Below are 57,152 nucleotides of genomic sequence, written 5' to 3' on the forward strand. Positions count from 1 at the left end.
CCACGACGTCATCGACTTCCCAGTCGAGGGCCTTGAGCCCATCCACGAGGGTATCGGCCGCGATATCGGCGCGCGGGCCGGGCACAACCGGCGAGGCAGAAAGCGGCCAGGATGGCGAAAATGACAGTGCGCTGCATTGAAAATCCCCCCGAATTGAAAAGTGCAACGCCCCGAAGTTTAGCGGCTGACTGTGAATCGCGCAGTCCAACTTTTGTATAGCGCGCGAATCGCTAGAATGTCAGACATGCCTAATACTTCCCAGTCGCAACAGTGGTTTGAGCGTTCCTCCAAGGTGATTCCGGGCGGGGTGAACTCGCCGGTGCGCGCGTTCGGCTCCGTGGGTGGCCAGGCCCGCGTCATTGAGCGCGGCGCGGGTTCGCGCCTGTGGGATGCCGATGGCAATGAGTATGTTGACCTGGTCAGTTCCTATGGTCCGATGATTCACGGCAACGCGCACCCGGAGATTGTGGAGGCCGTGCAGAAGGCGGCTGCGGGCGGTTTGAGCTTCGGCTCGCCTACAGAAGGCGAAGCTTTGCTCGCGGAGGCCATCGTTTCGCGCACCGCGGCCGATAAGGTGCGCATGGTCAATTCCGGCACCGAGGCCACCATGTCCGCGGTGCGCCTGGCCCGCGGCTTTACCGGCCGCGCCAAGGTATTGAAGTTTGAAGGCTGCTACCACGGCCACGTGGATGCCCTGCTGGCCTCGGCCGGTTCCGGTGTGGCGACCTTTGCGCTGCCGGATTCCCCGGGCGTGACGGGCGCGACGGCGGCCGATACCATCGTCGTTCCTTATAACGATATCGAGGCCGTGCGCGAGGCCTTCGCGCAGCACCCGGGCGAGATTGCTTGCATTATCGCGGAGGCCTCGGCCGGCAATATGGGCACCGTGGCACCAGATGAGGGCTTCAACGCCGCGCTTGCCGACGTCGCCCATGAAGACGGCGCCCTCCTCATCCTCGATGAGGTCATGACCGGTTTCCGCACCTCCTATAAGGGTTGGTACGGCGTCGACGGCGTGGCGGCGGACCTGGTGACCTTTGGCAAGGTCGTCTCCGGTGGCTTGCCGGCCGCTGCCTTTGGCGGCCGCGCCGAGGTCATGGACTACCTCGCGCCGGAAGGTCCGGTCTACCAGGCGGGCACGCTCTCCGGTAACCCGGTGGCAATGGCTTCGGGCCTGAAGTCTTTGGAGCTGGCCGATGAATCGCTCTATGAGCGCCTGCAGGCCAATGCGGACCGCCTGACCGGCATGATTTCTGATGCGCTGTCGGCCGAGGGCGTAGCGCACCACATTCAGCGCGCCTCCTCGATGTTCTCCATCCGTTTTGCCGAGGGCGAGGGTCGCAACTTCGCCGATATGCAGGCGGCCGAGACCTTCCGCTTCACCCCGTTCTTCCACGCTCTGCTGGATAACGGCATCTATGTCGCGCCGAGCCCATTCGAGACCTGGTTTGTCTCGGATGCACTGAACGACGCCGACTTTGAACTCATCGAGGCGGCCCTCAAGCCCGCCGCCCAAGCTGCGGCCGCTGCGCGTCCCGCAAACTAAGGAGAGACATGACACGCACCATCGTTCACCTCGTACGCCACGGCGAGGTCCACAACCCGGAGAAGATCCTCTACGGTCGCATCCCGGGCTATCACCTATCCTCGCGCGGGCATTCCATGGCGGCGCGGACCGCGGAGTCCTTTCGCGACCATGATGTGACCTACCTGGCAGCCTCGCCACTGCAGCGCGCCCAAGAGACAGCGCGGCCGATTGCGGAGGTAACGGGACTGGACGTGGAAGTCGATAAGACGCTCATTGAATCCGGCAATCGCTTCGAGGGCCTGCGCACCAAGGGTCTGCGCTCCGCACTGTGGAATCCGCGCCGTTGGCCGCTGCTGGTCAATCCGCTGGAGCCATCGTGGGGCGAGCCTTATGAGCAGATTGCCGAGCGCATGCTGGGCTCCATCGAGCGCGCCCGTACCGCCGCCGCCGGCCACGAGGCGATTTTGGTCAGCCACCAGCTGCCCATCGTGATGGTGCAGCGCACCGTGCTCGGCCAGCGCTTGCCGCACGCGCCGTGGAACCGCGAATGCGACTTGGCCTCGGTAACCTCCCTGCTTTTTGAAGACAACCAGGTCACCGATATTTTCTACTCTTCGCCGGCGCAGGAGATTTAATGGCACTACGACGCAAACGCGCAGTTGGCGCGGTGCTGGCGGCAGCAGCCGTGACCCTTGCTGGGTGCGCGCAGGATTCCGATAACGCCCAAAATGCGGTTGCTACCGGCGGTAACTTCGAATTCATCACCCCCGGCGGCGAGAAGGTCATCAATTACGAGGAATCCGAGCGCAAGCCGCTGCGCACGTTCTCCGGCGAGGATGTGCGCGATACGGATAAGACCATCTCCTTGGAAGACTATGACGGCGAAATCGTCGTGCTTAACTCCTGGGGCCAGTGGTGCGCGCCCTGCCGTTCCGAGGCCGATGACCTCCAAGAGGTCCACTCCGAGCTGCAAAAGCGCAAGATTGGCACCGTCCTGGGCATTAATGTGCGCGACTATAACCCGCAGGTGTCTAATGACTTCCTCGAAGACAATGGGCTGAAGTATCCCTCCATCTATGATCCGCCGTTTAAGACGGCTGCGGCCCTAGGCGGCGTGCCGACTTCCGTGGTGCCCACCACCATCGTCTTGGATAAACAGCACCGCCCGGCTACGGTCTTTTTGCGGTCCATCACCGCTAAAGACGTGATGGATGTAGTAGACAAGCTAGAAAAGGAATAAATGGACAACGCAGCGAGCTTCGGCAACTCCTTTGCCGAGGCCGTGACCTCCGGCCCACTTATTTTGGGTCTCCTCGCGGCCGCCGTGGCGGGGCTGGTGAGCTTCGCCAGTCCGTGTGTGATCCCGCTGGTTCCCGGCTATATTTCCTACCTGGCCGGCGTGGTGGGCGGTGAGGTTACCTTCGATGGGGAGCTGGGGGTGGGCGTCGGCAAGCGCAGGCAATGGGCTGTTGTGCTGGCCGCGGCCTTGTTCATCCTCGGCTTCACCGTGGTATTCCTCCTAGCGACGGTCTCGGTATTCGGCGCGATTTCCGCGCTAAGGCTCAACGAAGAAATGCTCATGCGGGTCGGCGGCGGCGTGACCATCCTGATGGGTGTGGTCTTCCTAGGCGCGATTCCAGCGCTGCAGAAAGACACCCGCATGGCACCGAAGCGCTGGACCACCTGGCTGGGCGCGCCGCTGCTGGGCGGGATATTCGCGCTGGGCTGGACGCCGTGCTTGGGCCCAACGCTGGCCGCCATCATTTCTGTATCGGCCGGCACCGAGGGCATGACGGCCGCGCGTGGCGTGCTGCTCATCATCTTTTATTGCCTGGGCCTGGGCCTACCGTTCCTTCTGGTGGCGCTGGGCTCCGCGCGGGCGATGCGCACGATTTCGTGGGCCCGCAAACACTCGCATACCATCCAAATAATCGGCGGCGTGGCCATGATCCTCGTCGGCCTGGCCCTGGTAACCGGCCTATGGGGCGAATTTATTAGCCTCATCCGCCAGTGGACCGGCAACTACGGCGCAACCCTTATTTAGGAGAGACGTGAAATATTTCCGCAAAGCCTGGCATTGGCTGACCAGTATGCGCACCGCGCTAGCGCTGCTTTTCTTGCTGGCGCTGGCCGCGATTCCCGGTTCTTTGCTGCCGCAGCGCGATCTCAACGAGCAGAACGTGCAGGACTTTATTGAGTCCAATGGCAACGTGGCGAAGATCTACGACAAGCTGCAGCTTTTCGACGTCTTTTCCTCCGTCTGGTTCCAAGCCATCTTCGTCCTCTTGGCGATTTCCCTGGTTGGCTGCATCCTGCCGCGCTCCTGGGATCACTATAAGGCGTGGAAGACCCCGCCGACGCGCGCCCCGAAGTACCTCCACAAGCTGCCGCTGGCGGCCGAGGGGCACTCGGAAAAGAGCGAGGAGGAACTATCCGCGGAAATTAAGAAGCGCCTGAAGAGGTGGCGCGTGGCCGAGTATTCCCCGGAGAAGGACCGTGCCGGCGTGCATACCTTTTCCGCGGAGCGCGGATACGGCCGCGAGCTAGCCAACCTTATTTTCCACGTGGCGCTGGTAGCCATCTTGGTCACGGTTGCCGCCGGCAAGCTGGTCAACTACGAAGGCCAGGTCATCGTGGTCACTGAGTCTGGCTCGCAGGGCGGCGACCAGACCCTGGATCAGTCTACGGAGTTCTGCAATACCTCTACGTCTAACTTTGACTCCTTCCGCGCCGGCCCGCTTTTCGACGGCACCGGGCTCCACCCCTTCTGCCTCGTCGCCCATGACTTCGCGGCCGAGTACCTGCCGAACGGCCAGGCCGAGATGTTTACCTCCAACGTCTCCTACGCGGAGGGCGATGACATCTACAAGGATGACTCCGAGTGGAAGGATTATGAGCTCAAGGTCAACCATCCGCTGCGCCTGGCGCATAACCGCGTTTATTTGCAGGGCCATGGCTACGCGCCGACGGTCACCGTGGAATGGCCCAATGGGGAAAAGCGCACCCAGACTATTCAGTTCCAGCCGAATGATACGACCTTCTTCTTGTCCTCCGGCGCGATGCGCTTTGACCCGCCGGCCGGCATGTACCCGGACCTCTATGAGCGTCGTCAGAATCAGATCGCCATTCAGGGTCTGTTCGCGCCTACGGCCGAGTGGGCCGGTGAGAACGGCAAGCTGCTGCAGTCCTCCTACCCAGGTTTGCAGGATCCGGCCATGGCCATCGATATCTACCGTGGTGATGCCGGCTTGGATACCGGCACCCCGCAGTCTTTCTTCTCGTTGGATCCGAACCTGGTGCACTCCGGCCAGCTGCGAAAGATTGACCGCGTGAACCTCAACCAGGGTGAGGATGTCACTCTGGACGATGGCACCAAGATCACTTTCAACGGCGCCAGCGAGTTTGCCAATTACCAGGTCTCTTATGACCCCTTCCAGAAGTGGGTGCTGGTCTCCGCGCTGGTAATGCTCATCTCCTTGGTGGGTTCGCTGGTGATTAAGCGCCGCCGCGTCTATATCCGCCTGCGGCCGAACGCGGCCGGCGGCACCGATGTGGAAATGGGCGGTCTCGCCCGCACCGACCGCGCCGGTTGGTCCGAGGAATTCCACGAGTTGCACCGCGCGCTGCTGGAGCTGCCGGACCCAGATGAGGTCGAAGAAGACGAGCTTTATACCGATGATTAGTACGTCAGCCTAGTCCAACAAAAGTTGGACTAGGCCGTTTCGCTGAGTAAGGTAATCAGCACTATCCCGCACGTGTATTGGCTAGGAGCGTTCATGCAGATCGATCAGAATCTGTCTAATTTCTCGGATATCGCGGTGCAGACCGCCTTTGTGGTGTACTGCGTCGCGCTCTTTATGTCGCTGTTCTACTACGGCCGCATGCAGGGAATTATCGAGGGCCGCCGTGCCGTGAAGTCCCAGGCCGCGAAGGTCTTGGTGGGGGCGGGCGCTGGGGGCGTCGATAAGCAGAGCTATGCGGGCGAGGTGGCCCAGTCCTCTTCCGGTATCACGGAAGGTGAGCTGAAGGAGAAGGAGCGCAAGGCCGATAAGCTCGGCGGTATGACCAGCTCGCTGATGTGGGTAGGCATTGCGCTCCACGCCGCGGCGATTGTGCTGCGTGGCCTGGCTACCGGCCGTTTCCCCTTTGGCAACCTATACGAGTACGTGCTGATGGTGAGCTTCGGTGTGCTGCTGGTGGGCAATATTGCCATGCAGCGTAAGGAGTGGCGCACCGTGTGGCCATGGCTGCTCACCCCGGTATTGGCGCTGATGTTTTATGGCTCCACCAAGCTCTATGCCGAGTCTGCCCCAGTGGTGCCGGCGCTGCAGTCGCACTGGCTGCCCATCCACGTCACCGTGGTGTCCTTGGGCGCGTCCATTGGTATTATTTCCGGCATTGTCTCGCTGCTGACCCTATTCCGTATGGCACAGCCGAAGCATGCCGAGCATGGCTTTTTCGGTGCTGTAGCCCGCCCATTGCCTTCTGCCGCGAAGATTGACCAGCTGGCCTACCGTCTGGCCGTAATCACCCTGCCGACCTTGGGCTTGGGCATTATCCTGGGTGCCATCTGGGCTGAGTCCGCTTGGGGCCGCTTCTGGGGCTGGGACCCGAAGGAAACCGTGTCCTTTGCCACCTGGATCCTGTATGCCGCCTACCTGCACGCGCGTGCAACGCCGGCGTTCCGCAAGGCGGCGCCGTGGATCAATGTCATGGCGATGGCGCTGATGGTCTTCAACCTCTTCTTTATCAACATGGTTGTCTCCGGCCTGCACTCCTATGCGGGGCTGAATTAAATGGCGGAGCATACGAGCCCGCGCCATAAGCCGGGCAAGCCGGCTGGTGATAACGCGGTGATTTTGGGGCTGGGCGCGCAATTTGCGGAACGTCGCCGCGAGCTGGGCATCTTGCAACAGCAGCTTGCCGACGCCGCCGGTATCTCCCGCTCCACCCTCCACACCATCGAGCACGGGGGCGCGGGCGTGCGGTGGGAAAAGATTACCGCCGTGGCCGAGGCCCTCGGCTTGGAGATGCGCTTCGTGCCGAAGGAATCCTAATCCTTCTCGCCGTCGGTGCCGCGATTGCGGCGCTGGCGGCGTTTTTCTTCCTCTGCCTCCTGTGCGCGGCGTTGCTTGAAGCGCTCCTTTTCCAAGTTCCAGAGGAATTCTTCATCATCGTCGGGTCCCTTGATGGCGCGGGGTTGTTCCACCTCGCGCTTTTTCCATGTGGAGGGCCCGAAGGCCTTCCACACCAAGTAGGCGGCGAGGACAAAGAGTAAAAGGAGGATGATTCGGCCCATGCGTGGAATTCTACCTGCACCGCGTACAATCAACCCCCATGACGCATAACCCTGAGCCACCCAAGCCGGACCCAGAACTGCGACGCCGTTCCCGTGTGGCGCTGTGGAAGTATGGGCTCGCCCGCGTAGTGCTTTTTATCGCTTTGACCGTGGTGATCGAGCTTTTGTCCATCGCCATCCGCTTTCCCATCCCGGTGCTCGTCTCGGCGCTGTTGGCGCTCTTCGTGGCGCTGCCGCTATCGATGCTCATCTTTAAAAAGTGGCGCATCGAGGCCACCCAAACGCTGGCCGAGTACTCCGCCCAGCGCAAGGCCCACAAACGCTGGGTACAGGCGGAGCTAGAAGGGCGCGCCGCGCAGGACTAGACGAGGATGAGTGCGGCGGCCTCGATAATCGCCCACAGGAGCATCGCGCGGCCGGTCAGGCCGAGCACGGGGATAAGCTTTGGTCCTTGAGCGCCGCGATTGACGGTGCGAATGGCGCGCAGCGCGAAGGGAAAGTAGACCAAGCCGGCGAGTGCGAGCCAGCTGCTGAAGGCAATGCCAATGGTCAGCAGGAATGGCAGTAGGAGTAGCACCGTAAAGAGCAGGCGCGCCTTCTCGTTGCCGAGGCGTACGGCGAGCGTAATCTTGCCGGTTTCGGCGTCGGAGGGAATATCGCGGATATTATTGACTAGGTTCACCCCGGAGCTCATCGCGCCGATGCCCACGGCCAGCGCGAGGCCCGACCACGACAGGCGGCCGGCCTGGGTGAATTCGGTGCCGAGCACAGCGACGAGCCCGAAGAAGATAAAGACGGCGACCTCGCCGAGCCCGCGATAGCCATACGGGTTCTTGCCACCGGTATAAAACCACGCGCCGGTGATGCATAGCGCGCCGACGAGGATGAGCCACCAGGCGTGCGCCGCAAAAGACAGCGCGATGCCGGCGAGTCCGGCCACGGCGAAGGCGGCGAAGGCCGCGAGTTTCACCTGCTGCGGGCGGGCCAGGCCGCCGCCGGTGAGGCGCTGCGGACCGGTGCGGTCGTCGTCGGTGCCGCGGATGCCATCCGAGTAATCGTTGGCGTAATTGACACCGATGATGAGCGCCCACGCCACCACGAGGGCGAGAAGCGCGCGGCCGAAGTGCGCGCCGTCGGCAGCCGCTGCGGCACCAGTACCAGCGATGACTGGGGCGAAGGCATTAGCCCACGTGTGCGGGCGTGCGCCTTGGAGCCAGTCTTTGGCAGTTGCGGGATAGGCAGAAAGTGACATGTCAGTTATTGTGCCACGCCACCGCGGGCATGCTGTGCACAAGGGACGCACACGGCGGATATATAAAAGCCACGGGTATGGCGGAAGCGCGTCGTACGTACCCAAGAAAGGACGGCTGTGGGCCACACCCGTGACAAAAGTTCAATGCGTTGAACTTTCTTAAAGTTATCATGTGAATCGCTCGCGGGGCAAGGCCTTTACTACGATGAATGTCATGCATTTAAGCGATCTCCCTGAACGTACCCAGGACTACCTCAAAGTCCTGTGGGACCTCTCCGAGCACTCCGGCGGCGCGCCCATCGCGCTCAAGGAGCTGGCGGGGCGATTGAACCAAAAGGTGCCCACGGCGTCGGAAGCCGTAAAGCGTCTCGTTGCCCAAGGGCTGGTGGAACATGAGCGCTACGCTGGCGTTTCGCTGACCCCAGAGGGCCAGGCACTGTCCATGGGCATGGTCCGCCGCCATCGTCTCCTCGAGACCTTCTTGGTCAAAGAGCTGGGGTACACCTGGGACGAGGTTCACGAGGATGCCGATCTCCTCGAGCATGCATGCTCCGATCGCTTCATCGATCGACTCGATCAGCACCTGGGCCATCCTCAGCGCGATCCCCACGGCGATCCCATCCCCGACGCGCAGGGCAGCATCGAGGACCTTGGCACGCTCACGCTTGACGACGTCCCCCTTCACACCCCTGTCACCATCGAGCGGGTATGCGACGGAGACACCGAGCTGTTGCGCTACCTCGACAGCCATGGCGTCGGCCTGGGCGTCGAGGTCGTAGTCGATTCCCGCGTTGCGGGCCTGCTCAACCTGCACGCAGGGGACGAGGAGTTCTCTCTTGCGGAAGTCGCGGCCGCCGACGTGACGGTGCGCGCTAACGAAGTCTAATCAGTTCTTAAAGAGCCCTGCGACACCACGACGGTCCACCTTGCCGGGGCCGGTCAGCGGCATCTCAGCAATGCGGATAATCTCGCGCGGAATCTGCCACCGAGGCAGGTCATCGAGCGCTTCGAGGATGTCGGTGCGCGAGGCCCAGCCGGTGTAAGCTGCGGCGATCATCTGGCCAAGACGTGGATCAGGGATGCCCACCACGCATACACTGTCGACGCCCGGTACCTGCAACAAGAGCTGTTCCAGTTGTTCTGGGTGCAACTTCAACCCGCCCGAGTTGATGATGCTGTCCAGACGTCCAGTGACGGTGAGTTGACCGTGGGCGTCGAGCTCCCCGGCGTCGGAAGTTGCGAACCAGCCACCGACGAAGTCGCGCGATTCCACATTGCGGTAGCCCTGCGCAATGGTCGGCCCGCCCAGGAAAATGCGGTTATCTTCCCCGATGCGCACCTCGGTGCCGGGCAGGGGAGTGCCGTTGTAGACGCAACCGCCCGCAGTCTCCGAGGAGCCATAGGTGGTTACCACGGTGATGTCGAGCTTGCGCGCAGATTCCAATAGCTGGGGATGTGGCGCTGCTCCACCTACCAGGATGGAGTTGAAACGGCGCAGTGCTTGGATGCCGTCCAGCGAATCGAGTGCCTTGTGCAGCTGCATCGGTGTGAGCGCGGTGTACATGCGGTCCTCGGTGTGGGCGAGTTCTTCTGCTGCGCGGGCGAACTCGGTGATGTTAAAGCCTTGGGACAGGTCGAGGCACAGTGGCTCCACACCCGCCACCAACGAACGCACGAGCACCTGGATGCCCGCGATGTGGTGGGCGGGCATGGCCAGTAGCCATTGGCCGGGGCCACCCAGGAAAGAATGGGTGGCATCCGCACTCGCCACCAGGTTAAGCGGGCTTAGCTGCGCACCCTTCGGTGTGCCCGTGGAACCCGAGGTGGACACCACCAAAGCAATGTCCTCAGCAATCGATTCGCCCGCGCGCATGTGGTTGCGCAGCAATTCCGTCCGCGTGCGGTCCGCTGCGGGAAGGGGTAAGAGCGTGGTCTGCCCAGCGATGGCCTTCTCGAGGTCATCCAAAATTCCTGCGGGATTGCGGGGATCGACTGGGAGTGGGGCGAGGATATGAGTCACGAATAATCAGGTTACCCGGGCATATCGCTCGTCCCGGGAGGCGGCGCGCCGGGCGTTTAGAGCAAGGCCCGCAGCCCCATGCTGAGCAAATAGAACACACCCGCCAGCACCGCGATGCAGCCGCCCGCCGACAAACTGAGTGCGGCCGCCAGCCAGAGCCCGCCGCATGCCAGCGCAATGCCCGCGATACCGGCACCGAGCATGAGCTGGGTCGGGCGCTTGATCCACGGCTGCAACGCCGCCGCCGGGGCTACCAGCAGCGCCAGGGACAAGATAGTGCCCACCGCGGGAATCACCACCACCATGGTCACGCTGATAAGCGTGAGGGTAAGCAAGTCATAGCAGCCGGGATTTCCACCTTGTGCGCGGAAGGACGTCTGGTCGAAGTAGAAGGAGACCAACGTCCGGCGAAATGCTACCAGCACGCCAAGGCTGACCACCACCAGGGCGCTGACAAACCAGACATCCTGCGTATTGACAGTGGTCAGCGAGCCCACGAGAAAGCTATCCACGTGGATAGGTAGCGGTTGGAACCAGCGCAGCAACAAGATGCCCAGGGAAAATCCCAGGGTGAGCGTCACGCCGGCGGCAGCGGTCGAAGAAATGCCCTCGACGGTACTCAACCACCGCATAAGCCAGGCCAAAGGTAGGCAGAACAGTGCCGCGCCCACCATCAAACCCGTGGAGAGATCCAAGCTCAGAAGGTTGGCCACCACTACGCCGAGCACCGCGCCGGGGAAGATTCCGTGCGACAGGCTCTCGGCGAAAAAGACGCGCTTGCCCATGACCATCAAGGTTCCAACCAAGCCAGATAAACATCCCACAGCAATGGCCTCAAGGAGGGGCATCCGCAGGATCTCTGGATCAAGATGAGACAGTCCCATTAGCTAAATACCCCCTTCAAGCCCGCTAGCGGCACGGTGACAACCAGCATCAAGCTGACGATTGCCTGCGGCGAAATCTGGTGCGCGGTTTGGGACAGCATGATGGCAAATCCCACCACCACTGCCAGCGTGGACAAGCCCGCAGCCCAGAAGCACATGCTGCGCGGGGATCCTGCGATCAAGCGCGCCGAGAGGCCTGGAATGACAATAAAACCGATAACCAGCAACACACCCACTGCCGAGCTAGCCGCCACCACGATTAGGCCAACCGCGACATTCGCAATGAGCTCATAAGCCGCCACGTTGACGCCCATGGCGCGGGCCGCTGCTGTATCGAAAGCGACGAGAATCTGCATGCGCCAGGTTGTCAGGATGAGCAGTGCCGCAATCACGCAGAGCGTGACGGAGGTTGCCAGCCTGGACTGCGTGACGTCGAGAAGCCGGCCAAACATGAGCGCCTCCAGCTGCCCGGACTTGTCGCCATAGGCCAAACTGATGACCACGCCGATGCCGTACATGAAGGTCAGCACCACGGCCGTTCCGGCTTCTATATCCAGCTTCCGCGCTGACTGGCGCCGCCCAGAACCCAGAGAAGCCAGCACCAGCACCGTCACCGTGGCCACCGCGGCCGCACCCGGCACGATGCCCGGGATGCCGCCCACGATGAGCCCTACCACGATGCCTGGAAAAACCGAGTGCACGAGGGCTTCCACCGTAAATTCCATGCGGCGGAGATTAACGAGGACGCTAATGACAGCCCCCACAATCGATAGGCACAGCAGGAAGAGGAAGGCATTGCGCAGGTACGGGGCGAAGAGAATCTGCTCCATTACAGTCGCGCACCTTGCTCCATATAGGTTTCCACTGCTTCCTCGGTTCCCATGGTGTGGACCTTGCCGTCGAGCACAAACGCCGCCCAGTCGCAGGTGTGCTGCGCCAAGATGGGGTCGTGAGTGGAGACGAGCAGGGCGATTCCTGCTTCCTTGAGATCCGCAATGATCTGAATCAGGATTCGGCGGCTTTCTTGATCAAGCCCGTTGAAGGGTTCGTCGAGAAGCACCAGCTCCGGGGCCGAAACCAACGCGCGCGCGATGAGCACGCGCTGGCGCTGCCCTCCCGAGAGCTGGCCAAACCGCGTCTCAGCGAGGTGCTCCATCCCCACTTGTCGCAGGGCATTGAGTACATGGCCGCGATAGCTACGCATGCTCGTGCACCTATGCCACCAGCTCACTGATGGCAAAAGGCCCATTTCCACGACCTTGTAAGCCGTGACGGGAAAACTCAGGTCGGAGTCTTGGTACTGCGGGACGTAGCCGAGCGAGGCGTCGATGGTGGCCATGCCGCGCAAGGCAGCCAGGCCAGTGATTGCCTTGAGCAGCGTAGACTTGCCCGCGCCGTTGGCCCCCAGGAGCGCCACGGCCTCGCTCGCGCGGATCTCAAGATCAACGTCGGTGAGGATATCCCGGGCGCCATAGCCGCAGGTGGCATTGCGCAGAGTGATTAATGGGGAAGACATATAGAGCTACTTGCGCTTGGCGACGTCGAATGCCTGCAGCGATTCCGGCAACGGTTGCTGTTCGGAGTCCCAGGCGCTGACCAGGGTGTTGATGTTGTGGACGATGGATCCGATGTAGGTCTCGCCCTCACTGCCTGGCACACCTAGCGAGTCGCCGTACAAAGCGTCGTCGGATGTAACCGCCTTGACGCCTGCGGCGCGGGCGATGGCCTCGATGGACTTCGAGCTGTTGGAATTCTCCGCAAAGATGGCCTTGGCACCGGACTCGCGGATCTGCTTTGCCTGCTCGTCGATGTGGCGCGAGGTGGCGTCCTGCTGGTTGTTGAAGTCAGACAGTGCGGAGCCGATGAACTTCACGCCGTATGCGTTTGAGAAGTAGCCGAAGGCGTCGTGGGAAGAGAAGAGCACGCGGTCTTGCTCAGGAACTGCGGACATGGAATCGCTGGCCCACTTGTCGAGGTCCTCCAACTGGTCGGTGTACTTCTTGCCGGCGGCGGTGAAGGCGTCCTTGGCCTGCGGGGAGGCCTGGGACAACGTGTTGACGATGTTGTCGACCTGAATCTTGGCCTGCTTCGGGGAGGTCCACACGTGCGGGTCGTACTTGAATTCTGGGGCCTCGCCGTCCTCCCCCGGGAAAGGCCACGGGCGCGGGCTCACGTGCTCGATGCCCTCGTCGATGGTGTACTTGCCGTTGCCATCGCCCATACCTTCGCTCTTGACGCCCGAGGTCACGGCCATGACGCCGTGGAAGCCGGAGGAGTCCACGGCTTGGTCGAGGAAGTGCTCGAGGTCGACTCCGTTGACGAACATGTAGTCGGCCTGGGAGAGCGCCTGCATCTGCTGTGGGGTCATCTCGTGCTCGTGGGCGCTGGCGTTGGGGGCGAGCAAACAGGTGAGGTCGAGGGTCACTGGGCCCTCGCCGGAGTTGGTCTCCGCACCCTGGGAGTCGACCTTGTGGAGCTTGAGGCCGCCGGCGGCTACCTGGGTGAGGTAGTCGCAGATCTGGGTAGTCGTGGCCACGGCCTTGACGGTGTCGCCGTCCTTCGGCTTTGCAGCGTCGATGGATTCCTTCGAGGCGCTGCAAGCGGCGAGGCTGGAGCCGAGTGCGAGGGCGCAGGTGCCTGCGAGAATGCGCTGTAGGGGCCGGCGTGGGGTGCTGTGATTTGAGCTCATAATGAACTTCCTTTGTATTAGGAGAAGTGAACTCAACAAACACTAGCACCCTTGAACTAGATTGTTCAACGTAATGAACTTAGGTGGTCCTATCTCTTCCTTAAGCTGCCAAAATTTAAAAATGCCTCTCACTTCAATGAGTGAAGTGAGAGGCTAGGAAGCGGTGGCCTTATTTGGCTACTTTTGCCTTTTTGCTGAAGGGGAGCTGATCCAGAGAGCGTATGCCGGGGCCGGCGGCGAGCATCAGGCCCGCGACGGCGACGGTCCATTCGGAGAACTTTTGCCAGCCCTGGGCGATGAGAATTACGCCCAGGGCGACGCGTGCTGCGAGCATGACGAATGAGTTGCAGAGTTTCATGTTCGACACTTTAAGTATTAACTATGGGCATGTCCACAATTGCTTGAGATGTCTCACTCCGGTCCGAGGGCGTCCCACGCCATTTACTCCGCTACATGTATGGATTGCGCGGGGTGTCCTCCTGATCGAAGGGACGCTCCCCGCTGTCCTGCGCATCCTTGATACGCTTGAGCATCCACACTCGCGAGACGATGACGCCCGCCAGTGCAAGTGTGGCCAAGCCGATGGCGAAAATCCACATCGTGCTAACTCCTGGCTAGTAGTAATACGGGAACTGCTCCCACTGCGGGTCGCGCTTTTCGAGGAATGCTTCTTTGCCCTCGACGGCCTCGTCGGTCATGTACGCCAGGCGGGTCGCCTCGCCGGCGAAGACCTGCTGGCCCATGAGGCCGTCATCGGTCAGGTTGAAAGCGAACTTCAGCATGCGCTGGGCTGTTGGGGACTTGCCGTTGATTTCGCGGCCCATCTGGATTGCGGCGTCTTCCAAGTCGGCGTGATCGACAACCTCATTGACCGCGCCCATCTCATACATCCGCTGGGCATCATAGGTGCGACCCAAGAAGAAGATCTCGCGGGCGAATTTCTGGCCCACCATCTTAGCTAGGTAGGCCGAACCATAGCCGGCATCGAAGGAACCCACGTCCGCGTCCGTCTGCTTGAAGCGCGCCTCCTGGCGGGAGGCGACCGTCATATCGCAGACCACGTGCAGCGAGTGACCGCCGCCGGCCGCCCAACCATTGACCACGGCGATAACCACCTTGGGCATGGTGCGGATAAGGCGCTGGACCTCGAGGATATGCAAGCGACCGCCCTCCACCTTTTCGCGGGCGGTGTCCACGGTGGATTCATCCGCGGTGGCGTCATCATGGGCGTGCTCGGTGGCGTAGCGGTAGCCGGAGCGGCCGCGAATGCGCTGGTCGCCGCCGGAACAAAACGCCCAGCCGCCATCCTTTTCGGAAGGGCCATTGCCGGTGAGCAAAATCGTGCCCACATCCGGCGTGCGGCGGGCGTGATCTATTGCGCGGTAGAGCTCGTCTACGGTATGCGGGCGAAACGCATTGCGCACCTCCGGGCGGTCGAAGGCGATGCGCACGATGCCGTTCTTGCGGCCCTCACCGTTGAGCCGGTGATAGGTGATATCCGTGAGGTCCTCAAAGCCTTCTACGGAATGCCACAATTCCGGCCGAAAGGGATTATCGGTGCTGTATTTTTTCTGCTCGCTCATATCGGCCAGCTTAGTGGCAAAAGAAGAATAGTCCCCATTCCCAACCCTCACCCACACGCGCTGCCCAGCAGGCCGGTAATAATCAATACGCGATACTGCGAGGTTTTGCCCCGCACAATACCCGTGTACGCCATACCAGCGCGGTACTCCATGCCATGGGGAGACTCGAACTCCCCGCCCCTTTTAAAAGCGCTAAAGGGGGCCTGTGTCCCAGGATTTTCCCCTCCAGGGTGGGGGCCTGCTCGCTGCAGGCGTGTGGGCTACCATCGCGCGCTCTATGCGGCGCGCGACATGACTATCCGTTTTTCAGTTCGGTATTCCAGTTCAGCTGCTGGATGCGGGTATCCAGCTCGCGGTACTGCTTAGATAGATCGTCGACGCGCTTGCGCATATCCGCCACCGGGATGGTGGAGACAAACTTGATCTCGGTGCGGGAATAACGATCCGAGCGCGTGCCCGCCCGCTGCGCTAGGTCGTGGTAGATGCGGCGCTTGCGCAAGAGGCCGTCGCGCAGCGCGAGGGCTTCCATCAAGTTCATCTTCTCATCGAAGGCGGTGGCGATATTCGTCGCATTGATGGCCTGAACCAGCTCATCGATGCGCCCGGCCACGCCGTCGAGCTCGCGCAGCAGTTCCTGCGGATCCTCCTCCGGGGTATCGCCCTCCTGCACGCGAACCACGGCGAGCAGCCGCTCGTGCAGGCTATTGAGGCGCTCCTGCGCCTGGGCGCGTTCCGCCAATGCCTCAGCTAGCAGCATAATTCCTCCTCTATTGGTATAGGTTCCCAAAATAGCGCAGAGCGGGGGAGGGGTCAATGGTCTGAGAGCGCTACCATGAAAGCCATGCATATCGATGACGTCCTCGACCGCGCCCACGTAGTCTCCCTCCCGCTTGCCGTGCGTTTCCGCGGCATCACCACGAGGGAGGCCCTGCTCATCGATGGCCCAGCCGGTTGGGGCGAGTTCGCACCCTTCCTGGAGTACGGCCCGGCCGAGTCCGCCGCCTGGTTGCGCGCGGGGCTGGAGGCCGCCTACGAGGGCTTCCCGGAGCCGGTGCGCGATTCCATCGAGGTCAACGCCACCATCCCGGCCGTGCCCGCCAGCGAGGTCCCGGCCGTAGTGGAGCGCTACCCTGGCTGCCGCACCTTCAAAATCAAGGTGGCAGAAAAGGGCCACACGCTTGCCGACGACGCCGCTCGCGTACGCGCCGTCCGCGACACCATCACCCAACGCGGCGAAATCCCTATCCTGCGCGTGGATGCCAATGGCGGCTGGACCGTGGAGGAAGCAGTCCAGGCTGCGCAGATGATGATGCCGCTGGACTATATGGAACAGCCATGCGCTACCACTGAGGAGCTCGCCCAAGTGCGCGGCCGCCTCATGCGCGCCGGCCTCTTCGTACGCGTGGCCGCCGATGAGTCCATTCGTAAGGTCGCCGACCCCTATCGCGTCGCCGAGCTGCAGGCCGCAGACGTCGCCGTGGTTAAGCCCGCCCCGCTCGGTGGCGTGCGCCGCGTCCTCGAGGTAGCCCAGCACCTGCGCCAGCGTCACATGGACATCACGGTGGCCTCCGCGCTCGACACCTCCATCGGCATCAATATGGGCCTCGCGGCCGTTGCTGCCCTCCCGCGCATCTACGACGATGAAGACATCGACGTCACCCCGGCCGCCGCTGGACTTGCCACCGGCTCCCTCTTTACAGAAGACGTCACCGCCCCGCGCCCGCTTGTCGATGGCCACCTCCCCGCCGATATCCTCGCCCCCGACCCGGACCGCCTGACTGCCCTCGCTGCCCCCGCCGACCGCCGCGATTGGTGGTTCGACCGCCTTCGCGCCTGCTGGCCTCACCTGTCTGACTAGGCTCTAGAGCAAGCTTTGGTGGAACCGCCACGCCGGAGTCGCCAGCGCCCGCCGCACCTTTGGCGGACTGCTCTTTAGCCCGCGCACGCTGCGTCGATGCGCCACCGTTTCTTGCACCGTCTCCACCACCAGCTTGAGGTGGTAGTCGGTGCATTCATCAGTAAATTTCAACGGCGCCCACCCATGCTGCACCGCATGATTGGTCTTCCACGTCCCGATGAGAAATTCCCGGTGATTATCTTCCGGCGCGTGATAATAAAGCGAGTCCAAATCCACCACCGTAGTTCCCGCTTCGAAGCCCAAATCCCAGGTATACGGCCCTAGACGGAAATTCGGCACCGGCTTGAGCCCCACCCGCCGCATTTCGTGGTAAATCCGCTGCTCCCACTTCGACGCCGTCCCCACCGGCGCCCGCTCCGCCAATTCGCGCACCGCATCCCTTTTCTTGCTGCTCACTCGCTCTAGATCGGCCGAGAATCTCCCCCTTCCGTTGAGCCCGCGATACGCCTGCGCCAGCGCATCCTTCAGCAGCCACTTGCTGCAGTGCTCAAAGCTCAATGCATCTGCTACCGCCTGCGCCGGCAACGCCATCTTTACGCCCCTCACTCGATTCGCCGGCACTGGTCGCGACCTCACCATATGCACCAGATCATCCGCCCGCATCCGGCTATTATTATCCACCCGGATCACCGCCGGCAGGCGTACTTCGCATAAGCCATAGGCCGCGAGAGCCGCTGTCCCTGAAAACACCGCGTCCGGATAAAGCTGTGCCACCGCGTTGAGCTTATCTTTCGCCTCTGCCTCCGCCGGGACGTAACAATTGCGCCTAAGCCGGAGGAGTCTGCCCTCTGCCACCTCCTTTTCAATTCGATATTGAGTCATTCCTTTTTCGAACAGGTCTTTTCGTGTGTACATAGCCTTTTAGACTGCTGCGCTGAGGATTCGGTTCCGCGGAACTGCTGGGATCACGACTTTCGTCCATACAAACCGCTTAAACCGTCGACGAAATCCCTGGTTTAGATGGACGAAAATCGCGATCGGTGCGCGATCAGCGGCGGAAAGCCAAGATAGAGGTCGCTGCCCAGCCCGCCACCTGTGCGTACGCTAGAGGACATGTCTACTATCAAGGTCCGCGATGCCCACCTGCACAACCTGCGCAACGTCGACGTCGATATGCCCCGTGGCAAACTCGTCGCTGTCACTGGGGTGTCCGGCTCTGGCAAGTCTTCGCTTGCTTTCGGCACGATTCACGGCGAAGGCCAGCGTCGCTACCTTGAATCGGTAGCCCCCTTCGCACGCCGCCTCATTAGCTCGGCCGTCGACCCGCAGGTCAGCCAGGTAGAGGGCCTGCCGCCGACGGTCGCGCTGCAGCAATCGAACTCCGGCGGCGGGGCGCGCTCCACGGTCGGCACAGTCTCCGCACTCTCCAATAGCGTGCGCCTGCTCTATTCGCGCGCTGGGGATAACCCGGAGGGCCTATACTCCGATTCCTTCTCGCCCAATACGCCTGAGGGAATGTGCCCGCAGTGCCACGGCACGGGTGTGGTGCATGAGCCGACCGAGGACTCGATGGTCCCGGATCCCACCCTTTCCATCGAGGAAGGCGCCATCCAAGCCTGGCCGGGCGCTTGGGCCGGCAAGAATTTCCACGACATCCTGATGAACCTAGGCTATGACCTGGATTCGCCCTGGCAAGAGCTGCCACAGAAAGACCGCGACTGGATTCTCTTTACCGAGGAGCGCCCAGTAGTCACGGTCAAGCCCCTGCGCGGCAAGGACCAGATTCAGCGCAATTATGAGGGCACGTGGCGTTCGGTGGCCAGCTACCTGAAGAAGACGCTGGCAGAGACCCAATCGGATACCCTGCGCAAGCGCACCCTGTCCTATATGGAATCGCGCGAGTGCGAAACCTGCGGAGGCCGCCGTCTCAACCCAGCCGCGCTGAAGGTGGCTTATGCGGGCATGCCCATTGATGAGCTGGGCGCGCTGCCGCTCGATAGGGTCCACGCGGTGCTCAGCAAGCAGAATCCGGAGGAGAATTCGGCCGAGGACTTATTGCTCAAACAGATTCTTCCTGCCTTGACCTCGGCGCTCGAGCTCGGCCTGGCGCATCTAAGCCTGGATCGGCCAACGCAGAGCCTATCTGGCGGCGAGATGCAGCGTATCCGACTGGCGGCGCAGCTGCGCTCCGGTCTCTTTGGCGTGGCCTATGTGCTCGATGAGCCCTCGGCCGGCCTGCACCCAGATGAGCGCGATGCCGTGATGGACATGTGCCGCCGCTTCATCGCGGCCGGCAATTCTGTGCTCTTGGTAGAGCATGACATGGATTTGGTCGCGCAGGCGGACTGGCTCGTTGACGTCGGCCCGCTGGCCGGCGAGCGCGGCGGTAACGTCGTTTATTCGGGTCCAGTCGCGGACTACGACGCGGACACCCCCACCGCCCGTGCCTTGGCTAATCGCACGCTCGCGCTTGCCGACGACCCCCGTACCCCCTCTTCCCACCTCACCCTTCGCGGCATCAAAGCCCGCAGCATCGACAACCTCGATGTAGATTTTGGTCTCGGCCAATTCACGGCGGTCGCTGGAGTATCCGGTTCCGGTAAGTCCACTCTGGTCAGTACGGTACTTGCCGGCCTGCTGCGCCAATCCGCTACGGCCGTCTCCGATGAAGAAGAGACCGAGGAGAAGGGCTGGTCGGTAGAGAGCACGGAAGGCTTTGACCGAGTCAAGCGCGTCGTGCAGATTACCCAAAAGCCCATCGGCCGCACCCCGCGCTCCACGCTGGCAACCTATACCGGTCTTTTCGATAACGTCCGCAAGCTCTTCGCCTCCACCGACGAGGCCAAGCAGCGCAAGTGGACGGTCTCGCGCTTTTCCTACAACGTGAAGCAAGGCCAGTGCCCCACCTGTGGCGGCGCGGGCAAAATCGAAGTGGAGCTGGTCTTTTTGCCAGGCTCGTATACCACCTGCCCAGAGTGCGGCGGCGCCCGCTTCAACGAGGAAACCCTCGAAGTAACCTGGCAGGGCCGCACCATCGCGGATATCTTGGAGCTCACCGTCGACGAAGCCGCAGAGGTATTCGCCGAAGAGGAAAAGATTTACCGCGCCATCGCCACACTGCAGGCCGTCGGCCTGGGCTACCTCCGCTTGGGTCAAGGTGCACCGGAGCTGTCCGGCGGAGAGGCCCAGCGCATCAAGCTCGCCACGGAACTGCAGCGCTCTCGCAATTCTCGCCGCGGCCACACGGTTTACCTGCTCGATGAGCCCACCACGGGCCTGCACCCAGCCGATATCGACCTGCTCAATACCGAGCTGCATAAGCTGGCGGATGCTGGACATACGGTGATCGTCGTCGAGCATGATCTTTCGGTCATGGCGAATGCGGACCGCATCATTGAGATGGGCCCGGGCGCTGGCGAAGATGGCGGCCGCATCATCGCGGATGCCACCCCGGCGCAGGTTGCCGCAGAGGATACCGCCACGGGCCGCGCCTTGAGTGCACGCCGAGCGCATTAAGCGGCGAGCCTTAGCTACCCGTTAGCTGTGGGAGACCTCTCTGGGATCTCACAGCAAAATGGGGTAGAGGTAGAGGGTATGACTACTAAAGGCCCTCATGGCGATAATAATGAAACCCGCAGCTGGTCCAGCCCGGCGGATGATGCCACGCGCCAGATTGGCCGCGTGCCCGATAATGCCGCAGGCCCCAGCCGCGACCAAGCGCGCCGCGAGCACCCCAAGCAGTACTTCCCAGGCGAGCAGCAGACGCAGAATGAGACTCGTCAATTTGATGCGGCCGCTGGCTATCAGCAGGGCTACGGTCAGCAGCAAAGCTACGGCCAGAACTATCAGCAGCCGGCCGGGCAGGCATATGGCCAGCAATACGCGCAGCAGCCCGAGTACGAACCGGTGCCGTCGAACTATGATCCGGACCAGCCGGAAAAGCGCAAGAAGAAGGGCGGCGGAGGCGGCGCTATGGTCGGCGTCTTTGCGGCTATTGCGGTGCTGGCAGTGCTTGCCGCGGCTGTGCTGTTTTTCCTGTGGCGCAATGCCGCGGACGAGGCAGATAAGCCGGAACCAGAGCCGGTGACGGAGACACTGACCACGCAGGTTCCCACTACCGTGACGCAGACAAATGAGCCGGATACGCAGGATGAAAATTCCAATAAGCTGCCGAAGCTGCCGGATTTCCAAAATGAGCTGCCCTCCGATATTCCGACCGAACTGCCATCAGATCTGCAAGACCAGTTGGATAGGGGCGGCGACGTGGACGTCGAGGGCCTCCTCAATGATCTCTTGGGCGGCGGCGGGCAGCCGGCCGACCAGCAAGGCACTCAGAACTAAGCGCCAGGCACCTGCCCCGGTAAGGGAAATGGCGCGCGGGCAGGTAAAATCAGGCGGCATGAATGAATCGATGCAGTTGGCTGAGAAGGTAGCCACCCAACTGGCGCGCCACCTCACGGATGTCGTCTTGTGCCCTGGTTCGCGCAACGCGCCGCTGTCGTTGGCGCTTTTAGCACGTGATGATATCCGCGTTCACACCCGCCTCGATGAGCGCGGGGGAGCGTTTACCGCCCTGGGCATGGCGCGGGTGCAGCGCCGCCACGTGGGCGTGGTGATGACCTCGGGAACTGCCGTGGCCAATACCCTGCCGGCCGTGGTGGAGGCACATTATTCCCATACGCCGCTGGCCATCATTAGCGCCGACCGGCCAGAGCGTCTGGTAGGCACGGGTGCCTCCCAAACCATCGAACAACAGGGCATCTTCGGCGTATACGCGAAAACCACCCAGGTCACCAGCGCAGATGATCTGGAGGCGATGTCCCAGCGCTTCCGCACAGACCTGCAAGTACACATCAATGTGGCCTTTGATGCCCCGCTTGTCGACGCCGCCTTGCCCGCCCGTACCTCCGGCGACGGCGTGCGCGAGCCAGCACCGGCCTTTGTGGACCACGGCGAAGTAGCCGTGGACTTGAGCAAGAACACACTGGTCATTGCCGGTGATGAAGCCTGGGAGGTAGAAGGCTTAGAAGACGTGCCGACCATCGCAGAGCCAAGCGCGCCGGGCCCGTACCATCCGGTACATCCGGCGGCGGCGCATATCTTCCGCAAGGCGCAGGTCTCCGCGAATGATTATGTGGTCAATACCAAGGTGGAACAGGTCATCGTCGTCGGGCACCCGACGCTGCACCGCAGCGTTTTGGCGCTGATGAATGATCCGGATATTGATCTGGTGGTGCTCTCGCGCACCAAGGACTTCACCAATCAGCGCGGCAACGATGCTCGGTTGGGCACCACTGTCAAGGTCACCGGGGAACCGAGCCGCGAGTGGATGAAGATTTGCGAGGGTGCTACTGACATGGCGGGGCAAGCCGTACGCGAGACTCTTGAGGACGAAGACCTGGGATTTACCGGGCTGCACGTGGCGGCCGCGGTGGGCGATACGCTCTCCGTCAACGACACCCTGGTCCTTGGCGCCTCGAACCCGGTGCGCGATGCTGCATTAGTCGGCCTGCCCTTCGACGGTGTCGATACGTACTCGCCGCGCGGGGCGGCCGGTATTGACGGAACCATTGCCCAGGCCATCGGCATTTCCTTGGCCACGCAATCGCTGGATCCCACCAATTGGCGTGCCCCACGCGTTATGGCGCTGATGGGCGATGTCACCTTCTTGCATGATGCGAATAGCCTACTCATCCCGGAAGACCAACCGCGTCCGGAAAACCTCACCATCGTCGTAGCCAATGACAATGGTGGCGGCATCTTTGAGACCCTCGAGCAGGGGGCCGATGCGCTGCGCGCGTCATTCGAGCCAGCGTTTGGGACGCCGCATGGGGTGGACGTCGGCAAGCTGGCAGAAGCCTATGAGGCAGACTATCGCGAGGTCACTACCCCGCAGGAGCTGCTGGATACGCTGGCGGAACTTAAGGAATACTCCACCGGTATCACCATCGTGGAAGCAAAGACCACCCGTGCCACGCGTCGGGCGCTCACTGAGAAGCTGACCGCAAAGGTGGGCCAGTAAGTGGCTTCGCCGCAGCATAAACCGCACGCAGCCGTGGTGCCGCGCTATACGGCTGCGGTCTATCGTCGTCGCCTGCACCAGCTGACGCTGGCGTTGTATCTGGCCGCACTTGTGGGCGTGGTAGGCATGGTCATCGGACCGGCGCTTAATGATCACGCCATCGCCGCCCATCCCGCGCGTGCTCTGGCTACAGTCAAAGACGTGGGAATGCTGCGCACCACGGTGGATTTCCAAGACAGTGAGGGGATTTACCATATCCCGAAGCACGGGCTGCTATATCCCAGCGGCCTGGGGGAGGGGCAGCAGGTGTGGGTGCAATACGCCCTCGATGACCCTGATTTAGTCAAGGTCGAAGGCCGTAAGTGGACGCTGGCTATCATCCCAGCGGCTTCGGTAGGGGTGGTGGCTACACTTATTGCGGCCGCTTTGTGGAAGCTGATTAGCTTCTTTACCCGCCGTGCGGAGAAATAATTAACCAAGATTTTCCGCTAGCTTCACCATTAACTTAAGAAAATAGGTCATTATGGTGGCATGCGTGTTGCGATCGTGGCTGAATCCTTCCTTCCCAATGTCAATGGTGTGACCAACTCAGTGCTGCGCGTTTTGGAGCATCTGCACGAGACGGGGCAGGAGGCCATTGTCATCGCGCCGGGCGCCCGCGAAGGCCAAGAGGAAATTCCGGACTACCTCGGATTCCCCATCTACCGCGTGCCCACCGTGCGCGTGCCGCTGGTGGATTCGCTTCCGGTGGGAGTTCCTACCACGGCCGTGGATGAAGCGCTGCGTGATTTCAAGCCGGATATCATCCACCTAGCTAGCCCCTTCGTACTCGGCGCGGCAGGTGCCTTCTCCGCCCGTCAGCAACGCGTGCCGGCCGTGGCGCTGTACCAGACTGACGTCGCCGGTTTCGCCACCAAATACCATGCTTCCGCGCTGGCCTATGGCGTCTGGGAGTGGCTGCGCACCATCCACAACTCCTGCCAGATGACCCTGGCACCGTCTTCTCTGACCATCCGAGATCTGGAAAAGCACCACATCAAAAACGTGCGCCATTGGGGACGCGGCGTGAATGCGGAGCTTTTCCACCCATCCAAGCGCTCTGCTGAGCTGCGCCGCAGCTGGGAGCCGAGCGGCACGAAGAATATCGTCGGCTTCGTTGGGCGTTTGGCTGCGGAAAAGGGGGTGCACCGGTTATCGGCGCTCAATGGACGCGAAGATATCCAGCTGGTCATCGTGGGCGATGGGCCGGAGCGGCCGCTATTGGAAGCCCAGCTTCCTGGGGCCGTGTTTACTGGCGCTCTGTCTGGCGAAGAACTTGCCGCGGCCTATGCCTCTTTGGATGTTTTTGTCCACGCCGGTGAGTTTGAGACCTTCTGCCAGTCCATTCAGGAGGCGCAGGCCTCCGGCGTGCCTACCATTGGGCCGCGTGCCGGTGGTCCGGTAGACCTCATTGAGGAGGGCTATAACGGGCTTTTGTTGGACGTGAAGACCTTTGTGGAAGACCTCCCCAATGCGGTGGATGCGCTGCTCAACCCAGAGATCCATCAGGAGATGCGCGATAATGCCCGCGAGTCCATTTCTTCCAAGACGTGGAAGGCGCTGTGCGAGCAGCTCGTGGGCTATTACGAAGAGGTGCTGGAGGATACCCGCCGAGTGCCCCTGACCATTTTGGGGCAGCGCCCGGAGCTGCCGCGGTGGGCGGCTCGTGCCCTCGGCGCCCGCGTGGCCTAAACTGATCATTTGTGTCTAAGGCAGATCTGGATAAAAAGCCCTTCGATGTGGCGCGCATGTTTGACGCCGTGGGCGAGAAGTACGACCTCACTAATACCGTCTTGTCCTTCGGGCAGGACGCGCACTGGCGCAAGCGCACCCGCGAGCGACTAAACCTACAGCCGGGGGAGAAGGTCCTCGATCTTGCGGCCGGCACCGCCGTATCCACCGTGGAATTGTCCAAGTCCGGTGCGTGGTGCGTGGCGTGCGATTTCTCCCGCGGGATGTTGGCCGCTGGCCGTGAGCGTGACGTACCCAAGGTGGCCGGCGATGGCATGAAGCTGCCGTTTGCGGATAATACTTTTGATGCGGTGACCATCTCTTATGGACTGCGCAATATCCACGACTTTGAGCTCGGGCTGCGTGAAATGGCGCGCGTGACCAAGCCGGGCGGGCGTCTAGCGGTGGCGGAATTTTCCACCCCGGTGGTGCCGATTTTTGGCACCGTGTACAAGGAATACTTAATGCGCCTGTTGCCGCCGGTGGCGCGCGTGGTTTCTTCTAATCCGGATGCCTATATCTACCTCGCGGAGTCCATTCGTGCATGGCCGGGGCAAGAGGAGCTCGCGGCGGCTATCAATCGCAATGGCTGGGCCGAGGCTGGTTGGCAGAACCTTACCTTTGGCATCGTGGCGCTGCACTCGGCGGTCAAGCCCGCCTAGGTGCGGGCCTGGGCCCGCGCCTAGAGACATGAGGGGGACGGGGACTAAGCCGCGGTGGAATCCCACAGGGGAGTATCGCGGCGGAGAGACGATACGGTGCGGCCAGCAGCGCGCCAGGTGCGCGCGATGAGGTCGCGGTCGTCGTCAGTGATGAGATTGCCCATAAGGCGTGCGGCGGCCGGCATGAGCATGCGGCCGATGGGCCCGCGCAGGGCCAGCGGACCGGCAATCGGGAGGAACTGCGGGTAGGTCAAAAGGCGCGCGGCCGTGCGGGCGAGGAGGAAGGATTCGCCGTAGTGTTCGCGCAGGACGGCTGGCCAGGCGAGGGTGAAATCCTTTGGGCCGAGTAGATCCACGGCAAGCGCGGCAGTCTCCAAGCCATAATCGATGCCTTCGCCGTTGAGGGGGTTGATGCAGGCGGCGGCATCGCCGATGAGCATCCAATTGGCACCGGCCACGTTGGATACCGCGCCGCCCATGGGCAGTAGAGCAGAGGTGACGTGTTCAATCTCTCCTAGTCCCCACTCGGGGCGCTGCTGGGCGGCGTAGAACTCGAGCAGCTTCTTGGTGTTGATCTTGGCGGGGCGCTGCGCGGTCGAGAGCGCGCCAAGGCCGATGTTGACCTGGCCGAGCTCAAGGCCGAGCGGGAAGATCCACCCGTAGCCCGGCTGCACCTCGCCGTCTTCGTCTTTAAGCTCCACGTGGGAGTGCATCCAGGGCTCATCGGCATGCGTGGAAGAAGCATAGGAGCGTGCGGCGATTCCATAGACTTCCTCGCGGTGCCAGGTGCGGCCAAGTTTCTTGCCAAAGGTAGAGCGCACGCCATCGGCCACAATGACCCACGTGGCGTGTACGGTGGCTTCGCCCACGCGGAAAGACGTCACGCGGTTTCCTTCGAGCATGGGATCGGTAGCGGGGGTGCCGGTGATAAGGGTGGCGCCGGCGTCTACGGCGGCGTCGACAAGCAGGGCATCAAAGCGATAGCGTGGCAGGGCCGTACCCACCTGGGAAGGGTAGGTCTTCGGCCACGGCGCGGTAATATCGCCGCCGTATCCGTGCAGCTTCAGGCCGCGATTGCGGTAGGAGGCGTTGACCTTAAGGCCCAGCTCGTCGAGCTGATGCATCGCGCGTGGGGTGAGCCCGTCACCGCAGGTTTTCTCGCGGGGAAACGTCGCGGAATCAATAAGGAGGGTGTCAAAGCCCGCGCGTGCGGCGTGAATCGCGGCGGCTGCTCCGGCAGGCCCAGCGCCAATGATGGCGACCTCGACATAGGTTTGGGAATCGATCTGCTCCGACATGAGGACTATCATTGCATGAGTTCGCCCCCTCGAGTGTGTTTAGGGGCGCGGATTGGACTACGGTAGGTAATCGATTATCTCTGGCTTTTAGTTGCAAGGAACACTATTTAATGACTCACGGTCAATCGCATGCCACGCACGTGGATCTTGGTGATCCGCAGCTCAACGAGCGCATTGGTGCGGGCATGGAAGCAGTAGAAGACAAGCTGCGCAGTGAAATCGACCGCGGCCAGGACTTCTTAAAGGATAAGGTCAGCCACCTGTCCAAGGCCGGTGGCAAGCGCTTTCGCCCTATGATGGCGCTATTGGCCTCCGAGTATGGTTCGCGTCCGGGCTGCGAAGAGGTTGTTAAGGCCGCCACCGTCGTGGAGATGGTGCACGTGGCCACTCTTTATCATGACGATGTCATGGATGAGGCAGACCGCCGTAGGGGCGTGGAATCCGCGAATTCGCGGTGGAATAATTCCGTGGCCATCCTCGCCGGCGATGCGCTCTTGGCGCATGCCTCCCGCCTGATGAGCGAGCTGGATACCCACACCGTAGGCCACTTTGCCGATACCTTTGAAGAGCTGGTTACCGGCCAGATGCGCGAGACCATCGGCGCGGGCGAGGCTAATGCCGTGGAGCACTATACGGCGGTTATCCGCGAAAAGACCGCCGTGCTCATTGCCTCTGCGGGCTACTTGGGCGCCTATCACTCCGGTGCCTCGGCCGAGCATGCCGCAGCCCTGCACCGCATTGGTGGTGCCATCGGCATGATCTTCCAGATTGTGGACGATGTCATCGACATCTTCTCCGACCTTAAGGAATCCGGCAAGACCCCGGGCACGGACCTGCGTGAGGGCGTATTTACCTTGCCGGTTCTCTATGCCTTGGAAGAAGAGGGTGAGGTGGGCGATAAGCTGCGTGAGCTGCTCACTGGGCCGCTGCATTCCGACGCCGAGGTGGAGCGTGCCATTGAGCTCCTGCACCAATCTGGCGGCCGACAGAAGGCGCTGGAGGACATCACTGCCTACTTGCGCGTGGTAGAGGAGCAGCTCGCCGTGCTGCCGGAGAATTCGGCCAGCCAGGCCCTGCGCCAATTGGCGGATTACACTGTGCGCCGCGTGGGCTAGCTGCTTGGCGACGCCCTCCTCTATCGTCTTTTCCCCTTATGTGCTGGCGATTTGTAGGTAGGTGGGTGGTTCGTAGTAAAGTACTTACTCGCACCACACAGTGCATGCCAGGTTGCCCGAGCGGCCAAAGGGAGCGGACTGTAAATCCGCCGGCATTGCCTTCAGAAGTTCGAATCTTCTACCTGGCACAGAATGAACCCCGCAAGCAGATGCTTGCGGGGTTTCGTCGTACCTGCAGTCGTGAGACGGGTGCTACCGGCAGGGCTCCTGTCTGCGGGACCTTTGAGCCCTGTGGAACACCGCATAGGCACCGATGAGGGATACAGCTAGGAATATCCCAGCGGCCGTGAAGTAGAAAAATCCATTTCCTAACCTACGAGAAATATCCGGCAATGAGGTGGAATCCGATCCCGCCAGGGCCTTGGCAACGTATACCGCATTCAAACCGCCAATGAAATAGCCGAGGCAGAGCAATGATGAAATACCAACTGCAATCTTTAGCAGAACTGTTAAGGATGAATGGCGGGGTTCTGTAATCTTTAACTCCTCTCATTTTGGCCTTCAGGACCAGCAAACTACACCTTCCTAAGGTGCTGTGTACAAACAGGCGTGCTCGGTAGCCACACCATCAGTCACAGAAAGTCACTGTAGAGATGAAGGTATGAGGTTTAGCGATAGGATATGGGATATGAAGAAGATCCGAACGATGCTGGACGGGGTAAACGAGATTCACCTATTTCAAAGCCAGCGAGTAGCGCAGGCAGCGCAGCAAGCGCATCTGCGCAATCGGACTCGCAGTTATCGGACGCACCAGAAAATAAACGCAGCGATTTCCCACCAGTTGGAGGAGCGCTCCCTGGCGTAAATAGACTTTCTAACCTTGACGACCAAATTGCTGTGTGGGCGCATCAGGGGCCAACTCCGCATCCACAGATAATCAAACAGCACAATGGCATTCAGCCGGGCGCAGGCGATCGGATTATGGAGGACGCTCATGCAGATATTGTCCTCGATAGGAAAGTTACAGCAGAATCTTTCGAGTACGCGATATTTGAATCAAAAGTACGGCTCTTTACGGCCGTAGGTGTCATTTTCGGCGCGCTCATCCTTATACCGGCGATACTCGTTCTTTTTGACCCACCGGAATCGATAGTTGGTACTGCGGCGGTGGGCCTGGCGGCAGCAAGCCCACTAGTCCGCACCCTCATTGGCCCTAAGCAATCTCAGAAGGACCAGTTAGAGAGCGTGGAGCGGGGAGGGGTTTAAATCTCGAAGTAGGCGCGCAGATCGGCCGCAATAGCATCGAGGCGGTCGGCGTCGGGGGACTCGAGGTAGCACTTGAGCTTCGGTTCCGTGCCGGAGGGGCGAACGATGACGCGGTCATCGTTGTCCGTGAAGAACTTGGATCCTTGGGCGAATTTCTCTACCTTCGCCACGGGCGAGCCAGCCAGTTCGGTGGGCGGGGTAGATGCGACCTTATCCATCGCTTGAGCGATGATGCTGAGGTCATCCACACGGAAGGTCAGCGGTTGGGTATACAGGGCCCCAACGGCGGCATAGATGCCCTCCAAGCGCTCCAGCAGGGTGGTTCCTGCGGCCTTGCATTCGGCTGCGAGGCTGGCGAGCACTACGGAGGTAGCGATGCCGTCCTTGTCACGGACAGCGGTGGGATCGGGGCAGAATCCAATGGCTTCCTCGTAGCCAAAGGCGAGATCCGGGGTTCGTGCGATCCACTTGAAGCCGGTCAGCGTCTCCTCGTGGCCGAGGCCGTAGTGCGCGGCGATGCGCCCGAGCAGGCGGGAGGAGACGAGGGAATTGGCAAAATTGCCGGTCGCCCCGCGGCGGGCCAGATAGTCGCCCAAAAGGGCACCGGTTTCATCGCCGGTGAGCTGGCGCCAGGAGCCAGAAGCAGTAGGTACGGCGGCGGCGCAGCGGTCGGCGTCGGGGTCATAAGCGATAAGGATATCGGCGCCGATCTCCTCAGCGTGGCGGATACCCAGATCAAGGGCGCTGGGCTCTTCCGGGTTGGGGAAGGAGACGGTGGGGAAATCCGGATCCGGTTGGGCCTGCTCAGGAACTAGCGAGACGCGGAAGCCACAGCGGGTGAGAAGTTCTTTGCCCAAGGCAGCACCAACGCCGTGCATGGCCGTGAGCGCGATGGTGACATCGGAGCTTTCGCCTACGAGTTGTGCCGCGCGGTCGAGGTAGTCGGCGCGGGTATCGACGTTCTCGACATTCGCCGCAGAAAGCGGGATTTCATCGGCATGAGGTGCCGCGGCGATGGCTTCCGCGATTTCGGCATCGGCGGGTGAGATAAGCTGCACGCCTTCCGCAGGGCCGGTGGCGATGCGGCCGCCCAAGTACACCTTGTAGCCATTATCGGCCGGCGGATTATGTGAGGCGGTAACCATGATGCCAGCATCCGCCTTGAGCTTGCGTACCGTGAAAGCGGTCAGCGGGGTGGGGTTTTGTGCGGGCAGAACCAGGGCCCGGCCGCCGGCCGCGGAGATGACCTGAGCCGCATCGCGCTGGAATTGCGCGGAGCCGTGGCGGGCATCGCACCCAATGGCCACAACTGGGGTATCGACCTGCTGCTTGAGCCATGTGATGAGCCCGTAGGTGGTGCGGATGACCACGGCGCGGTTCATGCGGGACTCACCCGGGCCCACGGCGGCGCGCAGGCCCGCGGTGCCAAAGGCCAGGGGGCCGGCGAAGGCGGAGGCGAGCTCAGCGGTATTGCCCTCCTCAATCCAGGTGTTTACCCGGCGGGCTGTATCCGGATCAGGGTCGTGCTCGGCCCACGTACGGGCGTAGTCATAATCTACGGCGGCGGCTTTCGACATGGCTTAGAGTTCCTCGAGGATCTTGGCGGAGGAGGACAGACCCAAGCGGGTCGCGCCAGCTTCAATCATGGCTAGGGCATCCTTCGCGGTACGGATGCCGCCAGAGGCCTTCACGCCTAACCTATCGCCTACGGTCTCGCGCATGAGCTTTACGGCATGCACGGAGGCCCCGCCGGCCGGGTGGAAGCCAGTGGAGGTTTTAACAAAGTCCGCCTGGGCGGCTGCGGCGGCCTTGCAGGCGAGGACAATGGCGTCGTCGGAAAGCGCGGCGGATTCAATGATGACCTTGAGAACCTTGCCCGGGATGGCATCGCGCACGGCCTGGATTTCGGCCTGCAGATCCTCGGCGCGGCCCTCAATGGCTAGCGGGATATTGATGACCATGTCCACCTCTTCGGCGCCATCGGCAACCGCGCGGGCTGCCTCAGCGGCCTTGATCTCCGGCTTTACGGCACCGGAGGGAAAGCCGACGACGGTGGCAATGTGCAGGGAGTCAGGAACCTCGATGGGCAAGGCGGAGGGGGAAACGCATACGGAGTAGGTGCCCAGCTCGGCTGCCTCATTTACCAGGACGCGGAATTGTTCCGGGGTGGCCTCCGGCTTGAGCAGGGTGTGATCGATGATGGATGCAACGTCGGTGCGGGAAGTCATAATTTTCTCCTTAACGGGCTGGGCGGGATTCGGAACGGGCCATCTTGAGGTCAGAAACTACGTATAGGGCGATGCCAATAGCAGCCACGGCGGCCAGGATCCACAGCACGGTGTTATAGCTGGCGAGGTCCTGCAGCTTGGCGGTATAGGCAATGCCCAGCGGGATGGCGATATTGATGGTCAGGTTATAAAAACCAATGGCGATGCCGGACTTGACGGCGCTGATATTGCGCAGCGCGGTATTAACCAGCGGCGCGTACATCAGTGAAAAGCCGGAGGCGAAGGCCACGATGGCTGCGATGAGAATAGCGACGTGGAGTTGCACAAAAAGCGCGGCCATCACCAGTGCGCCGGCAACTAAGGCGAAGGCGGTGTAGATGGTGGCGCGGGAGGATAAAACGGTGCCGATCTTTCCGGAGAAGATGCCGATGAGGATGGCGCAGACATAGCCCGGGATCATCAACAGGGAGGCTTTATCGATATTCATGCCGTGCAGGTCATGCGCCGCAAAAGGCAGCAAGAAGATGAAGCCCATCTGGGTGGAATAGACGAAGAAGACCATGAGGATGGTCCACACGTAGCGGCCGTTGGTGAAAAACTCCGGGGTGACCACGGGATACTTGGCGTGGCCGATGTGGTAAACAAAGCCCACCACGCCGAGGACAGCCACGATGAGATATACCCAGTCGAACTCCTGCATGAATAAGGTCAGGCCAGTGGCAAAGACGGCGATGAAAAATAGGCCGAGCACATCGAGGTGTCCCTCCACGGCCTCATCTTCTGGCACCAGCTTGATGATTGGTGGGATGGTCAGAATGAGGATGAGCGGGATTAGGAACATCGCCGTCCATGAGACATAGGTGGAAATAAAGCCAGAGGTCAACGCGCCGATGAGCAGGCCGGCTTGGAAAGCGGCGGTGGAAAAGCCCAGGTAGGTCTTTTGATCGGCCTCGCTCAAGTGCTTGGTCACGTAAATGACATAAAGCGTCTCCGCGGCGGCGAGGCCGGCGGTTTGAATGAGACGACCGGCCAGCACCATGGGCCAGAAGCTAGAAAAGGCGAAGGCTAAAATCGATCCCACGGCAATGAGGACAACGCCGGTGAGCATGAGCTTGCGGATGGAAATGGAATCCGCCAGCGCGGCATAGACCACGGCGCCGATGCCGATGATGACGCCGGCGAGGGAAGCCTGGAGGGAGGCGGTCTTAACGGAAAGGTCGAGCGCCTGGGCAATCGGCATGGTCATCGTCTTAAAGCCGTTATCAATAACCAGAGAAAAGACAAAGACGAAGAGCAGGATGGGGACGGCAACTTTGGGGTTTAGCGCGGGACCTGGCCGCTTGTCCTGCGGGGAAGCAGAGGTAGTAGAAGAAGTCACGGGGAAGGCGTCCTTTTAGTCGAGCGCGTTAAGCGGCAGCGCGAGTTCAATCATGGTGCGGAAAGCGGTTTGGCGTTCTTCGGCGGAAAGCTTGGTACCGTGCACGAGGTTGTCGGATACGGTGAAAAGCCCCAGCGCGTCGACGCAGGCTTCGGCCGCGGTGGCATAAAGGGCTGCGGATTCCATCTCGACGCCGAGCACGCCCATGTGCGCCCAGCGTTCGTTGACGGATTGGTCAAAGTTATAAAAGATGTCCGAGCTCAAGATATTGCCCACGTGAATGTGCGCCTGCTGCTTCTCGGCTTCATCGACCAAGGCCTTGAGGAGCTTCCACGAGGCGGTGGGAGCGTAGCTGCCCGGGAGGTTGTACTGGCTCAAGAAATTGGAATCGGTGGAGGCGGAGGAGGCGACGATGACATCGTGTAGCTCGATGTCTTCTTGCATAGCGCCGATGGAACCGACGCGGATGAGCTTCTTTACGCCGTAGTTGTGGATGAGCTCCCAGGAGTAGATGCCGATGGAGGGAATACCCATGCCGGTGCCCATGACCGAAACGGGGTTGCCTTTATAGGTGCCGGTAAACCCCAGCATATTGCGCACGCCGTTGAACTGGACGGTGTCTTCCAGGAAGTTTTCGGCGATGAACTTTGCGCGCAGTGGGTCGCCGGGCAGCAAGATGGTTTCTGCAATGGGCGCGCCCTGCGGGTTGATGTGTGGGGTGGCAATATCGGTAGCGGACATAGCTTCGCTCCTCGGTGTGGGGGGATTTTACACACTTAGCTTAACCCCGCAGGAACCCATGTCAATGACGCAATTTACAATTGTTCAACATTTGTGGGAGGCCTCACTAGCCCAGGCCACGAGCTTGCGCGCGGTGGCCTGATCTGTGACCAGATGGGTAGCCAATCCCTTGCGCAGCGCCACCCATATGGCCCGCGCCTTAGATGCGCCGCCAGCTACCAGCACCCGGGTGGGGCGCGTGGCCAAGTCTGCGAGGCTGATGCCCACGGTGCGGGCGTCTACCGCCGGGCAGGCTACTTCCCCGCAGACGTCGAAGAAGCGCGAGCACACATCACCCACAGCATTGTCTGCAATCTGCTGTTTCTCGGCCGCGGTCAGATAGCCCAGGTTGAAAGCTAAAGATTCCTGCTCGGCCGAGCCCACCGTAAAGACCGCCACGCTTACCGACGCCCCCTTATGCAAAATCTGCCCAATATGCCTATCGCGCTCCACCCACTGCTTGGCCTCCGCGGAATCGAAGATGCCCGGCAGCGGTAGAAGGTGGGCCTCGGCATTGAAGGCATGGGAAAAGGCCTGCAGGGTGTAGAAGTCTTTAGTGGATCGCTCCGTGTGCGAGTGGCCGCCTTTTAGCTGCACAATCTCTACGCCTTCCCGTGGCTGTCGCCGCAGGTGAGAGGCGACGGCGGACATCGTCTCGCCCCACGAGAGGCCGACGCTGGTGCCATCCTTAATGAGTTCTTCTAGGAGGGCGGCGCCGGCGCTGCCCAGGTCTGCTAGGGGAGAACCGCCGGGTGGGGTGGTGGTTACGCGGACGTCGGCAAGCGCAAAACGTTGGCGTAGTTGGCCCACTAGTTCATCGGATTGCTCGCGCGGATCGGTGATGCTGATGGTGACAAAGCCGCGCGCGGAGGCGTGGCTGAGCAATTTGGATACCGTGGGCCGGGAAACCCCAAGATGATGGGCAACCTCGGCCTGAGAGAAGCCGGAGTTGTAGTACAACTTTGCGGCGTCAATGGATTGGGCATCCTTCTGATCCAACATGCCTTTCATTCAAGCACATTCAAATGCGCAATAAGGTGTCATAAAAGCTTCCCATTTTTGTGCTCTGACGTGGCGATTTGTGTAAAACGTTGCAAGCGGGTTAGATTATTGGAGTCCGCAACGGAGAGCACAACGAAATAGCGATGTGTTCAACGCTAGGATGTGCCCCCTTAGCTCAGTCGGCAGAGCGTTTCCATGGTAAGGAAAAGGTCGACAGTTCGATTCTGTCAGGGGGCTCCATTCATGTTCGGAGGAAGAAATTCTCCCAAGGTGAATATGGCGGTGTAGCTCAGTGGTAGAGCAAGCGACTCATAATCGCTGTGTCGCGAGTTCAATTCTCGCCATCGCTACCGGGAAAGAAAGGCGCCCGCAGGGCGCTTTTTTATTACCGCGCTGAAGGCTTTGCAGACCCGCCTGGTTTCAGATTGGAACTATGGCTCTGGTAAGGTCTTCAACGCTTGATGCTGAGGCATTAAGAGATAAAAGAATAGGGGCGTGGCGCAATTGGTAGCGCAACGGTCTCCAAAACCGTAGGTTGCAGGTTCGAGTCCTGTCGCCCCTGCACAGTAAACCCCGTCACTTGATTTCAGGTGGCGGGGTTTGTTCATGCCATATTTTCCCGGTCGAGCCTTGCTCGCCGCTGTGCTCGCCCAATGTATCCAAGGCCACGTCTTATATGTGCGGTGGTCAGCTTTTCATGCAGTGCAAGCTTTGCTAGGGTTGACAAAGTTATGGAGGTGCGCGTTAAGCGCCCTATTAGATTTAGTTCCCAAGGAGGGTTAGCTGTGAGCGATGAGCAGCAGCCGAAGAATTCGGGTGCACCGCGCCCGACCGGTAAGCGTCAGCTCTCTGGTGCGGCTACCACGTCCTCCGCGGACTACGCCGATAAGCACGTCGTCCGCGTAGAGGATAAGAATCACGATGACACCCCAGGTGGTGGCGTAGCCGCTTTCCCTGGCGAGGTGGCAACTGAGATGAAGAAAGTGGTGTGGCCGACCGCTAAGGAGATGCTGCAGTACACCCTCATTACCTTTGCGTTCCTCATCGTCATGACCGTTTTGGTGTGGGGCGTGGACGCTCTGGCTGGTCTCGGAGTTGAGCAGGTTCTCTCTGATTAGTAAGATAGCCGCATAATCTTTTATCCCGCTGTTTCCGCTGAAGGAACGGCGGGATACTTTTTGCCCATACGCGGGCGGGTAGGCTAGTCCTACGCAACGCGCCGAGGAATTTTTGGAGTAAGAATCATGAGCGACGAGAATAACGTCGAAACCGTAGGCACCTCCCTAGAGGAGGCTATGCAGGCCAACGTGCAGGAGCAGGCGGCAGAGCACGCTAGCTCCGTTGAAGAAGCACAGCAGGAGGACGCTACCCCAAGCGCGCCCGCAGCAGAAGAAGCAGCAGAGTCCATCGACGCTGCAGGTGAGTCTGCGGAGGCAGCCGAGGCACCGGAAACGGCAGCGGCCGACGCCGAGGGGGCGAACGCCGAGGGCGCGGCAGAGGCCGCAGCTCCAGAGGCTGGCGAGGATGAGTCCGAAGACGCCGCCTACCGCAAGCGCCTGCGTGCGTTTACCCGCGAGCTGAAGAAGCAGCCGGGCCAGTGGTACATCATTCAGTGCTATTCCGGCTACGAAAACAAGGTAAAGACCAACCTGGACATGCGTGCCCAGACCCTCGAGGTCGAGGACTCTATCTTTGAGGTTGTCGTTCCTATTGAGCAGGTGCTCGAGAACAAGGACGGCAAGAAGAAGATTGTGAAGCGCAAGCTGCTGCCGGGCTACGTCCTCGTCCGCGCCGAACTCAATGACGCCGCTTGGTCCGTCATCCGTGAAACCCCTGGTGTGACCTCCTTCGTGGGCAACGAGGGCAACGCCACCCCGGTTAAAACCCGTGATGTGGCTAAATTCCTGATGCCGAACGAAGCACCGTCCACCAAGGGCGATGCCGCCCCGAATGAGGCTGAGGGCGAGCAGGTCGTGGCCATGCCAGAAAAGGAAGTGGCAAAGAAGTACGCCCACGACTTCGAGGTGGGCGAGGCAGTGACCATCCTGTCCGGCCCGCTGGCCGCAGTCTCCGCCACTATTTCCGAGATCGACCCAGAGACCGGCAAGATGCAGGGGCTGGTATCCATCTTTGGCCGCGAGACCCCAGTGGAGTTGTCGCCGACCGAGATCGAGCGCATCTCCTAAAAGTGATTTTGTGCAGGGCGCACGGTGTTCTAAACTGGAACGCCGTGCGCCTTTGGCGTGCGTATAAGAAAAACGTTTCATCCTCCGGTGGCCCACTGAAGGTGAGCATCCGGACGGGATCCCGTTATTCATCGTGGCGGCTATCCCGGTAACACAGGAAAGAGGTAATTCGATGGCTCCTAAGAAGAAGGTATCTGGCTTCATCAAGCTGCAGATCGAGGCAGGCGCTGCTAACCCGGCACCGCCAGTTGGCCCGGCACTGGGTGCCCACGGCGTCAACATCATGGAATTCTGCAAGGCTTATAACGCCGCTACCGAGAACCAGCGTGGCAACGTGGTTCCGGTTGAGATCACCGTCTACGAGGACCGTTCCTTCGACTTCAAGCTGAAGACCCCGCCGGCAGCCAAGCTGCTGCTGAAGGCCGCTGGCATCAAGAAGGGCTCCGGCGTTCCACACACCGACAAGGTCGGCTCTGTGTCTTGGGACCAGTGCAAGGAAATCGCAGAGACCAAGTTTGCGGACCTGAACGCACGTGACATCGAGAACGGCGCTCGCATCATCGCCGGTACCGCACGCTCCATGGGCATCACCGTTGATGGCGCACCGGAGAAGTAAAAACTTTATGTGGTAGGGCCAGCTACGGCCCGCCGAACACCACACCAATCCAGAAAAGGAATTGTTAAATGAGCACCAAGTCTAAGGCTTATAAGGCCGCTGCGGAACTGGTAGATAAGTCCCGCCTGTACCGCCCGATCGAGGCCACCAAGCTGGCTAAGGAGACCTCCTCCAAGAACTTCGACGCCACCGTTGATGTTGTCTTCCGTTTGGGTGTTGACCCGCGCAAGGCTGACCAGCTGGTTCGCGGCACCGTTTCCCTGCCTAATGGCACCGGTAAGGACGTTCGCGTTGCTGTCTTCGCAGAAGGCGAGAAGGCTACCGCCGCTCAGGAAGCTGGCGCTGACATCGTCGGCACCGCTGAACTGATCGAGCAGATCAACGAGGGCAACATCGACTTCGACGTTGCTATCGCTACCCCGGATCAGATGGCCAAGGTTGGCCGCGTTGCCCGCGTCTTGGGCCCACGTGGTCTGATGCCGAACCCGAAGACCGGCACCGTTACCGCAGACGTTGCTAAGGCAATCTCTGAGGTTAAGGGCGGCAAGATCTCCTTCCGCGTTGATAAGGCTGCTAACCTGCACGCCATCATCGGTAAGGCTTCCTTCGATGCTGAGAAGCTGGCTGAGAACTACGGCGCCCTCATGGATGAGATCCAGCGCCTGAAGCCTTCTTCCGCTAAGGGCATCTACATCAAGCGCGCTACCATCTCCACCACCTCCGGCCCGGGCATCCCGGTTGACGGTTCCGTGGTCAAGGATTACACCGCTTAAGCAGTTCTGACGCACTGCGTTTAAGGCTAAAGGGCTTAGAGGCAATTCCTCGAAGCCCTTTTTCTATATCTCGAGCCACTAGTAGTTATGTGGCGTCAATATCGTCTGGCACCCATTCGCCGCCGTCGTAGTAGACGTTTCGAGCCAAGGGGATCTGGTGCGAAGCAGACTCGAGGATGTGCATAAAATATCCGGCCGTGTTGGGAATGGCGAGGGTATCTCCTACGGCAACGCCCGCTGGAAAGTCCAGTTCGCGGCGCAGAATCACCTCGTCTTCAATGCAGTAGGCACCGACTACAAAGCCGGTACGTCGCTCGCGGGAGACCTCCTTTGCTGAACCGGCTGTAGGCACGAGGAGGGGGTCTAGCAGGATGTCATCCGCGGCGGTCCGGCACTGCGTGCGATTCATCGCCACACCGATAAGGGGCAGGCCATCAGAACGTTCTTTGAGAAAGCTCACCTCGGCGAGGATGACACCGCAGCCGTCGAGGAGGCTGCGGCCCGGTTCTAGATGGAGGGCGATGTCCCGCTCTCGCAGGGCACCACCGGCGTTGCCGTAGCCGGGGACCTCACCGGAGAGAAGTTGGTTCAGCCACTGACCGCGCGTCGGTTCCTGCCAGAAGGGATAAGTATTGGAGAGCGGATCCGATTTCCAGGTAAAGCGGTCACCGGTACCAGCGCGTTGCGTGGAGATACGCGCTGTGTAGTTTTCCCACTGCTCGCGGGATTCTAAATAGCTCATGGGCACGCCGCCGCCGATATCGATGAAATTAGCGGGTTGGTTCTTTGCGCGTAGGTGCTCGACTAGAGCAATGGCCTCTGCAAGGGCGGTGCGGCGGTCGGCCTCGCTATAGCCATGCAGATGGACGTGGACGCCCACGGCACGAAGCTCCGCGGGCCACTCCGCTTTCTGCCATGCAGGTAGCCTTTCCCCGAAGCGGGTCGGTGGTAAGGCGTCTGGATCTGGAGCAAGGCGCGGCGCCACGCGGGCGGTGGTTTCTAAAGCTCGCGCGATTGCGGCGATGCGGCCGCATTCTGCGCGAGAATCGCACGATATAGTAACGCCACGCGAAATCGCGAGGCGGAGCAAACCATCGCTTTTGATAGCAGCGCTGAGGATGATGCGCTCTGGGGCTACATCGCGCTCGAGTACTTGGCGTAGCTCGTTCTCACTGGCTACATCCACGCCGAGTCCGCTCTCGCGAGCGGCATCAACAAAGCACAGCGCCTTATTGGCTTTGCGGGCGAAAAATACCCGAGTTTTCACGTCGTGCGAAGCACCGGCGTCTAGTAGCTCTTGGGCATTGTGGCGCAGTGGCGCGGGATTGAGCACGTTCACCGGAGAGCCATAGCGCGAGGTTAGTGCGGTCACTTCTTGCGGGTTCTCCACGAGCTCTTGCAACCACCGTTCCCATCGGGCACGCAGCGGCACGGTGCCGTGGACCGGCAGTGGGGCAATGGGAGGGGTGGTCATGGGTTTCCTACTTTCTCCGCCCAGCGGGGGATGTCATCGTGTACTAAACGGTTAAGAGAGTCATGCCCGGGCAGGGAGAGCTCATTCATGCGGCCAATTTCCACCACACCAGGAACGTTATGGAAGGGGGAGGGGGTGGCTTGGGGAGCCACAGTGGCGTCGATAAGCAGGTCCACGCCGCCCTTCTCCCGCCAGGAATCTATCTGCTCAGGAGTGCCTAGATACTGGGTATCCACCACCCCGGAGTGGATGAGCTCGAGCAGGCGCCTGGCTGTGACCGGTGGCGGGCCAAAGGCCACCCGCTCGAGGGTGCGTGAGAGCTCGCGGAACCCGGGCATTGGGCCGTGCGCCTGGTGCCAATCGACGCAGTCTTGGAAGACCCCACGAAAAGCCGCGCCCACGGCCATGGCCGGAGTCAGAGGACCAGTGCCCTCGGCCGCACGTAGGGAAGCCTCGAGCTCAGCGAGCGCATCGCCGGTGAAATCCTGACCATCAATAACGGCTGTTAGTTCCGCACTAGTGAAGTCGCCGAACTCGTCTGCGGCCCCGATGAGGATCTTGCGCAAGTCTGTGGCGTTAGTGATATGCGCACAGGCCTGCCGCCACTGCGTCGAAACCTCCGGCAGCGGTGTCTCCGGAGAAGGCTTTACCTCCATAAATCGCCCGCTGCGGCTCACCGGATAAATGACCTCGGCGGTATCGCCATAAAGCAGGCATACATCGATAAAGCTTAAGGCGGCACCGCGTACGCCGACTCGCCGTGGAGCGCTAGGGAGGTCGGCGCCGAAATAAAGACCGGTGACGGGCACACGCGAAGCTTCGTGGACCAAGGAACCAGCATGCAAATGGTCGTGTCCGGTGCAGACTAGGACGTCGTCGAAAGAGGTGCCATCGACCACGAAGCCTTCTCCGTCGCTGCTCACTTCGCTCACGCGGTGCGGCAGGTGGCGGATGCGGATGTGCGCCGGCGCGCGCTGCAATGCGGCGGACCAGGTATCGGCGAGGAATTGGCCCACTTCGGCGCGCGGTGGGAAGGCATCGGTGGTGTCCCCACCGCGGCGGGCGCGCCATGCGTTGAAATTATCGTGGGCGGTGGTGACGATGGCGCAGTTGACGTTGAGGCGCCAGTGCGGCGGCTGCTGCGGGCGGTAGACAGCGCCTGCACCGGCCGGATACGGGTCGAAGACCGTGACATAAATGGGGATGCGGGCGCGCTCGATGAGTTCCTCTACGGCCCAGAGACCGCGCGGGCCGCCTCCGATGATGGCAATGCGTCGGGCAGGCTTAGGGGAAGTCACTGCGCCGTCCCTTCGCTGCGCGCGGCAAGTTCCGCAGGTGAAATGCCGAAGTTTTCGCATACCCAGGAATCGTTATAGATAGTGTCTAAGTAAGGCTGGCCGGCGTCGTGTAGCACGGCAACCACCTCCGCCCCCGCCGGCAGGGAAGGCGCGAGGCGCTGGAAGGCTGCGATAACAGCACCGCCGGAAGCACCCGGCAGCAAACCCTCGGCCCGGGCGAGCCTGCGGGCGGCCACGATGGCCTCGAGATCGGGGACCCGCTCGACGGAGGAGGGCGAAAATTTGGTGGATAGGTCGGTCACGATACCTGCGCCATAGCCGGGCAGCATGCGGGTGCCACGCTCACCGCCGAAAAGTACGGAGCCCTCTGCATCAACGCCGATTGTTTGGGTACTGGCTCCCACCTCGGAAAGTTTGCGGACACAGCCGCCAAGGGTTCCGGTGGTACTCATAGCCACGAGCACATGGCTGGGTGCCTGCCCGAGTTGATCCAGGATCTCAGTCATAGTGCCCTCCGCGTGGGCGTGAAAGGCGGCTTCATTGGAATACTGGTTGAGGTTGAAAGAATCGGGGATCTCTTCCAATAGCTCGGCCACGCGGGTGCGGCGGGCGGTGAGCCAATCGCCGGTTTCGGGATCTGGGTGGTCGAGCAATTCCACGTGTGCGCCATAGGCCCGCATGGTGGCCACCGTAGAAGCGTTGACGCGCGGATCCACCACGCAGTGGAACTTCATCCCCTGCAGTGGGGCCTGGCGAGCTAGAGCCATGCCCAGGTTGCCGGAGGAAGATTCCACCAACGTCGACCCTGGGCGGATATCGCCGGCGGCAAGGGCCGATTGGATTAGTGCTCGGGCGGTACGGTCTTTTGCAGAGCCGCCGAGGTTGAACTGTTCGAGTTTGAGATAGAGGTGGACATCCGGCCGAGGATTGATCGCCTCCACTCGCATGAGTGGGGTATTGCCGATGGGCGGGTGCGCTTGAGAATAAATCCTAGGGCTCATCATTGGCCCCATGGTAGACCTTTATTTCTGCCTCTTCCGCCGACCTAGTCCTTGATCTCCGCATAGGCGTCGAGGGCGGCTTGGCGCGATTCCTTTAGGTCCACTATGGGTGGGCCAGACAGCGCGGGTGCCCAGCGGCGCACATATTCGCCGTCGGGGTCGAAGCGCTTGGCTTGGGTTTCGGGGTTGAAGATGCGGAAAAATGGTGCGGCGTCATCGCCGCAGCCAGCCACCCACTGCCAATTGAAGGGGTTGGAGGCGGCATCGGCATCTACCAACGTATCCCAGAACCATTCCTCGCCCAGGCGCCAGTGGATACCGAGGTTCTTGGTGAGGAAGGATCCCACCACCATCCGTACGCGGTTGTGCATATAGCCGGTGGCCCATAGCTCGCGCATTCCGGCGTCGACAAGCGCAATGCCCGTCGTACCGGACTGCCAGTCTGTCAGGCGTGGGTCATCCCAGGACCAATCGAAGTGGTCGAATTTTTCCCGTACGTTTTCGGTAGCAAGGTTGGGCAGGTGGTAGAGGCGGTGCCAGGCAAAGTCGCGCCACAGTAGCTCGGAATGGAACTTGGCGCACTCCGGCTCCTCGGCCGCGGCGAACCACACTTCGCGCGGGGAGACCTCGCCGAAGCGCAGGTGGGGAGAAAGTAGAGAGGTAGCATTAAGCGCGGGGATATCGCGTTCCTTGGCGTAGTTGGCCAGATCCAGCTGGGCTAGGCGCTCCCGCGCTCCGGCTTCCCCGGGCGTCCAGTGCTCGGCCAGGGATGCGGCCCACGCTGGCTCGGTGGGCTTGGGCCAAGAGCACGCAATGCTTGCCGACGCCCCAATCTCCGGCACCCCCTCCGGCTCATCGCCTGCCACTTGGGAGGACGCGGCCTTGGACAAGGGGGTAAAGACCTTATAGGGCTGGCCCTGGCCATTGGTAACCTCCCAGGGTTCTACCAAGGTAAAACCGGGCGCGGAGGTGGCGGTAATGCCTCGAGCGGTCAAGGTTTCCTTGACGGCGGCATCGATCTCGCGCAGCGGGCCGTGGTAGCGGCGCGTCCACGTGACGGTAGTGGCGCCGAGTTCGGCGGCTAGGCGGGGGATTTCCACGCGGGCATCACCGGCGACGCGAATGAGCTCCACGCCGTGCTCGGCGAGGTCGTGTGCAAGGGCATAAAGGGAGCGCTCGCGCCACCACGTGGTGGCGCCGCCCAGTGGGCGGGTGCCCGGATAGGCCGGCTCGTCGAGCACGACGGCGACCAAGGGAACGCCTGCAAGCGAGGCGGCTTCGGCCGCGCGGCGAAGGGCCTGGTTATCGTGTAGGCGCAGGTCATCGCGAAACCACATCAGGCAGGTCATGTCGGCTATCCTACGCGGCGAAAACGGGGATTTGGAGAAACCGTGGGTGGGAAGGTAGTGTTTTCCACGAAGTTTGAACGGCCGCTTCAGGCCGAGTCAAAGTTCACCGAAGACCGTTGGTCATCCATTTGGATCGAAGGTTCTCCATCCTAGGAGGCGGCCCACGCAGGAGACACTTTGCGATTATTCGCGGCATTCTCTTATGTCGCGCGCCCTGTGCTCTTGCACGGGGCTTTTGTTATTTCGGGTAACCGAAATAAGGAAGGTCCCGGCGGAATAATAAAAGAGATGTTTTGGAAGGAGGCGAGAGACAATGGCAAACCCAAAGAACACTGCAGACCTGGCAGAGCTGAAGGAGAAGCTGGCTGGCGCTAACTCTGTTGTATTGACCGAGTACCGCGGCCTGACCGTATCCCAGCTGCAGGAGCTGCGTAACGATCTGGGATTTGACGTTGAATACTCCGTCGCCAAGAACACCCTTTTCAAGATCGCTGCCAAGGAAGCTGGCATCGAAGGTCTTGATGATTTGCTGACTGGCCCGACCGCAATTGCGTTCATCAAGGGTGAGGCAGTGGATGCTGCGAAGGTCATCACCAAGTTCGCTGATGACAACAAGGCACTCATCATCAAGGGTGGCTACATGGACGGCAACGCACTGTCTGCCGACCAGGTCGAGGCCATCGCCAAGCTGGACAACCGCGAGACCACCCTCGCAAAGCTGGCTGGCGCTATGAAGGGTTCTATGGCGAAGGCAGCCGCTCTCTTCAACGCTCCTGCAACCAAGGCTGTACGTACCGTCGCAGCCCTGCAGGACAAGAAGGAAGCAGAAGCTTAAGTCGTCACAAAAGACGCACAATTACAACACCGTGCGCGTTGCCTAATGTAGGTGCAGCGCTCACACAACACAGAAAGGACTTGCCATCATGGCTAAGCTCACCAAGGACGAGCTCATTGAAGCTTTCAAGGAAATGACCCTCATCGAACTGTCCGAGTTCGTTAAGGAATTTGAAGAGGTATTCGACGTTGAGGCTGCTGCTCCGGTTGCTGCTGTTGCAGCTGGCGCTCCGGCTGAGGGCGGCGCTGGTGCCGCTGAGGAGAAGACCGAGTTCGACGTCGTTCTGACCGACGCTGGCGCTAAGAAGATTGGCGTTATTAAGGCTGTCCGCGAGATCGTCTCCGGCCTGGGCCTGAAGGAAGCTAAGGAAATGGTCGAGGGTGCTCCTAAGGCTATCCTCGAGGGCGCTTCCAAGGACGACGCTGAGGCTGCTAAGACCAAGCTGGAAGAGGCTGGCGCTTCCGTCGAGCTCAAGTAATTTCACTGAGCTTTCCGCTTTTAAATCCCCACTTCTACCGCTGCACGCGGTGGGAGCTGGGGATTTCCTCGTTTTGTGTTTGCGAGCGTAGTGCGTGGAGTGCAGCAATGGCCAATAGTGTCAAAGTATGACACCATGGCGTTGTGGAGTTTAGGAGGGTAGCTTAGAGCGTTTTCACACAGATGGTAAGGCGCCAAAGTATGTACCTCCTGAACTGCGGAAGATCCTGCGCCGCAAACTCATCATGATTGACCGGTCCGTTTCCCTAGCTGATTTAAGGATTCCACCAGCAAATCGTTTGGAGAGACTGAAAGGGCAGTGGGACGGATTTTATTCCATCCGCGTTAACGCGCAGTGAAGAGTAGTCTTTCGATGGACAGGGAAAGGAGCTGTGGACGTTGACTTCATCGATTATCACAAATGAGGGAGAGGAAGCTTCGGATATCATATCCGTTCCACACCCTGGGGAGGTTCTGCGCGAGGAGTTTCTGGAGCAGCTCGGACTTACTCAATACCGCTTAGCCAGGGATATTTTTAGCTCCAAATCCCAAATTTCAAAGCTGGTCCGTGGACGCATTGGGATTAGTGCGGAAATGGCGCTTCGTCTCTCTGCCTATTTTGGCAATTCGGCGGAGTTTTGGCTGGGACTGCAGGAAGAGTTTGATCTTTGGTGCGCGCGCCAAACCACGGATACTAGCAGTATCGTTGCTTGGAATAAGCACACTGCTTAGAAATCAATCCGGCACGGCGGGGTGGCCTGTAGAAACCAGGAATTTCCGCCAAGGGCTGTAGAATTAGCCCCCATGCTGCCCAAGTCCCGCATTTTTTCCGTCCTGCTCCTAGGCCTCGGTGTCGCGTTGATCGCCGCTGGTGTTGTGGCGCCGGCATTTTTGGATTTTTCCCCGCGGCTGCCGCTGAACCTGAAAAACAGCACCTGGACATTGCACGATGATTCCGCGGATTCCCAGCAATTGTCCAAGGATGGTTCCGCGCCGTATTCAGGCCCCATGACTTACCAGATCAACATGGATATCCAAGAGCCCTCGGACGAAGAGAAGGCTACCGTGCGCATCGGTGAGACGCGTATGCGCGGCGAGGGCGAAGGCTTAAACGACTTGAGCCAGGCCCAGGTGTGGACCTACCCGGTGGACCGCCTGAGTGGTGAAGCTATGGGGGAGGCCTCGTTGAGCCATACGCTCGCGACTCCATCAGATACGGTGACCATAGACGGCTACTGGCTCAAGTTCCCCGCGGATGCCGAAAAGACCAATTACCCAGTCTTTGACCCGACCCTGCGCAAGGCCGTCGATGCGGTCTTTGAAGAAGAAACCACGATGGATGGCCGTACGGTCTATCGCTATCACCAAGAAATTGAGCCGACGAACGTAGCGCAGCTTTATGCAGCCGATGGGAATACCACCAGCCTGCCCAAGGAGGGCGGCGGCGAGGAACAGGGGTACTTGACCCACTCCGGTAACCGTGACTTCTATGTAGACCAACAAACCGGACTCGTGGTGGGCATGGATGTAGACATCGATGACTACTACGCAGACCGCGAAGGCGTGGGGCGCGTGCGTGCCTTCGTCTTTGATAGTTCTACCTCCGAAGAGGACCAAAAAGAGCTGCTGAAGGAAGCCGCAGAATTCCCGCGCGATCGCGTGGCGGAGATTGTCCGCTGGATAGTCATTGGAGTAGGCGCGCTGCTTGCATTACTAGGAATCATCGGTGCGCTGGGATTATTTGGCGGAAAGAATAAGCATGCCCGCCGGCGTGGCCACCACGCGCACAACGGTGGAAGCGCGGTGCCGGTGAGCCGCTAAAAGAGCAGCTAGGAGCCTCAATCGCCGGCAGGGTTGCGGTATAGAGAGATTTTAGTGGTAGGGTGCTCACTGGTTGTCGCGCACATAGTCGTGGCATGGACGCGTTAGCGCCGCGGCGAGCACGAGCTTGCCCCCTAGCGTGGTAGCGACACGCCCCAATTGTGGTGTGTCTTTACATGACAGGTCTTTTCCTATAAGCTATTTCGTTGCGCTGGAATCTGGATCTTCGGTGCACATTTAGCCTTTCAGGCCGGTGATGGCAAAACCGACTTGACAAGGTGATTTTGTGCATTCTGAACCCAGACACTCCACAGCAGACCGAATGCTAGAATTACCAGCGGTTTTGCGGCTCGTCGGCCAGGGCGAGCAGGCAATCCGCGTGAGGTGCTGGAAGGACCCATCTTGGCAGTCTCCCGCCAGACCAAGTCAGTGGCCAATATCCCCGGAGCCCCGAAGCGATACTCGTTTGCAAAAATTAGCGAGCCCATCGCCCTGCCGGGTCTCCTTGACGTACAACTTGATTCTTTTGCTTGGCTCGTCGGCTCGCCGGAATGGCGCGAGCGCGAGCAGGCTGCGCGTGGCGATGATGCCCGCGTAACGAGCGGCCTCGAGGACATCCTCGAAGAGCTCTCGCCGATTGAGGACTACTCGGGCAATATGTCCCTGTCCTTGTCGGAGCCGCGCTTTGAACCGGTGAAAAACACTGTGGATGAGTGCAAGGAAAAGGACATCAACTACTCCGCGCCGCTGTACGTGACCGCAGAGTTTATCAATAACGACACCCAAGAGATTAAGTCGCAGACCGTTTTCATCGGCGATTTCCCGATGATGACGGATATGGGCACGTTCATCGTGAACGGTACCGAGCGCGTCGTCGTCTCTCAGCTGGTGCGCTCCCCGGGCGTGTACTTCGATCGCTCGATCGATAAGTCCACCGAGCGTCCGCTGCACTCCGTGAAGGTTATTCCTTCCCGCGGTGCATGGTTGGAGTTCGACGTCGACAAGCGCGATACCGTCGGCGTGCGCATTGACCGCAAGCGCCGCCAGCCGGTTACCGTGCTGCTTAAGGCACTGGGCTGGAGCGAGGAGCAGATCAAGGATCGCTTCGGCTTCTCCGAGCTTATGATGTCCACCCTGGAATCTGATGGTGTGGCAAATACCGACGAGGCATTGCTGGAGATTTACCGCAAGCAGCGCCCAGGCGAGCAGCCAACCCGTGAATTGGCACAGTCCTTGTTGGATAACTCCTTCTTCCGTGCGAAGCGTTACGACCTGGCAAAGGTCGGCCGCTACAAGGTCAACCGCAAGCTGGGTCTGGGCGGCGACCACGATGGTCTGATGACCCTGACCGAGGAAGACATTGCCGTCACCCTCGAGTACCTGGTCCGCCTGCACGTAGGCGAGCGCGAGATGAAGGCGCCAAACGGCGAGATGATCTCCTTGCACACGGATGACATCGACCACTTTGGTAACCGCCGCCTGCGCACCGTAGGCGAGCTCATCCAGAATCAGGTCCGTGTGGGTCTGTCCCGCATGGAGCGCGTTGTGCGCGAGCGCATGACCACCCAGGATGCGGAGTCCATCACTCCGACCTCCCTGATTAACGTGCGCCCGGTCTCTGCTGCTATCCGCGAGTTCTTCGGCACCTCGCAGCTGTCCCAGTTCATGGACCACAACAACTCGCTGTCCGGCCTGACCCACAAGCGCCGCCTGTCCGCGCTGGGCCCGGGCGGTCTGTCCCGTGAGCGCGCCGGCATTGAGGTGCGAGACGTTCACGCTTCTCACTACGGCCGCATGTGCCCGATTGAGACTCCTGAGGGGCCGAACATTGGCCTGATTGGCGCGCTGGCTTCCTATGCCCGCGTGAATGCCTTTGGCTTCATCGAGACCCCGTACCGCAAGGTTGTGGACGGCAAGATTACCGATCAGGTGGAGTACCTCACCGCTGATGAAGAGGATCGCTTCGCTATTGCTCAGGCTGAGGTCGAGCAGGATGCAGAGGGCAACCTCACCGGCGAGCGTATTGAGGTCCGCCTAAAGGACGGCGATATTGGACTTACTGATGCCTCTGGTGTGGACTACGTTGACGTGTCCCCGCGCCAGATGGTGTCCGTGGGTACCGCCATGATTCCGTTCTTGGAGCACGACGATGCTAACCGTGCCCTGATGGGTGCGAACATGCAGAAGCAGGCCGTGCCGCTGGTTCGCTCCGAGGCTCCGCTGGTAGGTACCGGCATGGAGCAGCGCGCTGCTTATGACGCTGGCGACGTTGTTATCACCCCGAAGGCCGGTGTGGTAGAAAACGTCACCGCTGATGTCATCACCATCATGGATGATGAGGGCCAGCGCGACACCTACATCCTGCGTAAGTTCGAGCGCACCAACCAGGGCACCAACTACAACCAGACCCCGCTGGTTTCTATGGGCGAGCGCGTAGAGGCCGGCCAGGTTCTGGCCGATGGCCCTGGTACCCACAATGGTGAGATGTCCCTCGGCCGCAACCTGCTGGTTGCCTTCATGCCGTGGGAAGGCCACAACTACGAGGACGCCATCATCCTCAACCAGCGCATCGTGGAAGAGGACATCTTGACCTCCGTCCACATCGAGGAGCACGAGATCGATGCTCGCGATACCAAGCTGGGCGCTGAGGAAATCACCCGCGAGATCCCGAACGTCTCTGAAGACGTCTTGAGCGATCTGGACGAGCGCGGCATCATCCGCATCGGTGCCGACGTCCGCGCCGGTGACATCCTGGTGGGCAAGGTCACCCCGAAGGGCGAGACCGAGCTGACTCCGGAGGAGCGCCTGCTGCGCGCCATCTTCGGTGAGAAGGCCCGCGAGGTTCGCGATACCTCCATGAAGGTGCCGCACGGTGAGGTAGGCAAGGTCATTGGCGTTGCCCGCTTCTCCCGCGATGATGATGACGATCTGGCCCCTGGCGTCAACGAGATGATTCGCGTCTACGTGGCCCAGAAGCGCAAGATCCAGGACGGCGATAAGATGGCCGGCCGCCACGGCAACAAGGGTGTTGTGGGCAAGATCCTGCCGCCAGAGGATATGCCGTTCATGGAAGACGGCACCCCGGTAGACATCCTGCTGAACACCCACGGTGTGCCACGTCGTATGAACATCGGCCAGGTCCTCGAGGTTCACCTGGGCTGGTTGGCACACGCCGGCTGGAAGGTTGACACCGAGGATCCGAAGAACGCCGAGCTGCTCAAGACCCTGCCGGAAGAGCTCTATGACGTTCCTGCGGATTCCTTGACCGCGACCCCGGTCTTCGACGGTGCTACCAATCACGAGATCGAGCGCCTGCTGGCTTCCTCCCGTCCTAACCGCGACGGCGATGTGCTGGTGGATGAGCACGGCAAGGCCACGCTTTTCGACGGCCGCTCGGGCGAACCGTACAAGTACCCAATTTCGGTTGGCTACATGTACATGCTCAAGCTGCACCACTTGGTCGATGAGAAGATTCACGCCCGTTCCACCGGTCCTTACTCCATGATTACCCAGCAGCCGCTGGGTGGTAAGGCCCAGTTCGGTGGCCAGCGCTTCGGCGAGATGGAGGTGTGGGCAATGCAGGCATACGGCGCTGCCTACACCCTGCAGGAGCTGCTGACCATCAAGTCCGATGACGTCGTCGGCCGCGTGAAGGTCTACGAAGCCATTGTTAAGGGCGACAATATTCCAGATCCGGGCATCCCTGAGTCCTTCAAGGTGTTGCTCAAGGAGCTGCAGTCCCTGTGCTTGAACGTGGAAGTTCTTTCCACCGACGGCACGCCGATGGAGCTGTCTGGCTCTGATGACGATGACATGGATAGCCCATCGCTTGGCATTAACCTGTCCCGCGATGAGGGCTCTTCCGCTGACATCGCCTAATTAGTTTCTTGGTCCACCGCGGGGTAAGTCCCCGTGGTAGGGCGTAAACGTTCCATTCATACAAAGCCATCAATTCCTCGACAACGAGGATGAAAGGGAGACATTACGTGTTTGACGTAAATCTCTTCGACGAGCTCCGCATCGGTCTGGCCACCGCAGACGATATTCGTCGCTGGTCCAAGGGCGAGGTCAAAAAGCCTGAGACCATTAACTACCGCACTCTGAAGCCGGAGAAGGACGGCCTCTTCTGTGAGCGCATCTTCGGCCCCACCCGTGACTGGGAGTGCGCTTGTGGTAAGTACAAGCGCGTCCGCTACAAGGGCATCATCTGTGAGCGCTGTGGCGTTGAGGTCACCAAGTCCAAGGTTCGCCGTGAGCGCATGGGCCACATTGAGCTGGCCGCTCCGGTAACCCACATCTGGTACTTCAAGGGCGTTCCTTCCCGCTTGGGCTACCTGCTGGACCTGGCTCCGAAGGATCTCGAGCGCATCATTTACTTCGCCGCCAATATCATCACCTCCGTGGATGAAGAGGCTCGCCACAACGATCAGTCCACCCTGGAAGCAGAAATGCTCCTGGAGAAGAAGGACGTTGAGGACGATACCGAGTCCGAGATCGCAGAGCGCGCCTCCAAGCTGGAGTCTGACCTGGCTGAGCTGGAAGCAGCCGGTGCCAAGGCCGATGCCCGTAAGAAGGTAAAGAACGCTGCCGATAAGGAAATGCAGCACATCCGCGAGCGTGGCGAGCGCGAAATCGCCCGCCTGGATGAAATCTGGAATACCTTCATCAAGCTGGCTCCAAAGCAGATGATCATCGATGAGACCATCTACGAAGAGCTGGTTGACCGCTACGAGGATTACTTCACCGGCGGCATGGGCGCAGAAGCCATCCAGACCCTGGTCCGCAACTTCGACCTCGAGGCTGAGGCCGAGGAGCTGCGCGAGATCATCAACAATGGCAAGGGCCAGAAGAAGATGCGTGCCCTCAAGCGCCTGAAGGTCGTTGCTGCCTTCCTGCGCTCCGGCAACGATCCGGCCGGCATGGTGTTGGATGCCATCCCGGTTATCCCGCCAGAGCTGCGCCCAATGGTGCAGCTGGACGGTGGCCGCTTTGCTACCTCCGACCTGAATGACCTCTACCGCCGCGTGATCAACCGCAATAACCGTTTGAAGCGCATGATCGACCTGGGCGCTCCAGAGATCATCGTGAACAACGAGAAGCGCATGCTGCAGGAGTCTGTGGACGCACTCTTCGATAACGGCCGCCGCGGCCGTCCGGTTACCGGCCCGGGCAACCGTCCGCTGAAGTCCCTGTCTGACTTGCTCAAGGGCAAGCAGGGCCGCTTCCGCCAGAACCTGCTGGGTAAGCGCGTGGACTACTCCGGCCGTTCCGTTATTATCGTTGGACCGCAGCTGAAGCTGCACGAGTGTGGTCTGCCGAAGCTCATGGCGCTCGAGCTATTCAAGCCGTTCGTCATGAAGCGCTTGGTAGAAAACGACTATGCCCAGAACATCAAGTCCGCCAAGCGCATGGTTGAGCGCCAGCGCCCAGAGGTGTGGGACGTTCTGGAGCAGGCCATTTCTGAGCACCCTGTGATGCTCAACCGTGCACCTACGCTGCACCGCCTGGGCATTCAGGCCTTCGAGCCGAAGCTGGTTGAGGGTAAGGCTATTCAGCTGCACCCGCTGGCTTGTGAGGCGTTCAACGCCGACTTCGACGGTGACCAGATGGCAGTCCACCTGCCGCTGTCCGCTGAGGCACAGGCTGAGGCCCGCGTCTTGATGCTGGCGTCCAATAACATTCTGTCCCCGGCATCCGGTAAGCCACTGGCTATGCCGCGTCTGGATATGGTTACCGGCCTGTACTACCTAACGATGGACAAGTCCGAGGACGAGATCGGTGGCAACGGCCGCTTCCGCGAGGCAGAAGAGGACAAGCCAGCAACCGGCGTTTACTCCTCCTACGCCGAGGCCCTCATGGCCTATGACCGCGGCACCGTTGGCCTGCAGGCCCCGATCAAGGTCCGCATCGATCACCTTCGCCCGCCGAAGGAGATCGAGGAGGAGCAGTTCCCAGATGGCTGGACCAAGGGCCAGGCATGGATGGGCTACACCACCATTGGCCGCGTCATGTTCAACGAGTTGTTGCCATGGAACTACCCGTACCTCGAGGGCATCATGGTCCGTAAGGGCGGCGGCTCTGGCAACAAGGTCCTCATCGGTGACGTGGTCAATGACTTGGCCAATAAGTACCCGATGATCACCGTGGCTCAGGTGCTGGACAACATGAAGGATGCCGGCTTCTACTGGGCAACCCGTTCTGGCGTGACCATCACTATGTCTGACGTTCTGGTTCTGCCGAATAAGACCGAGATCCTCGAGTCTTATGAGAAGGAAGCAGAGCGCATCGAGCGTAAGTACTGGGAGCAGGGTGCTCTGACCGAGCGCGAGCGCTACGATCGCCTGGTTGAGCTGTGGAAGGACGCTACCGATACCGTCGGTGAGGCCGTCGAGAACATGTACCCTGACCACAACCCGATTCCGATGATTGTGAAGTCTGGTGCGGCCGGTAACATGCGTCAGATCTGGACGCTGGCCGGTATGAAGGGCATGGTTGTGAACTCGCACGGTGATTACATCACCCGTCCGATTAAGACCTCCTTCCGTGAAGGCCTGTCCGTGCTGGAGTACTTCAACAACTCCCACGGTTCCCGTAAGGGTCTGGCCGATACCGCGCTGCGTACCGCTGACTCCGGCTACCTCACCCGTCGTCTGGTGGACGTGGCCCAGGACGTCATCGTCCGCGAAGAGGACTGTGGCACCCGCCAGGGCGTTCGCGTCCCCATCGGCGAGGTTTCCGGCGACAAGGTGGTTCTCTCCGAGCTGTGGGAGACCTCCGCATCCGGCCGCGTTCTCGCGACCGATGTCAAGGACGCCAACGGGGAGGTCGTGGCCGAGGCCGGCTCCGACCTCACCGAGGAACTCACCCAGAAGCTGTTGGACTCCAAGGTTACTGAGGTCAAGGTTCGCTCCGTGCTGACCTGCCAGACCCCGGCTGGCGTGTGTGCCAAGTGCTACGGCAAGTCCATGGCTTCCGGCCAGCTGGTCGATATCGGCGAGGCCGTCGGCATCGTGGCGGCACAGTCCATTGGTGAGCCGGGTACCCAGCTGACCATGCGTACGTTCCACCAGGGTGGTGTCGGTGGCGATATTACCGGCGGTCTGCCGCGTGTTCAGGAGCTCTTCGAGGCCCGTAACCCGAAGAACCGCGCTCCTATCGCTTCCGTTGACGGCACCGTATCCCTGTCCGATGAGGGCAACTTCTGGACCCTGACCATCACCCCGGATGACGGTTCGGATGATGTGGTCTATGAGAAGCTCTCCAAGCGTCAGGGCCTGGCTCAGGTCCGTCGCCCGATGGAGTCCAACCCGGATGCGATGATCGAGCGTTCCCTCAAGGACGGCGACCACGTCGAGACCGGTGACCGCCTGATGCGCGGTGCGGCTGACCCGCACGACGTGCTCGAGGTCCTCGGCCGCCGTGGCGTGGAGCAGCACCTCATCAACGAGGTGCAGGCTGTGTACCGTACCCAGGGTGTGGCTATCCACGATAAGCACATCGAGATCATCATCCGCCAGATGCTGCGCCGCGGTACCGTCATTGATGCGGGTACTACGGACTTGTTGCCGGGTAACCTCATCGACCTTTCTGAAGCTAAGCAGCTCAATGCTGCTCAGGTTGCAGAAGGTGGCGAGCCGGCTCAGCTGCGCTCGGAGATCATGGGTATTACCAAGGCTTCCTTGGCTACCGAGTCCTGGCTGTCCGCTGCATCCTTCCAGGAGACCACTCGCGTGCTTACGGACGCCGCTATTAACAAGCGCTCCGATAAGCTCATCGGTCTCAAGGAGAACGTGATTATCGGTAAGCTCATCCCGGCCGGTACCGGTATTTCCCGCTACCGCAATATTTCCGTCAAGCCGACCGAGGCTGCGCGCAACGCTGCATACTCGATTCCGACTTACGGCGATTCCATCTATGGCGATGACGGCTTCGGTGAGTTCACCGGTGCCTCCGTGCCGCTGGATGAGGACTTCACTTTCTAGGGTGCAGCTGAATCTGCGTTAACGCGGGATATTGATGGCCCCGCCTTCCTGAATGACAGGAAGGCGGGGCTGTTTCCATGTTTAGGGTGTACCGCTAAACTGCTCTGCTAGTATGAATGCAGCTTTTGGCAAGGCGCCTTTAGGGGAGCGCTGCCTAAGTAGTTGAAAAATGCACACATCACGGGTGCTTGTCAGCTGCCATTGTGTAGCCGAGACTGGCTGAGATGCCGCCACATGCGCGGTGAACCGTAGAACCTGATCCGGATAATGCCGGCGAGAGGGAGGAAAATTATGTCTACTACACGTGCGTCCGCTGCCCCGAAGCGCAGTTTGAATTGGCGCGTGGTCGATATCGTGGTTGCATCTGTTCTGGGTGTAGCTTGCGGCTTCGTATTCTTGGGTTGGAACGCAGTGGGCTATGCCTGGTTCCAAGCTATGGATGCTATTACCCCGGGCTTGGGCGGTATAGCCACCGGTATTTGGCTCATTGGTGGCGTGCTGGGTGGCCTTATCATCCGCAAGCCAGGTGCAGCTGTATACGTTGAGGTCCTAGCGGCCACTGTGTCCGCAGTGCTGGGTTCCCAGTGGGGCATTGAAACCCTGTATTCCGGCTTGGCACAAGGGCTAGGCGTGGAAATCATCCTGGCTATCTTCCTGTACCGCAGGTTTGGCTTTGGAGTTTCGGTATTAGCCGGCATGGCGGCTGGCTGGGGTGCTTTTATTCTCGAGCTATTCCTTTCCGGTAACTTGGCTCGCTCCTTCGAGTTCCAAATGATTTATTTGGTTACGCTGACTATCTCCGGTGCTATCCTCGCCGGTGCTTTGGGCTTTTTCGTGGTGAAGGCGCTAGCGAAGACAGGTGCTTTGGATCGTTTCGCCGCAGGCCGTGAACAGCGCGCTTAGGGCGTATGGGCACTGTGACTGACTTTTTCACTCTGGCGGGAAGGCCCACAAAAATTACCGCCCGCGGTTTTGGCTGGACGCATTCCGGGCGCACCCAGCCAGCGTTAGCTGATATTGACCTGGTTATTGAACCGGGCGAGCGGGTATTGCTTTGCGGCGACTCTGGATCCGGAAAATCCACCTTCCTAGCTGCTATAGCCGGGGTACTGGGTTCCGATGAAGAGGGAACCCGCACCGGAGAGATCCTCTTGGAAGATTCCACTGGCGCAGTGGAAGAACCGGGACATTCCATTCCCGTAGGGCTGGTGTTGCAAGACCCAGATTCGCAGGTTATCTCAGCTCGGGTGGGAGACGATATTGCCTTCGGCTGCGAGAACCTAGCGTATCCGAGGGAAGAGATTTGGCGCCGCGTAGCCGCGGCCAAGGATCTGGTCGGCCCGTTCGTAGATTTGGATTTCCCCACCGAGCGCCTGTCTGGTGGGCAAAAGCAACGCCTTGCTTTAGCGGGGGTAATCGCTATGGGTGCCGGTGTGGTGCTGCTCGATGAACCCACTGCCAATCTTGACCCTGCCGGCGCACGCGATGTGGTTCGCGCCGTTTCTGCACTGGTAGAAGAGACTGGGGCTACCCTTGTGGTGGTAGAACACCAGCATACGGCATGGGAAGGATTGCTTGACCGTGCCGTGGAAATTGCGCATGGGCGCATCGTGGCCGATGGTCCCTTTGAGCAGATAGCACGACGCCGCCGTGTCGAAGAGCTCCCGCAGGCGCGCGAGTTGGGTGATGGCGCAGCTAGGGAAGGAGACGCTGCGCTCTGGAGCAAGGATTTGGTTACTCGCTTCGGCCCACCGCGCACGATTTCCCTGCCGGCGGGCGCTTCGACTGTGATTACAGGTCCTAATGGTGCAGGAAAATCGACATGGTTGATGACCATGGCGGGCTTGCTGCCGGCTATCTTCGGCGAGATCGGAGTGGCAGACTTTGTGCGCCGTGGGGTGAAAGGACCACCGATTCGGTGGAAATCTCGTGAGTTGGCAGACCGCATTGGATTCGTATTCCAAAACCCGGAGCACCAGTTCGTTTCGCGCACCGTAGCGGAAGAGCTGCGCGTGGCACCAAAAGTCATGCGAGTAAAACCCCCGGAAGAGCGCATAGACCAATTGGTGGATTCCCTGCGCCTGGAGCACCTTTTGGAGGCTAATCCCTTCACGCTTTCTGGAGGCGAGAAGCGCCGCCTTTCGGTAGCTACTGCGTTGGTAACGTCACCTGAGGTAGTACTTCTTGACGAGCCTACTTTTGGACAGGACCCGCAGACCTTTGTGGAGCTGGTGCGCTTGCTACGCGAGCTAGCCGATGGTGGCACCACCGTTGCCTCCATTACTCACGATCCTTTGTTTATCCAGGCTTTAGGGGATCATCATGTGGAGGTGGAGGGTGCCTAACCTTTTACACGGAGCCAATCCGCTTACCCGAGTGTTTATGATGTTTATCTGGGTCACTCCCATTTTGGCGTCCATTGACTGGGTTTCGGCAGCGGTATCGTTAGTGCTTACTCTGAGTTTCGCCCCGTTATGCGGGGTATCGTGGGCGCGAGTCTTTAAGGCCGGATGGTTCCTCTTCTTGGTCGCCCCGATTTCCGGCATTTCCATGCTGCTTTATGGTGAGCCCAGCGGCACCGAATACTTCCACTGGTGGCTTATTCATGTCACCGAAAATTCCCTTAGCCTGGCCATTGCTATTACGTTGCGCGTCTTTGCCGTAGCTTTGCCCATGGTGGTGCTCGCCCGTGATATCGACCCTACG

54 protein-coding genes and 4 tRNA genes (1 of these 58 running past the window's edge) are annotated in these 57,152 nt (G+C 60.6%); 36 read left to right on the top strand and 22 right to left on the bottom strand.

The annotated features are described in order from the left end of the window. Positions 1-244 precede the first annotated feature (244 nt). From hemL to WMQ00_RS10490, 7 genes are all read left to right on the top strand, one after another. Positions 245-1,546 carry a glutamate-1-semialdehyde 2,1-aminomutase gene (gene hemL / locus WMQ00_RS10460; RefSeq protein ID WP_239204734.1) on the top strand — a complete coding sequence of 434 codons (1,302 nt, stop codon included), beginning with the start codon at positions 245-247 and terminating at the stop codon, positions 1,544-1,546. Between the two features lie 8 nt (positions 1,547-1,554). After that, positions 1,555-2,163, top strand: coding sequence for a histidine phosphatase family protein (locus WMQ00_RS10465; protein ID WP_023020491.1), 609 nt, complete (start codon positions 1,555-1,557; stop codon positions 2,161-2,163). Further along, the gene (locus tag WMQ00_RS10470) at positions 2,163-2,768 is read left to right on the top strand and encodes a TlpA disulfide reductase family protein (protein WP_023020492.1); all 606 of its coding nucleotides are present in this window, start codon (positions 2,163-2,165) and stop codon (positions 2,766-2,768) included. The genes WMQ00_RS10465 and WMQ00_RS10470 overlap by 1 nt, the downstream gene beginning before the upstream one ends. After that, positions 2,769-3,572, top strand: coding sequence for a cytochrome c biogenesis CcdA family protein (locus WMQ00_RS10475; RefSeq protein ID WP_023020493.1), 804 nt, complete (start codon positions 2,769-2,771; stop codon positions 3,570-3,572). 7 nt (positions 3,573-3,579) lie between these two features. Beyond that, complete coding sequence (locus tag WMQ00_RS10480; RefSeq protein ID WP_301732255.1) at positions 3,580-5,211, top strand: cytochrome c biogenesis protein ResB; 1,632 nt, start codon at positions 3,580-3,582, stop codon at positions 5,209-5,211. 93 nt (positions 5,212-5,304) lie between these two features. After that, on the top strand, positions 5,305-6,324 hold the full coding sequence (gene ccsB / locus WMQ00_RS10485; RefSeq protein WP_023020495.1) for a c-type cytochrome biogenesis protein CcsB: 1,020 nt from the start codon (positions 5,305-5,307) through the stop codon (positions 6,322-6,324). Continuing rightward, the gene (locus WMQ00_RS10490; protein ID WP_200288305.1) at positions 6,325-6,585 is read left to right on the top strand and encodes a helix-turn-helix domain-containing protein; all 261 of its coding nucleotides are present in this window, start codon (positions 6,325-6,327) and stop codon (positions 6,583-6,585) included. Here WMQ00_RS10490 and WMQ00_RS10495 read toward each other — a convergent pair. Continuing rightward, positions 6,582-6,827, bottom strand: a complete 246-nt coding sequence (locus tag WMQ00_RS10495) for a hypothetical protein (RefSeq protein WP_200288304.1) — start codon at positions 6,825-6,827, stop codon at positions 6,582-6,584. The genes WMQ00_RS10490 and WMQ00_RS10495 overlap by 4 nt on opposite strands. A gap of 38 nt (positions 6,828-6,865) precedes the next feature. On the opposite strand from WMQ00_RS10495, the gene WMQ00_RS10500 reads away from it, so the two are divergent. Then, positions 6,866-7,192: a DUF4229 domain-containing protein gene (locus WMQ00_RS10500; protein ID WP_340441014.1), complete on the top strand. Its 327-nt coding sequence runs from the start codon at positions 6,866-6,868 to the stop codon at positions 7,190-7,192. Here WMQ00_RS10500 and WMQ00_RS10505 read toward each other — a convergent pair. After that, positions 7,189-8,079 (bottom strand): 1,4-dihydroxy-2-naphthoate polyprenyltransferase, encoded by an 891-nt coding sequence (locus tag WMQ00_RS10505; protein ID WP_023020498.1) that lies wholly within the window; start codon positions 8,077-8,079, stop codon positions 7,189-7,191. The genes WMQ00_RS10500 and WMQ00_RS10505 overlap by 4 nt on opposite strands. Positions 8,080-8,293: 214 nt before the next feature. On the opposite strand from WMQ00_RS10505, the gene WMQ00_RS10510 reads away from it, so the two are divergent. After that, complete coding sequence (locus WMQ00_RS10510; RefSeq protein ID WP_034656208.1) at positions 8,294-8,965, top strand: metal-dependent transcriptional regulator; 672 nt, start codon at positions 8,294-8,296, stop codon at positions 8,963-8,965. On the opposite strand, the gene menE is transcribed toward WMQ00_RS10510, so the two are convergent. From menE to WMQ00_RS10555, 9 genes are all read right to left on the bottom strand, one after another. Beyond that, on the bottom strand, positions 8,966-10,099 hold the full coding sequence (gene menE / locus WMQ00_RS10515; protein ID WP_005322961.1) for an o-succinylbenzoate--CoA ligase: 1,134 nt from the start codon (positions 10,097-10,099) through the stop codon (positions 8,966-8,968). Between the two features lie 56 nt (positions 10,100-10,155). After that, positions 10,156-10,983 (bottom strand): metal ABC transporter permease, encoded by an 828-nt coding sequence (locus WMQ00_RS10520; RefSeq protein ID WP_340441015.1) that lies wholly within the window; start codon positions 10,981-10,983, stop codon positions 10,156-10,158. Then, complete coding sequence (locus tag WMQ00_RS10525; protein ID WP_049377866.1) at positions 10,983-11,813, bottom strand: metal ABC transporter permease; 831 nt, start codon at positions 11,811-11,813, stop codon at positions 10,983-10,985. The genes WMQ00_RS10520 and WMQ00_RS10525 overlap by 1 nt, the downstream gene beginning before the upstream one ends. Continuing rightward, complete coding sequence (locus WMQ00_RS10530; protein ID WP_005322958.1) at positions 11,813-12,499, bottom strand: metal ABC transporter ATP-binding protein; 687 nt, start codon at positions 12,497-12,499, stop codon at positions 11,813-11,815. The genes WMQ00_RS10525 and WMQ00_RS10530 overlap by 1 nt, the downstream gene beginning before the upstream one ends. 6 nt (positions 12,500-12,505) lie before the next feature. Further along, a complete protein-coding gene (locus WMQ00_RS10535; RefSeq protein WP_200288303.1) occupies positions 12,506-13,672 on the bottom strand; it encodes a metal ABC transporter substrate-binding protein in 1,167 nt (388 codons plus the stop codon). 169 nt (positions 13,673-13,841) lie between these two features. After that, the gene (locus WMQ00_RS10540) at positions 13,842-14,030 is read right to left on the bottom strand and encodes a hypothetical protein (RefSeq protein ID WP_005322954.1); all 189 of its coding nucleotides are present in this window, start codon (positions 14,028-14,030) and stop codon (positions 13,842-13,844) included. A gap of 91 nt (positions 14,031-14,121) precedes the next feature. After that, positions 14,122-14,271, bottom strand: coding sequence for a hypothetical protein (locus WMQ00_RS10545; protein ID WP_005322953.1), 150 nt, complete (start codon positions 14,269-14,271; stop codon positions 14,122-14,124). A gap of 15 nt (positions 14,272-14,286) precedes the next feature. Further along, a complete protein-coding gene (locus tag WMQ00_RS10550) occupies positions 14,287-15,255 on the bottom strand; it encodes a 1,4-dihydroxy-2-naphthoyl-CoA synthase (protein ID WP_239204715.1) in 969 nt (322 codons plus the stop codon). Between the two features lie 295 nt (positions 15,256-15,550). Further along, on the bottom strand, positions 15,551-16,012 hold the full coding sequence (locus WMQ00_RS10555; RefSeq protein ID WP_297847049.1) for a DIP1984 family protein: 462 nt from the start codon (positions 16,010-16,012) through the stop codon (positions 15,551-15,553). A gap of 75 nt (positions 16,013-16,087) precedes the next feature. Here WMQ00_RS10555 and WMQ00_RS10560 point away from each other — a divergent pair, with 75 nt between their 5' ends. After that, on the top strand, positions 16,088-17,113 hold the full coding sequence (locus tag WMQ00_RS10560; protein WP_408924116.1) for an o-succinylbenzoate synthase: 1,026 nt from the start codon (positions 16,088-16,090) through the stop codon (positions 17,111-17,113). 3 nt (positions 17,114-17,116) lie between these two features. On the opposite strand, the gene WMQ00_RS10565 is transcribed toward WMQ00_RS10560, so the two are convergent. Next, the gene (locus WMQ00_RS10565; protein WP_340441017.1) at positions 17,117-18,028 is read right to left on the bottom strand and encodes a hypothetical protein; all 912 of its coding nucleotides are present in this window, start codon (positions 18,026-18,028) and stop codon (positions 17,117-17,119) included. 198 nt (positions 18,029-18,226) lie between these two features. On the opposite strand from WMQ00_RS10565, the gene WMQ00_RS10570 reads away from it, so the two are divergent. From WMQ00_RS10570 to WMQ00_RS10595, 6 genes are all read left to right on the top strand, one after another. Further along, positions 18,227-20,629 carry an excinuclease ABC subunit UvrA gene (locus WMQ00_RS10570; protein WP_340441018.1) on the top strand — a complete coding sequence of 801 codons (2,403 nt, stop codon included), beginning with the start codon at positions 18,227-18,229 and terminating at the stop codon, positions 20,627-20,629. Positions 20,630-20,707: 78 nt separating this feature from the next. Further along, complete coding sequence (locus WMQ00_RS10575; RefSeq protein ID WP_239208770.1) at positions 20,708-21,454, top strand: hypothetical protein; 747 nt, start codon at positions 20,708-20,710, stop codon at positions 21,452-21,454. A gap of 58 nt (positions 21,455-21,512) precedes the next feature. Further along, complete coding sequence (gene menD / locus WMQ00_RS10580; protein WP_259824710.1) at positions 21,513-23,135, top strand: 2-succinyl-5-enolpyruvyl-6-hydroxy-3-cyclohexene-1-carboxylic-acid synthase; 1,623 nt, start codon at positions 21,513-21,515, stop codon at positions 23,133-23,135. Beyond that, positions 23,136-23,606, top strand: coding sequence for a DUF3592 domain-containing protein (locus WMQ00_RS10585; protein WP_086588900.1), 471 nt, complete (start codon positions 23,136-23,138; stop codon positions 23,604-23,606). A 60-nt stretch (positions 23,607-23,666) separates the two neighbouring features. Further along, entirely contained in the window at positions 23,667-24,866 is a 1,200-nt protein-coding gene (locus WMQ00_RS10590; RefSeq protein ID WP_239208776.1) for a glycosyltransferase family 4 protein, read from the top strand. Positions 24,867-24,877: 11 nt separating this feature from the next. Continuing rightward, positions 24,878-25,567 carry a demethylmenaquinone methyltransferase gene (locus tag WMQ00_RS10595; protein WP_023020512.1) on the top strand — a complete coding sequence of 230 codons (690 nt, stop codon included), beginning with the start codon at positions 24,878-24,880 and terminating at the stop codon, positions 25,565-25,567. Between the two features lie 44 nt (positions 25,568-25,611). Here the strand turns inward: WMQ00_RS10595 and WMQ00_RS10600 are convergent, their stop codons facing one another. Beyond that, a complete protein-coding gene (locus tag WMQ00_RS10600) occupies positions 25,612-26,877 on the bottom strand; it encodes a geranylgeranyl reductase family protein (RefSeq protein WP_316327555.1) in 1,266 nt (421 codons plus the stop codon). A gap of 98 nt (positions 26,878-26,975) precedes the next feature. On the opposite strand from WMQ00_RS10600, the gene WMQ00_RS10605 reads away from it, so the two are divergent. The 3 genes from WMQ00_RS10605 (at position 26,976) to WMQ00_RS10615 (ending at position 29,246) form a co-directional block, all read left to right on the top strand. After that, positions 26,976-27,980, top strand: a complete 1,005-nt coding sequence (locus WMQ00_RS10605; protein ID WP_340441019.1) for a polyprenyl synthetase family protein — start codon at positions 26,976-26,978, stop codon at positions 27,978-27,980. A 106-nt stretch (positions 27,981-28,086) separates the two neighbouring features. Further along, positions 28,087-28,168: transfer RNA gene (locus WMQ00_RS10610), tRNA-Tyr, on the top strand. Between the two features lie 493 nt (positions 28,169-28,661). Next, entirely contained in the window at positions 28,662-29,246 is a 585-nt protein-coding gene (locus WMQ00_RS10615) for a hypothetical protein (protein ID WP_340441020.1), read from the top strand. On the opposite strand, the gene WMQ00_RS10620 is transcribed toward WMQ00_RS10615, so the two are convergent. From WMQ00_RS10620 to WMQ00_RS10640, 5 genes are all read right to left on the bottom strand, one after another. Continuing rightward, a complete protein-coding gene (locus WMQ00_RS10620) occupies positions 29,243-30,823 on the bottom strand; it encodes a phospho-sugar mutase (protein ID WP_340441021.1) in 1,581 nt (526 codons plus the stop codon). The two genes, WMQ00_RS10615 and WMQ00_RS10620, sit on opposite strands and share 4 nt — an antisense overlap. 3 nt (positions 30,824-30,826) lie before the next feature. After that, positions 30,827-31,474 carry a deoxyribose-phosphate aldolase gene (deoC, locus tag WMQ00_RS10625; protein ID WP_340441022.1) on the bottom strand — a complete coding sequence of 216 codons (648 nt, stop codon included), beginning with the start codon at positions 31,472-31,474 and terminating at the stop codon, positions 30,827-30,829. A 10-nt stretch (positions 31,475-31,484) separates the two neighbouring features. Beyond that, positions 31,485-32,852 (bottom strand): MFS transporter, encoded by a 1,368-nt coding sequence (locus WMQ00_RS10630; protein ID WP_340441023.1) that lies wholly within the window; start codon positions 32,850-32,852, stop codon positions 31,485-31,487. Positions 32,853-32,867: 15 nt separating this feature from the next. Beyond that, positions 32,868-33,593: a purine-nucleoside phosphorylase gene (deoD, locus tag WMQ00_RS10635; protein ID WP_340441024.1), complete on the bottom strand. Its 726-nt coding sequence runs from the start codon at positions 33,591-33,593 to the stop codon at positions 32,868-32,870. A gap of 84 nt (positions 33,594-33,677) precedes the next feature. Beyond that, positions 33,678-34,634: a sugar-binding transcriptional regulator gene (locus WMQ00_RS10640; protein WP_340441025.1), complete on the bottom strand. Its 957-nt coding sequence runs from the start codon at positions 34,632-34,634 to the stop codon at positions 33,678-33,680. A 164-nt stretch (positions 34,635-34,798) separates the two neighbouring features. Here WMQ00_RS10640 and WMQ00_RS10645 point away from each other — a divergent pair. The 7 genes from WMQ00_RS10645 to rplA all read left to right on the top strand — a co-directional run bounded on the left by WMQ00_RS10645 (position 34,799) and on the right by rplA (position 38,209). Further along, positions 34,799-34,874 (top strand) — tRNA-Thr (locus tag WMQ00_RS10645). A gap of 38 nt (positions 34,875-34,912) precedes the next feature. Continuing rightward, positions 34,913-34,984, top strand: a tRNA-Met gene (locus WMQ00_RS10650). A 139-nt stretch (positions 34,985-35,123) separates the two neighbouring features. After that, positions 35,124-35,196 (top strand) — tRNA-Trp (locus WMQ00_RS10655). A 223-nt stretch (positions 35,197-35,419) separates the two neighbouring features. Continuing rightward, positions 35,420-35,752, top strand: a complete 333-nt coding sequence (gene secE / locus WMQ00_RS10660) for a preprotein translocase subunit SecE (protein ID WP_023020522.1) — start codon at positions 35,420-35,422, stop codon at positions 35,750-35,752. A gap of 126 nt (positions 35,753-35,878) precedes the next feature. Continuing rightward, positions 35,879-36,820 (top strand): transcription termination/antitermination protein NusG, encoded by a 942-nt coding sequence (gene nusG / locus WMQ00_RS10665; RefSeq protein WP_200288288.1) that lies wholly within the window; start codon positions 35,879-35,881, stop codon positions 36,818-36,820. 172 nt (positions 36,821-36,992) lie between these two features. Further along, complete coding sequence (gene rplK, locus WMQ00_RS10670; protein WP_005327961.1) at positions 36,993-37,436, top strand: 50S ribosomal protein L11; 444 nt, start codon at positions 36,993-36,995, stop codon at positions 37,434-37,436. A gap of 68 nt (positions 37,437-37,504) precedes the next feature. Next, on the top strand, positions 37,505-38,209 hold the full coding sequence (gene rplA, locus WMQ00_RS10675; RefSeq protein ID WP_005322897.1) for a 50S ribosomal protein L1: 705 nt from the start codon (positions 37,505-37,507) through the stop codon (positions 38,207-38,209). 85 nt (positions 38,210-38,294) lie between these two features. On the opposite strand, the gene WMQ00_RS10680 is transcribed toward rplA, so the two are convergent. Genes WMQ00_RS10680 through WMQ00_RS10695 form a run of 4 tightly spaced genes read right to left on the bottom strand, consistent with a single transcriptional unit; the run spans position 38,295 to position 43,331 of the window. Next, complete coding sequence (locus WMQ00_RS10680) at positions 38,295-39,683, bottom strand: Y4yA family PLP-dependent enzyme (protein WP_340441026.1); 1,389 nt, start codon at positions 39,681-39,683, stop codon at positions 38,295-38,297. Further along, a complete protein-coding gene (locus WMQ00_RS10685) occupies positions 39,680-40,981 on the bottom strand; it encodes an FAD/NAD(P)-binding protein (RefSeq protein ID WP_248099160.1) in 1,302 nt (433 codons plus the stop codon). The genes WMQ00_RS10680 and WMQ00_RS10685 overlap by 4 nt, the downstream gene beginning before the upstream one ends. Beyond that, on the bottom strand, positions 40,978-41,994 hold the full coding sequence (locus tag WMQ00_RS10690) for a pyridoxal-phosphate dependent enzyme (RefSeq protein ID WP_248099159.1): 1,017 nt from the start codon (positions 41,992-41,994) through the stop codon (positions 40,978-40,980). Before WMQ00_RS10690 ends, WMQ00_RS10685 begins: the two co-directional genes overlap by 4 nt. Before the next feature lie 32 nt (positions 41,995-42,026). Continuing rightward, entirely contained in the window at positions 42,027-43,331 is a 1,305-nt protein-coding gene (locus tag WMQ00_RS10695; RefSeq protein ID WP_340441027.1) for a cryptochrome/photolyase family protein, read from the bottom strand. A gap of 313 nt (positions 43,332-43,644) precedes the next feature. On the opposite strand from WMQ00_RS10695, the gene rplJ reads away from it, so the two are divergent. The 10 genes from rplJ to WMQ00_RS10745 form a co-directional block, all read left to right on the top strand. After that, on the top strand, positions 43,645-44,166 hold the full coding sequence (gene rplJ, locus WMQ00_RS10700) for a 50S ribosomal protein L10 (protein ID WP_005322886.1): 522 nt from the start codon (positions 43,645-43,647) through the stop codon (positions 44,164-44,166). Between the two features lie 88 nt (positions 44,167-44,254). Continuing rightward, a complete protein-coding gene (rplL, locus tag WMQ00_RS10705; protein ID WP_005322882.1) occupies positions 44,255-44,644 on the top strand; it encodes a 50S ribosomal protein L7/L12 in 390 nt (129 codons plus the stop codon). 214 nt (positions 44,645-44,858) lie between these two features. Next, a complete protein-coding gene (locus tag WMQ00_RS10710; RefSeq protein ID WP_248099380.1) occupies positions 44,859-45,002 on the top strand; it encodes a type II toxin-antitoxin system RelE/ParE family toxin in 144 nt (47 codons plus the stop codon). A 40-nt stretch (positions 45,003-45,042) separates the two neighbouring features. Continuing rightward, positions 45,043-45,375: a HigA family addiction module antitoxin gene (locus WMQ00_RS10715; RefSeq protein WP_340441028.1), complete on the top strand. Its 333-nt coding sequence runs from the start codon at positions 45,043-45,045 to the stop codon at positions 45,373-45,375. A 72-nt stretch (positions 45,376-45,447) separates the two neighbouring features. Beyond that, positions 45,448-46,464, top strand: a complete 1,017-nt coding sequence (locus WMQ00_RS10720; protein WP_340441029.1) for a DUF3068 domain-containing protein — start codon at positions 45,448-45,450, stop codon at positions 46,462-46,464. Between the two features lie 384 nt (positions 46,465-46,848). Next, positions 46,849-50,343 carry a DNA-directed RNA polymerase subunit beta gene (gene rpoB / locus WMQ00_RS10725; RefSeq protein WP_200288281.1) on the top strand — a complete coding sequence of 1,165 codons (3,495 nt, stop codon included), beginning with the start codon at positions 46,849-46,851 and terminating at the stop codon, positions 50,341-50,343. A 107-nt stretch (positions 50,344-50,450) separates the two neighbouring features. Then, positions 50,451-54,446 (top strand): DNA-directed RNA polymerase subunit beta', encoded by a 3,996-nt coding sequence (locus tag WMQ00_RS10730; protein WP_200288280.1) that lies wholly within the window; start codon positions 50,451-50,453, stop codon positions 54,444-54,446. A 291-nt stretch (positions 54,447-54,737) separates the two neighbouring features. Beyond that, positions 54,738-55,349 (top strand): ECF transporter S component, encoded by a 612-nt coding sequence (locus WMQ00_RS10735; protein WP_200288279.1) that lies wholly within the window; start codon positions 54,738-54,740, stop codon positions 55,347-55,349. Positions 55,350-55,354: 5 nt separating this feature from the next. Beyond that, positions 55,355-56,791, top strand: a complete 1,437-nt coding sequence (locus WMQ00_RS10740; protein ID WP_340441030.1) for an ABC transporter ATP-binding protein — start codon at positions 55,355-55,357, stop codon at positions 56,789-56,791. Then, positions 56,784-57,152, top strand: partial view of an energy-coupling factor transporter transmembrane component T family protein gene (locus tag WMQ00_RS10745; RefSeq protein ID WP_248099154.1) — the beginning only. The gene runs 402 nt beyond the window's last position; the window shows 369 of its 771 coding nt (coding positions 1-369); the start codon lies at positions 56,784-56,786; its stop codon lies off the right edge, out of view. The genes WMQ00_RS10740 and WMQ00_RS10745 overlap by 8 nt, the downstream gene beginning before the upstream one ends.

This window comes from Corynebacterium sp. KPL2825, from assembly GCF_037908445.1.
GTDB lineage: Bacteria > Actinomycetota > Actinomycetes > Mycobacteriales > Mycobacteriaceae > Corynebacterium > Corynebacterium kefirresidentii.

Bases quoted from the DNA above. Each gene is read 5' to 3' on its own strand.
- hemL (WP_239204734.1), top strand. From the start codon at position 245: ATGCCTAATACTTCCCAGTCGCAACAGTGGTTTGAGCGTTCCTCCAAG.
- WMQ00_RS10465 (WP_023020491.1), top strand. From the start codon at position 1,555: ATGACACGCACCATCGTTCACCTCGTACGCCACGGCGAGGTCCACAAC.
- WMQ00_RS10470 (WP_023020492.1), top strand. From the start codon at position 2,163: ATGGCACTACGACGCAAACGCGCAGTTGGCGCGGTGCTGGCGGCAGCA.
- WMQ00_RS10475 (WP_023020493.1), top strand. From the start codon at position 2,769: ATGGACAACGCAGCGAGCTTCGGCAACTCCTTTGCCGAGGCCGTGACC.
- ccsB (WP_023020495.1), top strand. From the start codon at position 5,305: ATGCAGATCGATCAGAATCTGTCTAATTTCTCGGATATCGCGGTGCAG.
- WMQ00_RS10490 (WP_200288305.1), top strand. From the start codon at position 6,325: ATGGCGGAGCATACGAGCCCGCGCCATAAGCCGGGCAAGCCGGCTGGT.
- WMQ00_RS10495 (WP_200288304.1), bottom strand. From the start codon at position 6,827: ATGGGCCGAATCATCCTCCTTTTACTCTTTGTCCTCGCCGCCTACTTG.
- WMQ00_RS10500 (WP_340441014.1), top strand. From the start codon at position 6,866: ATGACGCATAACCCTGAGCCACCCAAGCCGGACCCAGAACTGCGACGC.
- WMQ00_RS10505 (WP_023020498.1), bottom strand. From the start codon at position 8,079: ATGTCACTTTCTGCCTATCCCGCAACTGCCAAAGACTGGCTCCAAGGC.
- WMQ00_RS10510 (WP_034656208.1), top strand. From the start codon at position 8,294: ATGCATTTAAGCGATCTCCCTGAACGTACCCAGGACTACCTCAAAGTC.
- WMQ00_RS10520 (WP_340441015.1), bottom strand. From the start codon at position 10,983: ATGGGACTGTCTCATCTTGATCCAGAGATCCTGCGGATGCCCCTCCTT.
- WMQ00_RS10525 (WP_049377866.1), bottom strand. From the start codon at position 11,813: ATGGAGCAGATTCTCTTCGCCCCGTACCTGCGCAATGCCTTCCTCTTC.
- WMQ00_RS10530 (WP_005322958.1), bottom strand. From the start codon at position 12,499: ATGTCTTCCCCATTAATCACTCTGCGCAATGCCACCTGCGGCTATGGC.
- WMQ00_RS10535 (WP_200288303.1), bottom strand. From the start codon at position 13,672: ATGAGCTCAAATCACAGCACCCCACGCCGGCCCCTACAGCGCATTCTC.
- WMQ00_RS10540 (WP_005322954.1), bottom strand. From the start codon at position 14,030: ATGAAACTCTGCAACTCATTCGTCATGCTCGCAGCACGCGTCGCCCTG.
- WMQ00_RS10545 (WP_005322953.1), bottom strand. From the start codon at position 14,271: ATGTGGATTTTCGCCATCGGCTTGGCCACACTTGCACTGGCGGGCGTC.
- WMQ00_RS10550 (WP_239204715.1), bottom strand. From the start codon at position 15,255: ATGAGCGAGCAGAAAAAATACAGCACCGATAATCCCTTTCGGCCGGAA.
- WMQ00_RS10555 (WP_297847049.1), bottom strand. From the start codon at position 16,012: ATGCTGCTAGCTGAGGCATTGGCGGAACGCGCCCAGGCGCAGGAGCGC.
- WMQ00_RS10560 (WP_408924116.1), top strand. From the start codon at position 16,088: ATGAAAGCCATGCATATCGATGACGTCCTCGACCGCGCCCACGTAGTC.
- WMQ00_RS10565 (WP_340441017.1), bottom strand. From the start codon at position 18,028: ATGTACACACGAAAAGACCTGTTCGAAAAAGGAATGACTCAATATCGA.
- WMQ00_RS10570 (WP_340441018.1), top strand. From the start codon at position 18,227: ATGTCTACTATCAAGGTCCGCGATGCCCACCTGCACAACCTGCGCAAC.
- WMQ00_RS10575 (WP_239208770.1), top strand. From the start codon at position 20,708: ATGACTACTAAAGGCCCTCATGGCGATAATAATGAAACCCGCAGCTGG.
- menD (WP_259824710.1), top strand. From the start codon at position 21,513: ATGAATGAATCGATGCAGTTGGCTGAGAAGGTAGCCACCCAACTGGCG.
- WMQ00_RS10590 (WP_239208776.1), top strand. From the start codon at position 23,667: ATGCGTGTTGCGATCGTGGCTGAATCCTTCCTTCCCAATGTCAATGGT.
- WMQ00_RS10600 (WP_316327555.1), bottom strand. From the start codon at position 26,877: ATGATAGTCCTCATGTCGGAGCAGATCGATTCCCAAACCTATGTCGAG.
- WMQ00_RS10605 (WP_340441019.1), top strand. From the start codon at position 26,976: ATGACTCACGGTCAATCGCATGCCACGCACGTGGATCTTGGTGATCCG.
- WMQ00_RS10615 (WP_340441020.1), top strand. From the start codon at position 28,662: ATGGGATATGAAGAAGATCCGAACGATGCTGGACGGGGTAAACGAGAT.
- WMQ00_RS10620 (WP_340441021.1), bottom strand. From the start codon at position 30,823: ATGTCGAAAGCCGCCGCCGTAGATTATGACTACGCCCGTACGTGGGCC.
- deoC (WP_340441022.1), bottom strand. From the start codon at position 31,474: ATGACTTCCCGCACCGACGTTGCATCCATCATCGATCACACCCTGCTC.
- deoD (WP_340441024.1), bottom strand. From the start codon at position 33,593: ATGTCCGCTACCGATATTGCCACCCCACACATCAACCCGCAGGGCGCG.
- WMQ00_RS10640 (WP_340441025.1), bottom strand. From the start codon at position 34,634: ATGTTGGATCAGAAGGATGCCCAATCCATTGACGCCGCAAAGTTGTAC.
- nusG (WP_200288288.1), top strand. From the start codon at position 35,879: ATGAGCGACGAGAATAACGTCGAAACCGTAGGCACCTCCCTAGAGGAG.
- rplK (WP_005327961.1), top strand. From the start codon at position 36,993: ATGGCTCCTAAGAAGAAGGTATCTGGCTTCATCAAGCTGCAGATCGAG.
- rplA (WP_005322897.1), top strand. From the start codon at position 37,505: ATGAGCACCAAGTCTAAGGCTTATAAGGCCGCTGCGGAACTGGTAGAT.
- WMQ00_RS10680 (WP_340441026.1), bottom strand. From the start codon at position 39,683: ATGACCACCCCTCCCATTGCCCCACTGCCGGTCCACGGCACCGTGCCG.
- WMQ00_RS10690 (WP_248099159.1), bottom strand. From the start codon at position 41,994: ATGGGGCCAATGATGAGCCCTAGGATTTATTCTCAAGCGCACCCGCCC.
- WMQ00_RS10695 (WP_340441027.1), bottom strand. From the start codon at position 43,331: ATGACCTGCCTGATGTGGTTTCGCGATGACCTGCGCCTACACGATAAC.
- rplJ (WP_005322886.1), top strand. From the start codon at position 43,645: ATGGCAAACCCAAAGAACACTGCAGACCTGGCAGAGCTGAAGGAGAAG.
- rplL (WP_005322882.1), top strand. From the start codon at position 44,255: ATGGCTAAGCTCACCAAGGACGAGCTCATTGAAGCTTTCAAGGAAATG.
- WMQ00_RS10720 (WP_340441029.1), top strand. From the start codon at position 45,448: ATGCTGCCCAAGTCCCGCATTTTTTCCGTCCTGCTCCTAGGCCTCGGT.
- WMQ00_RS10735 (WP_200288279.1), top strand. From the start codon at position 54,738: ATGTCTACTACACGTGCGTCCGCTGCCCCGAAGCGCAGTTTGAATTGG.
- WMQ00_RS10740 (WP_340441030.1), top strand. From the start codon at position 55,355: ATGGGCACTGTGACTGACTTTTTCACTCTGGCGGGAAGGCCCACAAAA.